The 54240-nt window shown below is 71.1% G+C and carries 54 protein-coding genes, 2 tRNA genes and 2 pseudogenes; 33 read left to right on the top strand and 25 right to left on the bottom strand.

The annotated features are described in order from the left end of the window. Window positions 1-528 (top strand): sensor histidine kinase (locus DLJ58_RS23935; RefSeq protein WP_244219101.1); only part of this gene is annotated, 528 nt, incomplete at its 5' end. Between the two features lie 212 nt (window positions 529-740). Next, a complete protein-coding gene (locus DLJ58_RS23930) occupies window positions 741-1748 on the top strand; it encodes a sugar phosphate isomerase/epimerase family protein (RefSeq protein WP_030488695.1) in 1008 nt (335 codons plus the stop codon). 64 nt (window positions 1749-1812) lie between these two features. On the opposite strand, the gene DLJ58_RS23925 is transcribed toward DLJ58_RS23930, so the two are convergent. Further along, window positions 1813-2223, bottom strand: coding sequence for a hypothetical protein (locus tag DLJ58_RS23925; protein ID WP_124859484.1), 411 nt, complete (start codon window positions 2221-2223; stop codon window positions 1813-1815). Window positions 2224-2485: 262 nt separating this feature from the next. Between DLJ58_RS23925 and DLJ58_RS23920 the strand changes: the two genes are divergently transcribed. From DLJ58_RS23920 to DLJ58_RS23905, 4 genes are all read left to right on the top strand, one after another. Next, window positions 2486-2558, top strand: a tRNA-Asn gene (locus DLJ58_RS23920). A 157-nt stretch (window positions 2559-2715) separates the two neighbouring features. After that, window positions 2716-4833: an MMPL family transporter gene (locus DLJ58_RS23915; RefSeq protein ID WP_124859482.1), complete on the top strand. Its 2118-nt coding sequence runs from the start codon at window positions 2716-2718 to the stop codon at window positions 4831-4833. Further along, window positions 4823-6061, top strand: a complete 1239-nt coding sequence (locus DLJ58_RS23910; protein ID WP_124859480.1) for an FAD-dependent oxidoreductase — start codon at window positions 4823-4825, stop codon at window positions 6059-6061. Before DLJ58_RS23915 ends, DLJ58_RS23910 begins: the two co-directional genes overlap by 11 nt. A 121-nt stretch (window positions 6062-6182) precedes the next feature. Beyond that, window positions 6183-6259, top strand: a tRNA-Ile gene (locus DLJ58_RS23905). A 275-nt stretch (window positions 6260-6534) separates the two neighbouring features. Here DLJ58_RS23905 and DLJ58_RS23900 read toward each other — a convergent pair. Next, window positions 6535-7134: a TetR/AcrR family transcriptional regulator gene (locus tag DLJ58_RS23900; RefSeq protein WP_124859478.1), complete on the bottom strand. Its 600-nt coding sequence runs from the start codon at window positions 7132-7134 to the stop codon at window positions 6535-6537. 94 nt (window positions 7135-7228) lie between these two features. Here DLJ58_RS23900 and DLJ58_RS23895 point away from each other — a divergent pair, with 94 nt between their 5' ends. After that, a complete protein-coding gene (locus DLJ58_RS23895) occupies window positions 7229-7975 on the top strand; it encodes an SDR family NAD(P)-dependent oxidoreductase (RefSeq protein ID WP_124859476.1) in 747 nt (248 codons plus the stop codon). Window positions 7976-8318: 343 nt separating this feature from the next. On the opposite strand, the gene DLJ58_RS23890 is transcribed toward DLJ58_RS23895, so the two are convergent. After that, complete coding sequence (locus DLJ58_RS23890) at window positions 8319-8663, bottom strand: hypothetical protein (protein WP_124859474.1); 345 nt, start codon at window positions 8661-8663, stop codon at window positions 8319-8321. Window positions 8664-9229: 566 nt separating this feature from the next. On the opposite strand from DLJ58_RS23890, the gene DLJ58_RS23885 reads away from it, so the two are divergent. Beyond that, window positions 9230-9940, top strand: a complete 711-nt coding sequence (locus tag DLJ58_RS23885; protein WP_124859472.1) for a hypothetical protein — start codon at window positions 9230-9232, stop codon at window positions 9938-9940. A gap of 68 nt (window positions 9941-10008) precedes the next feature. Here DLJ58_RS23885 and DLJ58_RS23880 read toward each other — a convergent pair whose 3' ends face one another. After that, a complete protein-coding gene (locus DLJ58_RS23880; protein ID WP_124859470.1) occupies window positions 10009-10650 on the bottom strand; it encodes a hypothetical protein in 642 nt (213 codons plus the stop codon). Between the two features lie 87 nt (window positions 10651-10737). Here DLJ58_RS23880 and DLJ58_RS23875 point away from each other — a divergent pair, with 87 nt between their 5' ends. After that, window positions 10738-11442: a cytidylate kinase family protein gene (locus DLJ58_RS23875; RefSeq protein ID WP_124859468.1), complete on the top strand. Its 705-nt coding sequence runs from the start codon at window positions 10738-10740 to the stop codon at window positions 11440-11442. A 6-nt stretch (window positions 11443-11448) separates the two neighbouring features. Here DLJ58_RS23875 and DLJ58_RS23870 read toward each other — a convergent pair whose 3' ends face one another. After that, complete coding sequence (locus DLJ58_RS23870) at window positions 11449-11874, bottom strand: hypothetical protein (RefSeq protein WP_124859466.1); 426 nt, start codon at window positions 11872-11874, stop codon at window positions 11449-11451. Window positions 11875-12059: 185 nt separating this feature from the next. Beyond that, window positions 12060-12680: a dihydrofolate reductase family protein gene (locus tag DLJ58_RS23865; protein WP_208741294.1), complete on the bottom strand. Its 621-nt coding sequence runs from the start codon at window positions 12678-12680 to the stop codon at window positions 12060-12062. Window positions 12681-12923: 243 nt separating this feature from the next. On the opposite strand from DLJ58_RS23865, the gene DLJ58_RS23860 reads away from it, so the two are divergent. From DLJ58_RS23860 to DLJ58_RS33880, 5 genes are all read left to right on the top strand, one after another. Continuing rightward, window positions 12924-15689, top strand: a complete 2766-nt coding sequence (locus tag DLJ58_RS23860; RefSeq protein WP_124859462.1) for an AfsR/SARP family transcriptional regulator — start codon at window positions 12924-12926, stop codon at window positions 15687-15689. 94 nt (window positions 15690-15783) lie between these two features. Next, entirely contained in the window at window positions 15784-16503 is a 720-nt protein-coding gene (locus tag DLJ58_RS23855) for a hypothetical protein (RefSeq protein WP_124859460.1), read from the top strand. 43 nt (window positions 16504-16546) lie between these two features. After that, complete coding sequence (locus DLJ58_RS23850) at window positions 16547-17431, top strand: hypothetical protein (RefSeq protein ID WP_124859458.1); 885 nt, start codon at window positions 16547-16549, stop codon at window positions 17429-17431. A gap of 135 nt (window positions 17432-17566) precedes the next feature. Further along, window positions 17567-17875 carry a hypothetical protein gene (locus DLJ58_RS23845; protein ID WP_124859456.1) on the top strand — a complete coding sequence of 103 codons (309 nt, stop codon included), beginning with the start codon at window positions 17567-17569 and terminating at the stop codon, window positions 17873-17875. A 93-nt stretch (window positions 17876-17968) separates the two neighbouring features. Further along, window positions 17969-19186 (top strand): Imm21 family immunity protein, encoded by a 1218-nt coding sequence (locus DLJ58_RS33880; protein WP_158629623.1) that lies wholly within the window; start codon window positions 17969-17971, stop codon window positions 19184-19186. Between the two features lie 27 nt (window positions 19187-19213). Here DLJ58_RS33880 and DLJ58_RS23835 read toward each other — a convergent pair whose 3' ends face one another. From DLJ58_RS23835 to DLJ58_RS23825, 3 genes are all read right to left on the bottom strand, one after another. Next, entirely contained in the window at window positions 19214-19798 is a 585-nt protein-coding gene (locus tag DLJ58_RS23835) for a hypothetical protein (RefSeq protein WP_124859454.1), read from the bottom strand. 30 nt (window positions 19799-19828) lie between these two features. Then, window positions 19829-21016: an NAD(P)/FAD-dependent oxidoreductase gene (locus DLJ58_RS23830; protein ID WP_124859452.1), complete on the bottom strand. Its 1188-nt coding sequence runs from the start codon at window positions 21014-21016 to the stop codon at window positions 19829-19831. Window positions 21017-21098: 82 nt separating this feature from the next. Then, window positions 21099-22043 carry an RNA polymerase sigma-70 factor gene (locus DLJ58_RS23825; RefSeq protein ID WP_124859450.1) on the bottom strand — a complete coding sequence of 315 codons (945 nt, stop codon included), beginning with the start codon at window positions 22041-22043 and terminating at the stop codon, window positions 21099-21101. A gap of 66 nt (window positions 22044-22109) precedes the next feature. Between DLJ58_RS23825 and DLJ58_RS23820 the strand changes: the two genes are divergently transcribed. Next, complete coding sequence (locus tag DLJ58_RS23820; protein WP_124859449.1) at window positions 22110-22703, top strand: HD domain-containing protein; 594 nt, start codon at window positions 22110-22112, stop codon at window positions 22701-22703. Window positions 22704-22709: 6 nt separating this feature from the next. Here the strand turns inward: DLJ58_RS23820 and DLJ58_RS23815 are convergent, their stop codons facing one another. The 4 genes from DLJ58_RS23815 to DLJ58_RS23800 form a co-directional block, all read right to left on the bottom strand. Continuing rightward, window positions 22710-23930, bottom strand: coding sequence for an MFS transporter (locus tag DLJ58_RS23815; RefSeq protein WP_124859447.1), 1221 nt, complete (start codon window positions 23928-23930; stop codon window positions 22710-22712). A gap of 75 nt (window positions 23931-24005) precedes the next feature. Next, entirely contained in the window at window positions 24006-24485 is a 480-nt protein-coding gene (locus tag DLJ58_RS23810) for a hypothetical protein (protein WP_124859445.1), read from the bottom strand. 9 nt (window positions 24486-24494) lie between these two features. Next, the gene (locus DLJ58_RS23805) at window positions 24495-24968 is read right to left on the bottom strand and encodes a GNAT family N-acetyltransferase (RefSeq protein WP_124859443.1); all 474 of its coding nucleotides are present in this window, start codon (window positions 24966-24968) and stop codon (window positions 24495-24497) included. Window positions 24969-24978: 10 nt separating this feature from the next. Then, window positions 24979-25584, bottom strand: a complete 606-nt coding sequence (locus DLJ58_RS23800; protein ID WP_208741292.1) for a TetR/AcrR family transcriptional regulator — start codon at window positions 25582-25584, stop codon at window positions 24979-24981. Window positions 25585-25716: 132 nt separating this feature from the next. Between DLJ58_RS23800 and DLJ58_RS23795 the strand changes: the two genes are divergently transcribed. Then, window positions 25717-26736: an aldo/keto reductase gene (locus DLJ58_RS23795; RefSeq protein WP_124859441.1), complete on the top strand. Its 1020-nt coding sequence runs from the start codon at window positions 25717-25719 to the stop codon at window positions 26734-26736. Window positions 26737-26784: 48 nt separating this feature from the next. Continuing rightward, window positions 26785-27339 carry a Uma2 family endonuclease gene (locus DLJ58_RS23790; RefSeq protein WP_091409135.1) on the top strand — a complete coding sequence of 185 codons (555 nt, stop codon included), beginning with the start codon at window positions 26785-26787 and terminating at the stop codon, window positions 27337-27339. A gap of 103 nt (window positions 27340-27442) precedes the next feature. On the opposite strand, the gene DLJ58_RS23785 is transcribed toward DLJ58_RS23790, so the two are convergent. Beyond that, window positions 27443-27883 (bottom strand): carboxymuconolactone decarboxylase family protein, encoded by a 441-nt coding sequence (locus DLJ58_RS23785; protein WP_244219100.1) that lies wholly within the window; start codon window positions 27881-27883, stop codon window positions 27443-27445. A gap of 524 nt (window positions 27884-28407) precedes the next feature. Between DLJ58_RS23785 and DLJ58_RS23780 the strand changes: the two genes are divergently transcribed. Both DLJ58_RS23780 and DLJ58_RS23775 read left to right on the top strand, forming a co-directional pair. Beyond that, window positions 28408-28677 (top strand): hypothetical protein, encoded by a 270-nt coding sequence (locus DLJ58_RS23780; protein WP_124859437.1) that lies wholly within the window; start codon window positions 28408-28410, stop codon window positions 28675-28677. Beyond that, the gene (locus tag DLJ58_RS23775) at window positions 28677-29714 is read left to right on the top strand and encodes a hypothetical protein (RefSeq protein WP_124859436.1); all 1038 of its coding nucleotides are present in this window, start codon (window positions 28677-28679) and stop codon (window positions 29712-29714) included. Before DLJ58_RS23780 ends, DLJ58_RS23775 begins: the two co-directional genes overlap by 1 nt. 47 nt (window positions 29715-29761) lie before the next feature. Here DLJ58_RS23775 and DLJ58_RS23770 read toward each other — a convergent pair whose 3' ends face one another. Continuing rightward, window positions 29762-30292, bottom strand: a complete 531-nt coding sequence (locus DLJ58_RS23770) for an SRPBCC family protein (protein ID WP_124859434.1) — start codon at window positions 30290-30292, stop codon at window positions 29762-29764. Further along, window positions 30293-30604 carry an ArsR/SmtB family transcription factor gene (locus DLJ58_RS23765; protein ID WP_124859432.1) on the bottom strand — a complete coding sequence of 104 codons (312 nt, stop codon included), beginning with the start codon at window positions 30602-30604 and terminating at the stop codon, window positions 30293-30295. It lies immediately after the preceding gene. Window positions 30605-30702: 98 nt separating this feature from the next. On the opposite strand from DLJ58_RS23765, the gene DLJ58_RS23760 reads away from it, so the two are divergent. Next, window positions 30703-31632 carry an LLM class F420-dependent oxidoreductase gene (locus tag DLJ58_RS23760; RefSeq protein WP_124859430.1) on the top strand — a complete coding sequence of 310 codons (930 nt, stop codon included), beginning with the start codon at window positions 30703-30705 and terminating at the stop codon, window positions 31630-31632. 32 nt (window positions 31633-31664) lie between these two features. Here the strand turns inward: DLJ58_RS23760 and DLJ58_RS23755 are convergent, their stop codons facing one another. Continuing rightward, on the bottom strand, window positions 31665-32087 hold the full coding sequence (locus tag DLJ58_RS23755) for a hypothetical protein (RefSeq protein ID WP_124859428.1): 423 nt from the start codon (window positions 32085-32087) through the stop codon (window positions 31665-31667). A gap of 120 nt (window positions 32088-32207) precedes the next feature. Between DLJ58_RS23755 and DLJ58_RS23750 the strand changes: the two genes are divergently transcribed. Together DLJ58_RS23750 and DLJ58_RS23745 are read left to right on the top strand one after the other, a co-directional pair. Beyond that, window positions 32208-32960 (top strand): hypothetical protein, encoded by a 753-nt coding sequence (locus DLJ58_RS23750; protein ID WP_124859426.1) that lies wholly within the window; start codon window positions 32208-32210, stop codon window positions 32958-32960. Further along, window positions 32957-34228 carry an FAD-binding protein gene (locus DLJ58_RS23745; RefSeq protein WP_124859424.1) on the top strand — a complete coding sequence of 424 codons (1272 nt, stop codon included), beginning with the start codon at window positions 32957-32959 and terminating at the stop codon, window positions 34226-34228. Before DLJ58_RS23750 ends, DLJ58_RS23745 begins: the two co-directional genes overlap by 4 nt. A 71-nt stretch (window positions 34229-34299) precedes the next feature. Here DLJ58_RS23745 and DLJ58_RS23740 read toward each other — a convergent pair whose 3' ends face one another. Then, complete coding sequence (locus DLJ58_RS23740) at window positions 34300-35445, bottom strand: site-2 protease family protein (protein WP_124859422.1); 1146 nt, start codon at window positions 35443-35445, stop codon at window positions 34300-34302. Window positions 35446-35576: 131 nt separating this feature from the next. Next, on the bottom strand, window positions 35577-36431 hold the full coding sequence (locus tag DLJ58_RS23735) for an alpha/beta hydrolase (protein WP_124859420.1): 855 nt from the start codon (window positions 36429-36431) through the stop codon (window positions 35577-35579). Between the two features lie 150 nt (window positions 36432-36581). Between DLJ58_RS23735 and DLJ58_RS23730 the strand changes: the two genes are divergently transcribed. From DLJ58_RS23730 to DLJ58_RS23715, 4 genes are read left to right on the top strand one after another with little or no spacing between them, the layout of a single operon-like run. Continuing rightward, window positions 36582-37481 carry an ABC transporter ATP-binding protein gene (locus tag DLJ58_RS23730; RefSeq protein WP_091409175.1) on the top strand — a complete coding sequence of 300 codons (900 nt, stop codon included), beginning with the start codon at window positions 36582-36584 and terminating at the stop codon, window positions 37479-37481. 1 nt (window position 37482) lies between these two features. Further along, window positions 37483-38283 carry an ABC transporter permease gene (locus DLJ58_RS23725; RefSeq protein ID WP_124859418.1) on the top strand — a complete coding sequence of 267 codons (801 nt, stop codon included), beginning with the start codon at window positions 37483-37485 and terminating at the stop codon, window positions 38281-38283. Between the two features lie 26 nt (window positions 38284-38309). Continuing rightward, window positions 38310-39440 (top strand): histidine kinase, encoded by a 1131-nt coding sequence (locus DLJ58_RS23720; RefSeq protein ID WP_124859416.1) that lies wholly within the window; start codon window positions 38310-38312, stop codon window positions 39438-39440. Further along, window positions 39437-40069 carry a response regulator transcription factor gene (locus tag DLJ58_RS23715; protein ID WP_181539422.1) on the top strand — a complete coding sequence of 211 codons (633 nt, stop codon included), beginning with the start codon at window positions 39437-39439 and terminating at the stop codon, window positions 40067-40069. Before DLJ58_RS23720 ends, DLJ58_RS23715 begins: the two co-directional genes overlap by 4 nt. A gap of 16 nt (window positions 40070-40085) precedes the next feature. Here the strand turns inward: DLJ58_RS23715 and DLJ58_RS23710 are convergent, their stop codons facing one another. The 6 genes and pseudogenes from DLJ58_RS23710 to DLJ58_RS23695 all read right to left on the bottom strand — a co-directional run bounded on the left by DLJ58_RS23710 (window position 40086) and on the right by DLJ58_RS23695 (window position 45041). Further along, window positions 40086-40997: a L,D-transpeptidase gene (locus tag DLJ58_RS23710; protein ID WP_124859414.1), complete on the bottom strand. Its 912-nt coding sequence runs from the start codon at window positions 40995-40997 to the stop codon at window positions 40086-40088. A gap of 75 nt (window positions 40998-41072) precedes the next feature. Beyond that, complete coding sequence (locus DLJ58_RS35190) at window positions 41073-41378, bottom strand: alpha amylase C-terminal domain-containing protein (RefSeq protein WP_425271337.1); 306 nt, start codon at window positions 41376-41378, stop codon at window positions 41073-41075. A 492-nt stretch (window positions 41379-41870) separates the two neighbouring features. Further along, window positions 41871-42236 (bottom strand): annotated as a pseudogene (locus DLJ58_RS35185) (alpha-amylase family glycosyl hydrolase); the annotation flags it as partial. A gap of 219 nt (window positions 42237-42455) precedes the next feature. Beyond that, window positions 42456-43088: pseudogene (locus DLJ58_RS34305) on the bottom strand (TVP38/TMEM64 family protein); the annotation flags it as partial. Next, complete coding sequence (locus tag DLJ58_RS23700) at window positions 43085-43804, bottom strand: type 1 glutamine amidotransferase (RefSeq protein WP_091407683.1); 720 nt, start codon at window positions 43802-43804, stop codon at window positions 43085-43087. The gene DLJ58_RS23700 and the pseudogene DLJ58_RS34305, both read right to left, overlap by 4 nt. Next, window positions 43794-45041 carry a MurT ligase domain-containing protein gene (locus DLJ58_RS23695; protein WP_124859488.1) on the bottom strand — a complete coding sequence of 416 codons (1248 nt, stop codon included), beginning with the start codon at window positions 45039-45041 and terminating at the stop codon, window positions 43794-43796. The genes DLJ58_RS23700 and DLJ58_RS23695 overlap by 11 nt, the downstream gene beginning before the upstream one ends. 355 nt (window positions 45042-45396) lie before the next feature. Here DLJ58_RS23695 and mraZ point away from each other — a divergent pair, with 355 nt between their 5' ends. The 7 genes from mraZ (at window position 45397) to mraY (ending at window position 54077) form a co-directional block, all read left to right on the top strand. Further along, window positions 45397-45828: a division/cell wall cluster transcriptional repressor MraZ gene (mraZ, locus tag DLJ58_RS23690; RefSeq protein ID WP_030488958.1), complete on the top strand. Its 432-nt coding sequence runs from the start codon at window positions 45397-45399 to the stop codon at window positions 45826-45828. A 206-nt stretch (window positions 45829-46034) separates the two neighbouring features. Beyond that, window positions 46035-47075, top strand: coding sequence for a 16S rRNA (cytosine(1402)-N(4))-methyltransferase RsmH (gene rsmH / locus DLJ58_RS23685; protein ID WP_124859486.1), 1041 nt, complete (start codon window positions 46035-46037; stop codon window positions 47073-47075). A 55-nt stretch (window positions 47076-47130) separates the two neighbouring features. Then, window positions 47131-47736 carry a cell division protein FtsL gene (gene ftsL, locus DLJ58_RS23680; protein WP_124859410.1) on the top strand — a complete coding sequence of 202 codons (606 nt, stop codon included), beginning with the start codon at window positions 47131-47133 and terminating at the stop codon, window positions 47734-47736. A gap of 3 nt (window positions 47737-47739) precedes the next feature. After that, the gene (locus tag DLJ58_RS23675) at window positions 47740-49947 is read left to right on the top strand and encodes a peptidoglycan D,D-transpeptidase FtsI family protein (protein WP_124859408.1); all 2208 of its coding nucleotides are present in this window, start codon (window positions 47740-47742) and stop codon (window positions 49945-49947) included. Window positions 49948-49999: 52 nt separating this feature from the next. Then, entirely contained in the window at window positions 50000-51562 is a 1563-nt protein-coding gene (locus tag DLJ58_RS23670; RefSeq protein ID WP_124859406.1) for a UDP-N-acetylmuramoyl-L-alanyl-D-glutamate--2,6-diaminopimelate ligase, read from the top strand. Then, on the top strand, window positions 51559-52956 hold the full coding sequence (locus DLJ58_RS23665; protein ID WP_124859404.1) for a UDP-N-acetylmuramoyl-tripeptide--D-alanyl-D-alanine ligase: 1398 nt from the start codon (window positions 51559-51561) through the stop codon (window positions 52954-52956). Before DLJ58_RS23670 ends, DLJ58_RS23665 begins: the two co-directional genes overlap by 4 nt. Continuing rightward, window positions 52953-54077: a phospho-N-acetylmuramoyl-pentapeptide-transferase gene (gene mraY, locus DLJ58_RS23660; RefSeq protein ID WP_030334519.1), complete on the top strand. Its 1125-nt coding sequence runs from the start codon at window positions 52953-52955 to the stop codon at window positions 54075-54077. The genes DLJ58_RS23665 and mraY overlap by 4 nt, the downstream gene beginning before the upstream one ends. Window positions 54078-54240: the final 163 nt, after the last annotated feature.

Below are 54240 nucleotides of genomic sequence, written 5' to 3'. Positions count from 1 at the left end.
GGTGGCTGCCGTAACTTGACCTGCATGGGGTTGTTCGCGCAGTGGCGTGGGACGGTGCTGGCGCGAGGCCATCAGCTGCTCGGTGCGCTGGGCCGGGCCGATGAGCCCGACGACCCGTCCGAGCCGGCGCCCAGCCTGAACCGTCTCGACGCGCTGGTGGAGGGCTTCACCGCCGGTCAACCGGTGCGCTGGACCATGGCCGGGCAACCCCGGCCGCTGCCCGGCCCGGTCGACGTGGTGGCGTACCGGATCATCGAGGAAGCGCTGACCAACGCGTGCCGGCACGCGCCGGGCGCGCCGGTCGGGGTCCGCCTGCGCTACGACGCCGCGGGCATCACCATCGAGGTCCGCGACGAGGGCGCCGGTCCCGCTGCGTCCGGCGGCGGCACCCAGGGCGCCGGTCGGGGTCTGCTCGGGGTACGCAGGCGCGCCGAGCGGCTCGGCGGCACGTTCTCGGCCGGCCCGCGCGCCGGTGGCGGCTTCACCGTACGGGCTGTCCTGCCCGCGCCCGAGGAAATGATCGGATGATCGGCCGACTGCGGGGCTTCCCCGATGGGGCACTGCGGAAATAGGGTGGGGGTCGGCGACCGTGCTGGTGGCCGGTGACCCGGTGGGAGGCGCAACCCGCCGGGCTCAGGTGTGTTCCGCACCCACCGGTGACCGCTCGGGTGCCGCGCACGTCCGGTCACCCTCGCCCCGGTCCGCACAAGGAATCCCCATCACATCAGGGGAGAAGGACAATGGCGCGACCCATCACGCTCTTCACCGGCCAGTGGGCTGATCTTCCGTTCGAGGAGGTCTGCCGGCTCGCCTCCGAGTGGGGCTACGACGGTCTGGAGATCGCCTGCTGGGGCGACCACTTCGAGGTCGACAAGGCGCTCGCCGACGACTCGTACGTCGAGCGCAAGCGGGAAACCCTCGCGAAGCACAACCTTGAGGTCTTCACGATCTCCAACCACCTGGTTGGTCAGGCGGTCTGCGACCACCCGATCGACGAGCGGCACCAGGACATTCTGCCCGGCCGCATCTGGGGCGACGGGGAGCCCGAGGGGGTTCGTCAGCGGGCCGCCGAGGAGATCAAGGACACCGCGCGGGCGGCGGCGAAGCTCGGGGTCAAGACGGTCGTCGGCTTCACCGGTTCGTCGATCTGGCACACCCTCGCGATGTTCCCGCCGGTGCCGCCGTCGATGATCGAGCGCGGCTACCAGGACTTCGCCGACCGGTGGAACCCCATCCTCGACGTGTTCGACGAGGTGGGCGTGCGGTTCGCGCACGAGGTGCACCCCAGTGAGATCGCGTACGACTACTGGACGACGAAGCGGACGCTGGAGGCGATCGGCAACCGGCCCGCGTTCGGTCTGAACTGGGACCCGTCGCACTTCGTGTGGCAGGAGCTGGACCCGGTGAACTTCATCTTCGACTTCGCCGACCGGATCTACCACGTGGACTGCAAGGACGCGAAGGTGCGTACCGGGGATGGCCGCCGTGGCCGGCTCGCCTCGCACCTGCCCTGGGCCGACCTGCGGCGCGGGTGGGACTTCGTCTCCACCGGTCACGGCGACGTGCCCTGGGAGGACTGCTTCCGCGCGTTGAACGCGATCGGCTATACCGGCCCGATCTCAGTCGAGTGGGAGGACGCCGGCATGGACCGGCTGGTCGGTGCCCCGGAGGCGTTGCAGTTCGTCCGCCGGCTCGCCTTCGACGCACCGAGCGCCGCCTTCGACGCGGCGTTCAGCAGCAAGGACTGACCGCACGTCGGACAGACCACGGGCCGGTCGCCCTGCGGCGACCGGCCCGTCGACGTGCGGTTGGTCAGAGCGTGCTGGCGTTCGTGCCCGAGCCGGACGGCTTGGTGCGGGGGTTCGTGGACGACGGCGACCCGGAGGTCGTGCCGACCGTGCTGGTGCCCGCCTTGGCGCCCATGGTGGCGGGCGTGCCGGCGAACGCGTCGTCGGCTGCGGTCAGCTCCTGCTTGCCGGTGCTGCCGTTGCCGTTGCCGTTGCCCAGCTTCTCGCCCAGTTTGGTCTGGCCGAGCTTGTCCTTGCCCTCGCTGTAGAGCTTGTTGGCCTGGGCCTGCGCGACCCCGGCCGCCTCCTGGACGGTCGGGTGGTCGAGCACCTTGCGGCCCCGAACAACGAGCTCCTCGTACTTTTCCCGGCCGGCACGGGCGCCCAGGACGAATCCCGCAGCCAGCCCGCCAAGAAACATGATCTTTCCGCGCATGGCGGCTCCTTCCGTACCTGACGCGCCGTCGCCCCGTCGAGTTGCCCCGTCGGAAGGCGACCTGTTCGCGCCTGCGTCCTCTGTCCGCAGCTAACTACCCATCCTGCTCTCCGCTCAAGCATGCTTGTGTCGGGATGGCGATTTACCCCTATTGTCAATGCGACGGCGGGGAGGCAACCCACTGGACCACCACCGGGGGATGTCCTGTACTCTTGTCCCGTCGCACGGCGTCGGGGGAGATCCGAAGTCGAGCGGAGCACGATCCCCTGTAGCTCAATTGGCAGAGCAGCCGGCTGTTAACCGGCAGGTTATTGGTTCGAGTCCAATCGGGGGAGCTTTTCCACGTACGCCCGTCAGCCACCGGCCGACGGGCGTTTTCGTGTGTGTGACCCCGTTTCACCCACCCTGGACCTGCTTGCCCGGCAGGATGGTCGATGTCGACTGAGGCTACCGCTGCGTCGATTGATGCGTCGATCCTTGGGGTGAGTGCGGATGTCCGGACGAGGCGGCAGGGCCACGCTGGTCGCCGTGGCGGTCGTGCTGGCCTGGTTGGTGATCGGCGGCGTGTCCGGCCCGTACGCGGGGCGCCTCAGCGAGGTCGCCACCAACGACAACGCCGCCTTCCTGCCCACCGACGCCGAGGCGACCCGCGCCCAGGACCTCGCCGGCGAGTTCGTCGACCGGCAGACCATCCCGGCTCTGGTCGTCTACGAGCGGCCCTCCGGGATCACCGACGCGGACCGGCAACGGGTGAGCGCCGACGCCGCCCGGTTCGCCCAGATCCCCGGCGTGGTCACCCCACTGCCCCCGCCCATCCCGAGCGACGACGGCCAGGCACTCCAGGTCGTCGTACCGGCGGACGACGCCGAGGGCGAGGAGATCGGCGCTGTCGTCGAGCAACTGCGCGACATCACCGGCGGTGACCGGGACGGCCTCACAGTGGACGTCTCCGGCCCGGCCGGTCTGCTCGCCGACCTGATCGAGGTCTTCTCCGCCATCGACGGACCACTGCTGCTGGTCACCCTGGTCGTGGTGCTGGTCATCCTGCTGATCGTCTACCGCAGCCCGGTCCTCTGGATCTTCCCGCTGCTCGCCGCCGGGATGTCGTACGCCCTCGCCTCGGTCTTCGTCTACCTGCTGGCCGACGCGGACGTGGTCAAGCTCAACGGGCAGGCCCAGGGCATCCTCACCGTGCTGGTCTTCGGCGCCGGCACTGACTACGCGTTGCTGCTGATCGCCCGCTACCGGGAGGAGCTGCACCGGCACGACCGCCCGTGGGACGCCATGAAGACCGCCTGGAAGGGCGCCGCGCCGGCCATCATCGCGTCCGGCGGCACTGTCATCGTCAGCCTGCTCTGCCTGCTGCTGTCCAGCCTCAACTCCAACCGGGCACTCGGCCCGGTCGCCGCCATCGGCATCGCCGCCACCCTGCTGGTGATGCTCACCTTCCTACCCGCGCTGCTGGTGCTCGGCGGACGGTGGGCGTTCTGGCCGCGACGGCCCCGAGCCGACCAGGCCGACCCGCGGGCCGAACACGGCATCTGGAGCCGCGTCGCCGGCTTCGTGGCCCGGCACGCCCGCCCGATCTGGCTGAGCACCGCCGTCGTGCTGGCCCTCCTGACGCTCGGCCTCACCCAGCTCGGCGCCACCACCCTCGGCCAGTCCGACCTGTTCACCCAGCGCACCGACTCGGTCGACGGCGAGGAGGTGATCGCCCGGCACTACCCGGGCGGCACCGGCAGCCCGGCCACCATCTTCACCACCGAGCAGACCGCCCGGCAGGTCGCCCAGGTGGCGAAGGACGTGCCCGGCGTGGCCGACGTCCGTCCGCTCACGGCCGGCCCGCAGACCGGCCCACCCGAGGAGAACGCCACCCCGAAGGTGGTCGACGGGCGGGTGCAACTGGACGCGACCCTGGCCGACCCACCCGACAGCGACGGCGCCGAGCGGACCATCCGCGAGCTGCGGGTGGCCGTACACCAGGTGCCCGGCGCGGACGCGGTGGTAGGCGGCTTCACCGCGATCAACGTGGACACCTCGGACGCCGCCAAGCGCGACCAGAACGTCATCATTCCGGTCGTGCTGGTGGTCATCGCGGTCATCCTGGCCCTGCTGCTGCGTGCGCTGCTCGCCCCGCTGCTGCTGATCGCCACCGTGCTGCTCAGCTTCGGGGCGACCCTCGGCCTCTGCGCGCTGCTGTTCCGCCACGTCTTCGACTTCCCCGGCGTGGACTCGTCGTTCCCGCTGTTCGCGTTCGTCTTCCTGGTCGCGCTCGGCATCGACTACAACATCTTCCTGATGAGTCGGGTCCGCGAAGAGTCGGTCAAGCGCGGCACCCGCGCCGGGGTGCTCGCCGGCCTCGCCGTCACCGGCGGGGTGATCACCTCAGCCGGCATCGTGCTCGCCGCGACGTTCTCCGCCCTCGCCGTCCTGCCCCTGGTGGTGCTCGTCGAGCTGGGTACGGCGGTCGCGATCGGGGTACTGATCGACACCATCATCGTCCGGTCGCTGCTGGTGCCCGCACTCGCGTACGACATCGGGCCGAAGATCTGGTGGCCGGGCCGGTTGTCCCGGGCGAACGGTGAGCGGGAGGCGCGCGGTGCTGGCTGAAACCGATGTGGTCATCGTCGGCGGCGGTCTGGCCGGTCTCGCCGCCGCCCGCCGGCTGCACCGCGCCGGCGTGCCGTGGCGGTTGGTGGAGGCCGAGGGTCGGCTCGGCGGCCGGGTCGCCACCGACGTGGTCGACGGTCACCTCATCGACCGGGGCTTCCAGGTGCTCAACACCGCCTACCCCCGGCTCGGCACGCTGCTCGACATCGACCAGCTCAACCTCGGCTACTTCACCTCCGGTGTGCTGGTCCGCAAGGGCGACAAGCTGCTGCGGCTGGTCAACCCGCTGCGCGAACCGACCGGCGGGCCCGGCACCGCGCTCGCCGGCGTCGGTTCCCTGCTCGACCGGCTGCGCTTCGCCGCCCTCGCCACCGGTTGCGCCACCCTCCCCGCGTCCCGGCTGCTCGCCGCGCCGGAGACCAGCGCCGAGACGGCGCTGCGCCGCGCCGGCCTCTCCGACGCGATCATCGAGGAGCTGCTGCGACCGTTCCTGTCCGGTGTGTTCATCGACCGGGAACTCTCCACCTCCAGTCACGTGCTGGCGATGGTGCTGCGCTCCTTCGCCCGCGGCAGGATCGGCCTGCCCGCCGAAGGGATGGCCGCACTGCCCCGGGCCGTCGCCGCGCCGCTGCCCGCCGACCTGCTCGACCTGGACACCCCGGTCGCGGAGGTCACCCCGGGCCGGGTCCGCACCCAGGCCGGCGACATCCGCTGCCGGGCCGTCTTGGTCGCCGTCGACCCGCCCGCCGCGGCCGCGCTGCTGCCAGCCCTGGCGACGGTACGCATGCACAGCTACACCACCTACTACCACAGCGCGCCGGAGCCGCCGCTTACCGAGCCGATCCTGCTCGTCGACGGCGACCGACGCGAACTCGTCGCCAACACTGTGGTGCTCAGCAACGCCGCCGCGACGTACGCGCCCGCCGGACGGCACCTCATCGCCACCTCGGTGGTCGGCCCGACGGCCCCACCCGAGCCGACCATCCGGGCCGAGTTGACCCGGCTGTACGGCCGCTCCACCGCCGACTGGACGCACCTCACCACCGTGGCGATCCCCGAGGCGCTGCCCGCCGCACCGCCGCCGCAGGGACGGCTGCGCAAGCCGGTGGCGCTGGGGGAGGGCCTGTTCGTGGCCGGTGACCACCGGGACAGCCCATCGATCCAGGGCGCTCTCACCAGCGGCTGGCGCGCCGCCGGCGCCGTGCTGGACGAGCTGCGCGCCGGCTGACAGGCGTACCCGAGCACGCTGTTATATTCCTGTAGCCCATCGTGCTGGTGCAGGCGTGGGCGCCGGCCGGCTCGGTGCTGGCTGCTGACCGCCGAGCGGGATAAGATCCGGCGCGGCGTTCGGGGCGGTAGCTCAGCCGGTTAGAGCAGGGGACTCATAATCCCTCGGTCGCGGGTTCGAGTCCCGCCCGCCCCACCAGCCGTTTTCCTTGTCTACGATGCTGCCGACGACCCGGACGAACCGCATCGAGGTCCGGACCGAGGCCCTCAGTCCGCACTGAGTCCGCAGCAGCAGGACCCGCCGCCCGGTCGAGGCGGTCCGCGCTACCAGGCTGGACGGTCTACGACTGCCCGACGAGGAGATCCGCTCAGCCCCCGATGCCAGCCCTGGTTGCAACGAACCGCAGCTTCTCGCCCGGAAAATCTTGATCGACCCGCAGCCCGAGGACTCCTCGCCCTCGCCCCCCGGCCGGTTCAGCCGTCGTGGGGGTCCGGCAGGAGTTGATTGGCGAGTGATCGTGCTGTGGCGGTGAGTGTCGCCGTGTCCATGCCGGTCCGGCTCATGAACAGCAGGCCTTGTTGCGCGGCCAGGAGTGCGCGCGCCAGTGCGATCGGATCCGCCTCGGCGGGTAGGTCGCCCTCGCGTTGGGCGCGGGCGACGCAGTCGCCGATCAGCGCGGTGGACGTCTCGTACGTGCGGTGGGCGTGATCGAGGACTTCGGGGTCGGCGTTGCCGAGTTCCAAGGTGCTGTTGGCCATCAGGCAGCCACGCCGTTTGCCGGCGCCGGTCGCGTCGCCGATCGGTGGCTCAAGGATCGTGCGTAGTGCGACCACGGCCCGCGGAGCTTCGGTGAGGGCTTTGCGCAGGTGGTCGTGGTTGTCGTCGGTGTAGCTGCGCAGCGCCCGGAGGAAAAGCCGGCGCTTGTCGCCGAACGCTGCGTACAGGCTGCCTTTGCCCAGCCCGCTGACCCGCATCAGGTCCTCCAGCGAGGTCGCGGCGTAACCGGCGTTCCAGAACTGATCACGGACGGCGTTGAGTACCTGCTTCTCGTCGAACCCTCGCGGACGTGCCATGCGATCCAGGATACGGATCCTTGACCGTCCGGTCCACAATCATTATGGTGGACCGGTCAGTCAATAACTCGTCGTACGCGGGAAGTGGGCAGCAGTGGGAAAGCTGGACAACAAGGTGGCGATCGTGACCGGCGGATCGCGGGGGATCGGCACCGCGATCGCGCTGGCGCTGGCCGACGAGGGAGCCGACGTCGCAATCAGCTACGTGGCCGCGGAGGATCGGGCCAAGGCCGTGGTCTCCGACCTGGAGGCGAAGGGAGTGCGCGCGGCAGCGTTCCGGGCCGACCAGACGGACGTGACGCAGGCGACCGGCCTGATCCACCAGGTGGTCGAGCAGTTCGGAAAGCTCGACATCCTGGTCAACAACGTGGGAATCGGTGGTGGTGGCCGCATCGACGAGGTCGATCCCGATGAGGCCGCCATCGAGCGCCAGCTCACCGCCAACTACAGGAGCCCGGCGGCCGCGATCCGGGAGGCGTTGCCGCTGCTGCCGGATGACGGGCGGATCATCAGCATCAGCTCGGGTGTGGGAATGCGGGCCGGTTTCCCCGGGATGGCGTACTACACGGCGACGAAGTCGGCCCTCGAGGGCTTCAGCCGGGGCGTGGCCCGCGATCTGGCGGGCCGGGGTGTCACGGTCAACGTCATCCAGTCCGGATTCATCGACACCGACGCCAACCCGGCTGACGGCCCGGCCGCAGCCGTGTTCCTTCCGACGACGTCGATGGGGCGCTACGGCAGGGGGGAGGAGATCGCCGCGGGCGTCGTCTTCCTGGCCAGCCCGGAGGCCTCCTACGTCACCGGCGCAGTACTCCGGATCGACGGCGGATACGGCGCCTAGTTCGAAACTCCAACCTGTGGCCGGGCGATAGCTTTGCTGCACCCGTCCGATGCTGGCGGGCGACGAGACCACCGGCACCTGCGCAGGCGCCGGTGGTCTCGGACCGGCACCGAACAGAGGTTGCCGGTGAAGCCGACACCTGGGAAGCCGGCATCAACGTCCCTCCGGCCCTCAGCGCACCAGCCAGCCGCCTTCCACAGATGGCTCCCGGACGTTGACGCCGCCGTTGCCTAGCAGGAAGTCGACTGCATCCGCCCGTACGCACTCCATTCACGGCGCGCGTCCAGGACGAGCAACACCAGGGCAGCCAGATGTCCGCAGACGACAAGCGGCGGGCGGTGTGTCAGGACCAGTTGAACATCCGCACCGGCAGGAGTACGAGAACGACGGTCGCAGCGACGGCTAGCAGAACGCGCACCGTGCGAAGACCTCGCCACCATGGAATGACCCAGAGCAGCAACCACATGACGCCTGAGATGACCACATGTACGCCGGCCACCCCGAGGCTGGTCTCCTCGCACATGTTTTCTGCTATGGCCTCCTTGCACAGCGCCGGTGGGCCGTTGTGGTCCCCGAGGCTTCCCAACACCCCGACGAGGCAGGCCAACACTGGAGCGGCTATCAGGGTGAACAGCGGCGTCACCAACCACCCGGCGAGATCACGCTGCCGGTCCACTAGCCGTCCCACTGGCAGAACACTACAGCCGGACATCGAGAGATCTCAGGCCGGCGCTTCGGGCCCTCGCGCCAACGGCACGATCCGCCAGGCCACCATGAGCCCAGCTCTGGCAGCGCCGTAGGAAGTGTGGCTACGTCGTGTCCGAAGATCTACCACGGCCGATGTCACGTGGCCGATGCCTGACGAGGCCGAGCGCGAGGAACACGAGCGCCAAGCTCGCAAGCGTCCACGTCGTTGCGGGTCCGAACGCGCCGATGAGCCGGCCGAGGTACCCCACTGCGAGTAACAAGAAGGCGAGCCCAGCGCAGAGGAACCACATCCCTGCATCGACCGGGTGCCTCCACCTTCTCAGGACAAAAGGCGACGTGCGGCCAGTCAACAGAAGGCGAACACCGTAGCCGGTGAGGAGCAAACCGCCGACGCCCAACAGCATCTGGAAAAAGGTTCGGGGGTCCATAGATGTGCCTCTACCCGGGCGACCTGGTCGGCAACCAGAGGCGCGGTACAGCAGCCAAGACCCGAGCTCCGGAACCCTGATCTTGACGATCGCCGTCGCGGTGTCGGAGGGTGACCAGATGACGTCGAAGGTTTGGCTCCACCGTGACGAGGACTTCCGCCCGGGTGTCGAACTCTTCCGTAGCGAGCGGCTGTTCGCGCTGTGGTCGTACTCGGCGACGTACGGCCAGCTCCTGCTGCGCGCGGACCAGATGCCCGAGGGCCACGGCCGGCTTCCGACGACGACCGAGGTGCTGTTCAACCCGGTCGACGCCGTGCAGATCCAGGCGGCGTACCGCGGGCTGGTGATTCGGTGCGCGACCAGGGACGAGGCCACGCGGATCTGCGGTGACATCAGTGACGACGGTTACCGCTCGGAGGATGCCAGGGTGCTCGTACTGGAGAGCGAAGGGGTGACCGGCTACGTCATCACCGCCAATGTCGGGTGGTGCGAGGGCGAACTGTCGGACGTGCAGCCCTCGTTCTTCAACACGTTCAGTCCGTACGACCCGGTGTGGCCAGTCAAGCCGCTCGGCGGAGTCGGCGGTGAGCTGGACATCGCCTCGCCACAGAAGGTGGCGGAGGCGTTCCTCACCGGCCTACCAGAGGGCGTACGCCGGGAACGACACCGCTACCTGCACCTGCTGACTGCGTTGACCGAGCAGGACGGCCGTCGGAGGTGGCACAACCTCGGCGTCTTCCTCACCGAGAAGGATGCCGAGGAGGCCAAGCGACTGGTTGAGCCCCACGTGACGATGTGCGGCATCGAACTGATCCCGGTGGCGCTGTAGCGCCCCGCCCCCGCCACGCACACCACGAGCCCGGAGTGTCGAGGTCCGGCGCACCTGTGCGCTGAGTGTCAGCGTGTCCGGCTGACGGACGAGACCCTCGGGTCTACGGAGTAACGGCGGACGACGTCGTCGGCGTCGCCAGCGGTGGCACCGGGATCGAACAGCACCTCCAGGCACGGCGCTTGCGGCCCTTCTGACCCGAAGCCCGCAACCACGTGGTTCGGGTCGAAGCGGTGGTTCTCGCCCACCAGCTCCTCAGCGGACTGCCCGTCCCGCACGCAAACCACCGCCTCGGGCTGACCACCACCCCAGGCCAGTGCTGGAGCCGACACGCCGATTGTGAGCACCAGTGCCGTCCCCACGCCGACAACTGTCGTCCGGCCAAGCCCTGGCCGGCTGATCGGCGAGATCACCGCCGCCAGGGCGGACAGCACGTAAACCCAGAGAGCCCGCTTGTCGGCCGAGTCATGGAGAGCCAACACGATGACGCCGGCTCCGACGGTCTGTGCGATAAGGCTGATCAGCCGGAACCCTGGCCAGTCGACCAACGCCGCTGGTATCGCGGTAAGCGCACCAAGCAACAGGAGAAGTACGACAAGCCCGTACGCACTCCATTCACGGCGCGCGTCCAAAACGAGCAACACCAGGGCAAGCAGGTGTCCGCAGACGACAAGCAATGGGCGGAGGTACGCCAGAAACCGTGCGACCATCGGCAGACCCTACGTGATGTGACCGACTTCGACGAGGGCTCCAGTCCGGCCCGACCGGCGAGCGGTGACGTGAGGAGGGGGCAGGGCATGGTTGAAGGCACCCGCGACGAGCTGCTCGAACGCTTGGCTGAGGCAGTTGGCGCCGTCACGGTCGCCCACCCGACGCGGGTTGCCATCGACGGGCCGCCGGCCGCAGGCAAGACCACCCTCGCCGACGAGTTGGCCGTCGTCCTGCGTGAACAGGGCCGCGACGTCATCCGCGCCACGATCGACGATTTCCTCTTCCCCCGCGCTCAGCGCTATCCGCGCGGCGAGTACTCGGCTGAGGGCTGCTACCACGACGCCCACGACTACGACGCGCTGAAGCGGGTCCTACTCGACCCGCTGGGGCCGGGCGGAGATCGACGCTTCCGACCCGCGGTCTACGACCGCACCACGGATGCCGTGCTGTCCCCGCCGGTCACGACCGCCCCGGCCGACGCCGTGCTCGTCCTCGACGGCGTCTTCCTCCTGCGCCCGGAACTGATTGACCGGTGGGACCTGCGCATCTTCGTATCGACGGCACTGGAGAGGACTGTGGATCGTGCCGTGATCCGAGAGCGCCGGGTGTCAGCTCGGGCCGACATCGAACGACGCTGGCGGGAGCGTTACATCCCCTCGCAGCAGCTCTACTTCGCCACGGCCCGCCCGACCCGGCACGCCGACATCGTCGTGCACAACGACGAGCCCCAGCGGCCGGCCTGGGCGACTGCGCGGCGAGGAGACTCCGAAGTCCTGGCGGCCGGTGAGTGACCGCGCTTACGGGTGGTCCACATACTCGCCAAACGGTTCGATGGACCCATCCCAACCGTTCCAACCCTGTTGGGTGATCTGCCCGTTCCCGTAGGTGTACGACCAGCGGGAGCCGTCCTCGCCCTCGATCTCGACGGTTCCCGAGCGAACGAACGGCGCAATCGCGACGTAGAAGGCCGTCGTGTGGTTCGACCACTTGGGGTCGCCCTCGTCGTCGTACCCGAACTCGATCCAGTCTCCGTCGCGGACGATTGTCGCCCTGGCCGGATCCGCCAGGTCGACGAGGGTGCCATCCGACGGAAACTCATCCGACCTGTACCAACCACCGCGTTCAGCCAGGGCGGCGTGGACAGCGGCGACCGCAGCTGCGTCCTCCGACTTCGGGAGGTGCAGACGGCCTGAGGGCATCACCGAATATCCCACGGCGCGCACCCTACAACGATCGATGCCACCACGCGGGGCAGGAGTGCGCTCTACACCTGTGGGTCACCCTGAGTTCGGCCAGGTACGCGCGGAACGACGACGGCGATGTGCGGGCCAGGCGAGCCAGCTCGGTGATGCTGTCCCTGGGGACCACTGTCAGTGAGGCGATAGCGGACAACGCATCCTCCGTCGGTTCAGGAGAGCACGCGGTAGGTGACGTGCAGGACCGTGCTCGCCGCCCGCGCCGTCACCTGTTCGAGGTTCAGCGGCGGGACGCCCTCGAACAGCCGCACACCGGCGCCGAGGGTGAGCGGCACGATGTGCAGCCGCAGCTCGTCGACCAGGCCGGCGGCGAGGTACTGGTTGATGGTGGTCGAACCGCCGTGGATCAAGATGTCGCCGCCACTGGCCGCCGCGCGCGCCTGCGCGAGCGCCGCCTCGATCCCGTCGGTGACGAAGTGGAAGGTGGTGTCGCCAGCCATCGGCTGCGGCTCCCGTGTGTGATGGGTGAGCACGAACACCGGCTTGTGGAACGGTGGGTCGTCACCCCACCAGCCGTTCCACTGCCGATCCCATGCGCCGCGCACGGGGCCGAACATGTTGCGCCCCATGATGACGGCTGAGGCGGATGTGATCTGGTCGACCTCGGGCCGGTTCTCCTCGCCGAAGTCGAACATCCAAGCGTGCAGCCCACGACCCCAGCCGTCACCGCCGTCGTCGCCGAACGGGCGTTCCTCGGTCTGGTTGAGCCCGGCCGAGTACCCGTCGGCGGAGATGGTCTGGTCGGCGATCACCTTGCCGTTACGTGTGGTCACGGCGCTCTCCATTGGCGACTCGTGGGCGAGAGGCCAGCCTACGGCCACCCCTTGTCCAGATCGTGGATCGAGGCACCATCGCGACGCGCCGCAGCCGACGGCTCATCGGCGCACCTCCCTGCCGTAGTGCGCTAGACGGTAGCTCCCGGAATCCGTTCCTGGTGCCCCGTGGATCGTGTCCATTACGCGACGAATAGATCGAGTTTGCTGGGCTGGGGACGTTAGTTTGATTCGGTGATTTCGATGGTTGGTACGGGCGTGCGGGTCAGGCTGCTCGGGCCGGTGGAGGTGGTCGTCGCCGGCAGTCCACAGGCGGTGAACGGCGTGCGGCGCAAGGCGGTACTGGCCACGTTGGCGCTGCACGCCGGCCGTGTCGTCAGCATCGACCGGCTCATCGACGTGGTCTGGGGCGACCAGCTGCCGGCCACCGCGGCGAACACGTTGCAACGCCACGTCTCCTACCTACGCGGGGTGCTCGGCGAGCCCGGGTCGATCGTCGCGCGCCAGCCCGGATATCTGCTCGACACCGGACCGGATTCAACGGATGTCCAGGCCGCCGAACGCCTCATCGAGCTGGCCCGGCGCTCGACGGACAGCAACGAGCAGGTGAGGCACCTGACGGCCGCGGTGGCACTGTGGCGGGGCCCACCGCTGGCCGACGTGGCCGGGTCGGCCTGGCTTGAGGAGCAGGCGGAACACCTGGCGCGCCTACGGTTGGAGGCGGAACGATCGCTCGCCGAGGCCAGGCTGTCCGTCGGTGAGCACGCCGGTCTCGTCCCCGGGTTGGAACGGCTCGTCCGACAGCACCCCTTCGACGAGCACCTGCACGCGCAGCTGATGCTCGCCCTGTACCGCGACGGCCGGCAGGGTGAGGCGGTCGCCACGTACCGGCGGCTGCGCGACAACCTGCGGGAGAACCTCGGCCTCGACCCGGGTCCGCGGCTACGCGACCTGGAGTGCGCCATCCTGCGCCAGGACACGGCGATCGCCGCACCGGCCGCGGCGGCGCCAACGCGGGTCGCGGCGCAACTGCCTCCCCCCGTACCCACGTTCACCGGACGCGCCGCGGAGCTTGCCGCCCTCGACGCGCTGGTCGACCGCGGCGGCGCCGTCGTGGTGTCCGGGACCGCCGGCGTCGGCAAGACCGCGCTCGCCGTGCACTGGGCGCACCGCGCGGCCGAGCGCTTCCCCGACGGGCAGCTCTACGTCAACCTGCGCGGCTTCGACCCGGCGGCCACACCGACCGAGCCGGCACGAGCGCTGCACGGCTTCCTGGAGGCGCTCGGCGTTCCGGTGGCCCGGATGCCCCGCGACCCGGACGCGATGGCGAGCTTGTACCGCACGACGGTGGCGGGCAAGCGACTGCTGGTGGTGCTGGACAACGCGCGCGACGCGGAACAGGTCCGGCCGCTGCTGCCCGGCTCACCGGACTGCCTCGCGATCGTCACCAGCCGCGACCAGCTCATTCCGCTGGTCGTCACGGAAAGCGCCCAACCGGTGCCTCTTGACCTGCTGAGCCCCGGCGAAGCCCGCGACATGCTTGTCCGCCGGCTCGGGGAGCGCCAGGTCGCCGCCGAACCCGCCGCAGCCGACACCATCGCCGACCGGTGCGCGCGGCTGCCCATCGCCCTGGCCATCGTGGCCGCCAGAGCCGCCACCAACCGGCACTTCTCGTTGGCCGCCGTCGCCGGCGAGTTGGGCGACCTGGACGCCTTCCGCGCAGGCGACGAGGCTACCGACGTACGGGCGGTCTTCTCCTGGTCGTGTCGGACGCTCAGCCCACCTGCGGCGCGGCTGTTCCGGCTGCTGAGCCTGCATCCCGGCCCGGACGTCTCCGCGCCGGTCGTGGCCAGCCTGGCCGGTGTCGACGGTCAGGCGACCGGCCCTCTGCTCACCGAGCTGACCCGGGCGAATCTCTTCACCGAGCACACGTACGGGCGCTACGCGTTCCACGACCTGTTGCGCGCGTACGCCGCCAGCCTCGCCGACGAGACTGAGCCGCCGGCCGAGCATCGGGCCGCCGTGCACCGGCTGCTCGACCACTGCCTGCACACCGCCCACGCGGCCGACCTGGCACTGCACCCGCACTTCAGCACGATCAGCCTCCCGCCGCCCCGGGCGGGTGTGACGCCGGAGCGCCCCAGGAGCCGGTCGGCCGCCGCGGCGTGGTTCACCACCGAGGTCCCCGTCCTGCTCGCCGCGGTACCGCTCGCGGCGCGGTCCGGGTTCGAGGGACACGCCTGGCGGCTCGCCTGGGCCATGGCCGGCTTCCTGCACCGGCAGGGGCACTGGCAGGACTGGCTCGGCACACAACAGATCGCTCTGGCCGCCGCGTCCCGCATCGGGGATCAGGCGGGGCAGGGCCACGCACACCGCAGCCTCGGTCTCGCCTGCTCCCGGCTCCGACGGTACGACGAGGCCGACGACCACCTGCGGCGCGCACTCGACCTGTTCACCGACGTCGGCGACGACGCCGGACGGGCGCACACCTGCCTGAATCTTGGTCAACTGGCCGAGCGGCAGGGGCAGCACCAGCAGGCGCTGCGCCACTCCCGGCGGGCGTTGGCCCTGTTCCGGGGGACCGGAAACCGGGCCGGGCAGGGGTACACCCTCAACGCTGTCGGTTGGCAGGAAGCGCTGCTCGGCAACTACCACCACGCCCTCGAATCGTGCGGCGAGGCGCTGCGGATGTTGCAGGAGGTGGACGACGTCCAGGGGCAGGCCGACACCTGGGACAGCCTCGGCCACGCCCACCACCAGCTCGGGGACTACCGGCGCGCTGTCGCCTGCTACGAGCACGCCCTCGAACTCTTCACGCAGGTCAACGACCGGTACGCCGAAGCCGGCACGTACGTCAATCTCGGCGGCAGCCACCGGGCCCTCGGCGACCTCGGCGCCACCCGTGCCGCTTGGCGCCGAGCCCTGACGATCCTCGACGAGCTCGGTGATGCCGACGCCGACTCGATCCGCGCCGACCTCGAACAGCTCGACGCCACGCGCCTGCACTGACGTACGCCGCTTTCTGCGCCGTTTCCGGGCCGCTTCAGCGCGGCCCGGCACTCTTCGGACACCAGTCTTTTCCGCATCAGGAATGGAGCGTTCGATGAGTCGTTTGGCACACCGCCTCGCGGTGGTCGGGGTGGTCAGCGGGACGGTGCTGGCCATGTCCTCCGCCGCAGTGGCCCAGACCGACAAGCCGCCACAGAAGGGCGCCGACTGCGTGGTCGAGCACGTCGACGAGCGCGGCGAAGTCGTCCGTACCGACACCGCGCCCGAGGGCCGGGAGTACGGCCAGTTCCGCTGCGTCGGCGGGAAGTGGACGTTCGCCTGGGCGCCCTTCGGGGCGGACGACATGATCACGGCCGTCGAGATCCAGATCGACCCGGCGGGTGCCGTGTCGGTCCGGCGGTTCACCGGCCCCGCGCTCGGCAACGACCTCACCGTGGGCGAGATCGCCGGCATCGCCCAAGCCGTCAGCGGAAGCCGGCAGGTGCTCGTCGACCGCGCCATCGTGGCGGTCGACGACGGCAAGGAGCGGACCCCGGAGCAGATCGAGGCGCTGCTGGCCGGCAAGGACGACACCGGCGTACGGGTGCTGGACATCATCGAGAAGCCCAACGCCGCCATGTCGACGAAGGACGTCATCGACGAGGCCGGCGGGACACCCGAGACGACTGTCGTCTATTTCAGCCTCTGGGGCGCGATCAAGTCGGTGTTCGCCTGGATCGTGGACACGATCAGCGACGTCGGCGAGTGGATCGACGACCACTGCGACTGGGGATCCCCCAACAACACTGGGGACATCGTCACGTGTCGCTGGTAGCCCGTCCCACCCCGCCGACACCGATCACGGAAATGAGGACAGCATGACAACTCTGCGGGACATCACCAGGCGCGCCACCATCGTCACGACCGCCCTGATCGTCGGGCTGACCGCTTCGTACGCTCCGTCCCAGGCCGCCGAGGGGGAGGCCCGGACGACGATCACCGATCACCCCGGCGCCCCGGGCGCGATGCTTCAACAACTCGAGGACCTGACCGGTCGACCCGTCGGCGACCTGGACAAGGTGCTGGCCGTCGACACCGGCGGGCGCAACCTCACCGGCGACCAACTCGCGGCGCTCGCCGCCGGCAAGGAGGTCGACGGTGTCAAGGTCGTCGGCACGATCCCGGGCAGCCGGGAGGTGCTCGGCACGACAATGGCCGACCTCGCCGACGGGGCGTACGACGGCACTGGCGACGGCGGGACGGCGACGTCCCTGCTCTTCGCCTCGTCCACCTCCGGCGGCCGGGAGTGGTGCCTGACCATGTGCGTCGCGTCCGGCAAGTCCGTCTGGGAATGCCTGCTGTCGCGCCGGACCGGCGAGCTGATCCTCACCCTCGACCTCGACGGCGGCACCACGGTCGGCGCGACGAAGGCTGCCTTCGAGAAGGCAAATGGTGTCGCCGTCGACGGCCCGTCCAGCGTGCAGACGCTCATCGGCGATGGCGAGCCCTCGGCGGACGAGATCAGGACGCTCCTCGACGGCAAGGACATCACGTCGTTGCGCCGCGTGGCGACAGTGGACCGACCGGACCACGGGTGGGCGCTGGCCGACATCGCCGAGAAGTCAGGCGTTGTCTACGCGAAGACCAAGGGCCACCTCTTCACTCTCAACCTCCCGATCCTCGGCAAGATCCTCGTGTTCTGCGTCTCGCAGGACAACGGGAAGACCTGGAAGTGCTCGGCCCGTCAGTGGGGCGGTTTCTAACGGGTAGACCGCCGACGGTCCCGCTCCGCCTCGATCTCCCCGGTCGAGGCGGAGCGGGACCTGCTACTGGGCCGCAGGCTGACGAGTGTCTGGCAGGGACAGACGGTGACCCAGGGCGTCCCCGATACTCGGCAGGTGATCAGCAATGACTCTCGCGTCCCGTGGCTGCCTCGCGCGTCCCACCCAGCCGACAGCTCGACGCTGCCGCTCTACATGGTCATCTTCTTTGTCCTGGGACTCGTCGGCTTCGCGGCACACGGGTTGGCCGATGGCAGGGAAGGGCTCGTCCTCGCGAGCATCGTTTCGGGAGTGTTCTTCGCGTGCTTCCTGATCCTCTTCGCGATCTACTGGATCGGATACCTGCTCAAGGGGCACGCCATCTGGCAGGCCGAGCGCCAGGCCGAGTCCGATGGGCCGTCCACGGGTCAACAACGAGAGGACTGAGCCTGTCGGGTTGAGCCCGGCCTGCGGTCCGCCGCGACGTCGGTCTCTAGGATCGACAGCCTTGATGGCGAAGACGGTCTGCGGGAGCGCGTGGTGACGATCGAGGCAGAACGGCCAGCCGACCGGCTCGCCGACATCGCCGAGCGGGCCGAAGTCGTCCTCGTCGACTTCGACGGTCCGATCTGCCGTCTGTTCGGCAGCAGGGCCGCGCCGCGCATCGCCGCCGACCTGCGTCAACTGATCGTCGGCCGGGGCGTCGCCCTGCCCGATGAGCTGCGCGCCGGAGACGACCCGCTGGAGCTGTTCCGCGCGATCGCTGTGGTCGCGCCCGAGCTGGTCGGCGTCGTCGGTGCGGCCCTTGCGGCGGCGGAGGTCGAGGCAGCGGCGTCCGCGGAGACCACGATCGGAGCCTTCGACCTGGTCGCGGCGTGCCTGGCGACCGGGCGTCCCCTCGCCATCGTCAGCAACAACTCCGCCGCCGCCATCGGCGCCTATCTCGGGCGCCGCGACCGGGCCCGCTACTTCGCCGCCGTCATCGGGCGGGGGGAGCATCCCGATCTGCTGAAGCCCAACCCGGTGCCGGTGGAGCAGGCCCTGAAGGCGCTGAAGGTCGCACCCGATGCCGCTGTTCTGGTCGGTGACTCGGTCACCGACGTCGAGGCCGCCCGGGCAGCCGGTGTCGCCTGTATCGGGTACGCCAACAAACCCGGCAAGGCCGAACGCCTCACCGCCGCCGGTGCCGACGCGATCGTGACCGACATGACCGACCTGGCCGGCGTCCTCGCTCGTACGCGCAGGCCGGTCAGCCTGCTGCAGTGGGTCGATTCGGGCGGCGGGCCGCTCATCGTCGTGCCGACGACGGCGCTCGGCGACTGGAAGGGCGCGTCGGACGACGACGATGACTCCTGGGGTGACTACGACCGGGCCTGCGAAGTCGACGGTTACGTGGGGGTGCTCGATGTCGGTGCTGCCCAGGCGCTCGTTCTGGCCGACGAACCGGCCTCCACCACGTACCTCCCGGACCGGCGGATCTTCGTGCGGTGGCTCTACGCCGTCTCCGAGGCAGAGGTCGTCCGCCTCGTACCCCGGGCGGTCGAGATCGCCGACTGGGAGGACGCGGGCACGTGGACGACCAGCGGGCCAGCCGAGTTGTTCGACTCCGGCTATACCGGCGACGGGCTGGAGCACACCACCCACCTCACCGTGAACCTGGCCCGTGGCACGTACCTGATCCGCACCGCTTCCGTGCAACCCGACAAGAGGACGGCGCTGATGCTGGTGCACCTGGTCGAGCAGACGCAGTCAGCGTGACCGGCCGACGACGGGTCCTCGCCCCTGCTATGAGTCGGGCCGGGGCTCGCACAGGTGCAGGGCGTTCTCCTGCCAGGCGCTTCCGACGAGAGCGACCGGGTAGCGCACCTCTCTGAGCCGCTTGTCCTCGGTCTCGACGGAGAACCGCACCGACAACGGCTCCAGGTCGAACGCCGTCGCGCACTCCAATTGCAGATCGACGCGGATCTGGCCGGTGCCACCCGGGCGGACGTGCCGGGCCTCGCCCATGCCGCGTACCTGGACGCCCGGCCTCTCTGCCTGAACCGCGCGGATCGTGATCGGCGCGGGGCCGGTGTTGATCAGTGTCAGCTGCCCGTCCAGCACGACGGTTCCTCTGCTGTTCGAGCCTCCCGAATAGCCCGACTCGGGTAGGGCCACGAGGGAGACCGCAGTGGACCGCTCGCGCTGTGCACGAGAGTCTCGCAACTCACCGACACCGATGCCGCCGAGCACCACACCGATCACGAAGGCGGCGACGAGTTGAAGGAGCACCTTCCGCCTGTTGGCGACGTTCCCGTGGGCGATGTCGCTCCGTTCGGCCGGTTCATGACCGTGTTCGTCGAGATCGATCACCACATGCTCCGCCGCCATTGCGACAGCCTAGGGCTGGCGCGCGTCCGTTCAGGACGCGGCCGTGCGGACCTCCGACCGGGTCGGGACGACGCGGTGGCGGCGGACCGGGTACAGGACCGGGTGCGCGATGCTCCAGGCGGCGCCCGTGCAGACGAACTCCTTGTAGCGGGCCGCCAACTTTCCGGTGAGAAGGGCCGGCCTGGCCCGGTCGTCGGCGGTCACGTACTGGATGATGCCGTCGCGGCGGCCGAGGCTGATGCACTGGTTGAAGTAGCGCAGCGGGGTTTTGGGAAACTTCGCCCGACCGGTCAGGCGTGCGGCGATGGCGTCGGCGGCCTGCCAGGCCATCGGGATGCCCGAGGCGCAGGACATCCGCAGCGGCTTGCCGCCCGGTCCTTCGGCGATCGCCGCGTCGCCCACCGCGTACACCTCGGGGTGTGAGACCGACCGCATGCTGGCGTCGACGATGATCTGCCCGGTCTCCGCGACCGCCAGGGTCGTGGCGGCGGCGATGGGGTGCACGGCGAAGCCGGTCGTCCACACCGTCACCTGAGCCGGGATCTCCCGACCGTCGCGGGTGACCGCACCGGCCGCCCCGACCCGCGCGATGTCGGTGTGCTCGTGCACGGTGATGCCGAGCCGGTCGCAGACGCCACGCAGGTGCTGCTGCGCCTTGCCGTTGAGCCAGTCACCGAGACCGCCGCGGGCGGCGAGCGCGACATCGAGGTCCGGCCGGGTCTCGGCGATCTCGGTGACCGCTTCGAGGCCGGTGAGGCCGCCGCCGACGACGAGCACCGTCCCGCCGGCCGCGAGGTGGGCGAGGCGGTCGCGCAACCGCAGCGCCGAGGGCCTACCGGCGATGTCGTACGCGTGCTCGGCGACCCCGGGGACGCCGTGGTCGGCGGTAACGCTGCCGAGGGCGTAGACGAGCGTGTCGTAGGTGATCTCGTCGGTGCCGTTGTCGTCGGCGAGCGCGACGGTCCTGCGATCGGCGTCGACGGCGGTGACCCGGGCCAGCCGAGGCTTGACGCCGGTGCCGGCGTAGACCTCGCTCAGAGGGCGTGGTTTGAGGTCCTGCCCGGTGGCGAGTTGGTGCATGCGGACCCGCTCGACGAAGTCCGCGTCGGCGTTGATGACGGTGATCTCGGTGTCGTCCGGGTGCAGCCGCTTGGCGAGTCGCCCGGCGGCCATGGCTCCGGCGTACCCCGCTCCGAGGACGACGATGCGGTGCTTCATGGTGGCACTCCTGTCTCGGTGGTGGTCGCTTCCTGAACCGGACAGCGACGCGATTCCTGACAGGGGTCGGCTATGACCTGGGTCACCAGACGTGGAGAGTGGGCTCCTCATGCTCCGAGGCAGACCACTGCCGGGTGGCACGGGCGAGCTTGTCGGGGTTGACCTGGTTGTGGATGGCCGCGACGCCCTCGGGCGTCACCTCCACCGACATCACGCCGATGACCCGGTCGTCGATCACGACCACCACCGCCGGCGCGCCGTTGGCGGTGGAGACGTACACGGCCGGGCTGCCACCGACCAGGTCACGTTTGACGTCGGCGGGCTTGAACAGGCCACGCAGGAACTTCGCCACCGCCAGCGCGCCGACGATCGGCGCGGCCCGGGCCGGGATCTTGCCGCCGCCGTCGGCGGTGCTCGTCGCGTCGTCGGTCAGCAACTCCACCAGCCGCTGGATCTCACCGTTGTTGGCCGCCGTGAGGAACTCCGCGACGATCTTCCGGGCGGTGGCCCGGTCGACCTCCGCGCGGGCCCGTTCGGCGGTGACGTGCTGCTTGGCACGCCGGTAGGTCTGCTGGCAGTTCGACTCGGTGATGCCGAGGATCTCGGCGATCTCACCGTGCGAGTAGCCGAAGGCCTCCCGCAGCACGTACACCGCGCGTTCGTTGGGCGACAACCGCTCCAGCAGGGTGAGCACCGCCATCGAGACCGACTCGCGCTGCTCGGCGGTGTCGAGCGGGCCGAGCATCCGGTCCCCGGCGAGGACCGGCTCGGGCAGCCACGTGCCCACATAGGTCTCCCGCCTGGCCCGCGCCGACGTCAACTGGTTGAGGCACACGTTGGTGAGGACCTTCGTCAGCCACGCCTCGGGCGTCTCGACGTGCTCCCGGTCGGCGCCCTGCCAGCGCAGGAAAGTGTCCTGGACGGCGTCCTCCGCGTCGCTGGCCGAGCCCAGCAGGCGATAGGCGATCGCCTCCAGGCGGGCCCTGGAGTGCTCGAACACCTCGACCTCGTCCGAACTGAGCGGCATGACCAGACAGTATCCGGGCGGGCGGCGAACGGTTGTCGAGTGCGTGGTGGTCGTACCCTTGGCGCGGTGACGTCCGATTCGTTGCGCCGTGCCCTCACCGCACCCGCGGACCCGCCGCTACGGCCCCTGCCCGACCAGGTCGTCGCCCTGTTGGAGGTCCTGGACGCGCCGCCGCGCCTCGCCGCGCACCTGCGGGCCGTGCACGAGGTGGCCGCGCAGCTCACCGACGCGATGGCGCGCCGGTTCCCGCAACTCCCGTTCGACCGCGAGGCGGTGCTCTTCGGCGCCGCCACCCACGACATCGGCAAGGTCCGGCACCCGGAGGAGTTGTCCGGGCCCGGTTCCGCGCACGAGCCCGCCGGTTACGAGCTGCTGCTCCAGCACGGCGTCGCCGAGTCGTCGGCCCGGTTCGCGCGCGACCACGCGTCCTGGCACCAGGACGGCATCGACGTCGACGACCTGCTGGTCAGCGTCGCCGACAAGGTGTGGAAGGGAAAGCGGGGCACCGACCTGGAAGAGCTGCTCGTGGACCGGCTGGCCGACGCCACCGGCCGCGAGCGCTGGTCGGTCTTCCTCGACCTGGACGACATCCTCGATGAGATCGCCGCCGACGCGGACCGTCGACTCGCCTTCCAGGCGACCCATCCGGTACGCGGGTGAACCCGGTCAGCGGCTCGCCGGACCCGTCCCAGCCGTTCGGCGCGGCGAGAGCGCGCTCGGCGTCTCGTCGGGTGCCGTCGACCGGCGGCGGAACGTGGCCACCACCACGGCGGTCAGGCAGATCGCCGCGGCTGCCATGAGCGGCGGGCGGGCGCCGAGGTGGACGGCCGCGGAGCCGAGCGGGATCGCGACGACGAGCGGCCCGAACATCGCGGTGTTGGCCGTCGCGGAGACCCGGCCCAGCAGCGCCGACGGCGTGTGGGTCTGCACGGCGGTCACCGCCGCGACCAGGGCCCAGGGCAGCCCGACGCCGGCCACCACCGCCCCGACGACTGTGGCCGGCCACCACGGCAGGCAGCGCGCCAGGCAGCCGATCGCGAACAGCGCCGTTCCGGCGACACCGACGGCAACGGGACCTCGTGCCGCGATGAGCCGGCCCACGATCAGGCCACCGAGAATGGAACCGGCGCCCTGCGCGCTGGCCAGCACACCCAGGAATGTCGTCGGCAGGCGTAGCTCGGTCACGACGATCGCGTAGGTTCCCGCCGTCGTGAAGCCGGACATGGCGATCGACACCGCGGCGAGCGCGACCGCCAGACGGGTCGCTCGCTGTCCGAACAGGACCACCAATCCGGTACGCGGGCCGTCGCCGCGTTCGGTGGGCCGGTCGGTGGGCGCACGGTTCAGGCGAAGGAGCGCGTACAGGATGGCGACCAGGACCGGCATGGCCGCACTGAGGACGGCGACCGCGTGGCCGCCCCGCCACGCGTAGAGGCCGGCTCCGGCCAGGGGAGCGACGAGTTTCATGCCCTCCTGTGCGCTGGAGCGCCACCCGTTGACGTCGCCGAGTTCGGTCGGAGCGAGTGCCGACGGCAGCAGCGCCGTCTCGCCCGCGTCGATCAGCACGTAGCTGACGCCGTAGGCGCAGGAGACGGCGAAGATGAGCCAGGTCTGCGCCGGCCCGCGTACCGCGAGGAGCGCAAGCAGGGCGGCTGCAAGCATGAGGTTGACGGCGATGACCAGCGGCCGCCGGGGTGCCCGGTCGAGCAGACCGCCCAGCCACGGGCCGGCGAGCACCGGGGCGTAGACGCAGAGCCCGGCGAGGGCGGCGAGGCTGGTGGAGCCGCTGACGTCCAGGATCCAGATGCCGGCGACCAGGGACATGGCGCTGCTGCCGAAGCCGGACAGCAGGGAGATCGCCACGAACAGGCCCGCGTTGCGACGCATGAGCGCTCCGAGTTGAGTCGAGGTGACTCACATCCTCGGCCTTGAGTTGACTGCCGGCAATGCTGCTGAGACCTGTCAACGCTCCGTTGACAGGGCGGCATCGATCGTGGCTGCGGCGGTCCGCGCGGGCGCGGGCAGTCGCTCACCCGCTTCGGCGAGATCGGTGGCGAGGAGCAGGGCCAACGCGTACAGCGAGCCCGGGGCGGCGTCCAACGCGGCGTCCACGGTGCTCCGCACCAGCGCCGCTCGACGAAATCGGCTGTCCCACCGCCGATCGGCGCCGATCCAGCGGCCAAGGTCGGCGACCGCCGCCCGCAGCGCCGCGATCTGCGGGGGTAACCCGAGGTCGAGCTGCTGCCGCCGCGACCAGCGCGCCGCCACCAGCCGTTGTCGACGCTGCTCGGCGGCCTGCCGGCTGCCGAGGCCGAGCGCCGTCGCGATCTGGGCCCACGTTGCACCGTCGTGGCGCGCGCGGTCGATGATCTCCAGCTCCTGCTCGTCCAGCCGAGCGCGGGTAGCGCGGACCTCCGCCAACCGATCCAGCTCCGACGTCATCCGTCAACGTTACATTGACACTGTCCGGGTCTCGGCGGTGATCTTCCTGGGTGCGCGGACCATGAGCACGTCGACCGGATCCTCGGTGTCGAGGGTGAATCCGTGCCGCTCGTACAGCCTCCGGGCCGGGCTGCCCCGCAGCACGTTCAGCCGCACCGGCGTGCGGAGGCGGTCGCACCGGTCCAGCAGGTCGCGCAGCACGGCCGTGCCGATGCCACTGCCCTGTAGCCGCGGGGCCAGGTAGAAGTGCTCCAGCCAGTGGGCGTCCGCAGCGGGCCGCAGCGCCACGCAGCCGGCGAACGCGCCGTCCACCTCGACGACCCAGGTGTACGCCGGTGCGAAACCGTCCCGCAGGCGCTGCCGCACCCGCTGTTCGTCGTACCGCCCGAGCCGCTCCAGATCGGCCCGCAGCACCACCGCCCGCAACTCGGCCACCGCCTCGACGTCCGCCGCCGAGGCCGGCCGAAGCTCCCAGTCCGCCATGATCAATAAGCTATCGCGGCCCGGTGCCCTGGTGGTGCTGGCGCAGCCCGGCGACGAGGATTTCGACCATGCGACGCGCGTCGTAACGGGGTTCGCCGGCACCGATGCAGAGATTGCCGACACCGCGCAGCAACTCGAAGGCCGTCACGTCGGGGCGGATCTCGCCGGCCGCGGCAGCGGCGTCGAGCAGGTGGGCGCACGCCGGCACGAGGCGGTCCAGGAAGTAGGCGTGCAGGGTCTCGAAGGCCGCGTTGTCGGACTGAAGCGCCTCGGCGAGGCCGTGCTTGGTGACCAGGAAGTCGACGAAGAGGTCGATCCATTGGGCGAGGGCGGCGTGTGGTGTGCCGCTGTCGGCCAGCAGCGCCGGGCCTGCCTCGGCGCACGCCTCGACCTGGTGCCGGTAGACGGCGACGATGAGGTCGGCGCGGGTCGGGAAGTGGCGGTAGATGGTGCCCACACCGACGCCGGCCCGGGCGGCGATGTCGCGTACGGGCGCGTCCACGCCCGAGGTGACGAAGGCCGCGGCGGCGGCGTCCAGCAGTGTCGCCTCGTTGCGCCGGGCGTCGGCCCGCTTCCGCGGAGTCGACCTCCCCGATTCGCTGTCGATGTCGGCCACCGAGCCGTTACCTCCGTCACTTGGCAAACGGAACACTGTTCCGGATTGTTCTTAGCGGAACGTGGTTCCACTTGCTCAGGATGCCAGAGCCTGTGGGCCAGTGTCACCTCACCCTTCCGTGGAGGAACAGCCATGCAGTACCGCACCCTGGGGCGCACCGGCGTCCAGGTCAGCACCCTCGTGCTCGGCGCAATGAACTTCGGCAAACTGGGGCACACCACTCAGGGCGAGGCGACGGCGATCGTCGACGCCGCGCTGGAGGCCGGGATCAACCTGATCGACACCGCCGACATGTACAGCCAGGGCGAGTCGGAGCAACTGGTCGGCAAGGCCATCGCCGGCCGTCGCGACGACATCGTGCTGGCCACGAAGGCCGGCATGCCGATGGGCGACGAGCGCAATCAGCGGGGCAGCTCGCGCCGCTGGCTGGTCACCGAGTTGGACAACAGCCTGCGCCGCCTCGGCGTCGACCACGTCGACCTCTACCAGATCCACCGGTGGGACCCGACCACCAGCGACGAGGAGACCCTGTCGGCGCTGACCGACCTGCAACGGGCGGGAAAGATCCGTTACTTCGGCTCCTCGACCTTCCCCGCGTACCGCATCGTGCAGGCCGAGTGGGCCGCGCGGGAGCACCACCTGGGCCGTTACGTCACGGAGCAGCCCAGCTACTCGATCCTGCAACGGGGGATCGAGGCCCACGTCCTGCCGGTAACCGAGCAGTACGGGCTCGGCGTGCTCGCCTGGAGCCCGCTCGCCTCGGGCTGGCTCTCCGGCGCGATCCGCGCCGGCCGGGAGATCACCACCAGCCGCTCGGCGCTCCTGCCCGCCCGCTTCGACCTCAGCGTTCCGGCCAACCAGGCCCGGCTCCACGCCGTCGAGCAGCTGGCCACCGTCGCCGACGAGGCGGGGCTCACCCTGATCCAGCTCGCACTCGGGTTCGTCACCGCGCACCCGGCCGTGACCAGCGCGATCATCGGCCCCCGCACCATCGACCACCTGCACGCCCAACTCGCCGCCGCGGACACCGTGCTCCCGGCCGACGTGCTCGACGCGATCGACGCGATCGTCGCACCCGGGGTCGACCTCGCCGCAGCCGAGAAGTTCGACACCCCGCCCGCCCTGCTCGACCCGGCGCGGCGGCGTCGCTGAGCCAACGGGTGCGGTGATCGCCGCCGCTGGTCACCTAGGATGTGACTCATGAGCGCTGAGGCTGTCGGCATGCACATGCCCGCCGTTGTGACGCTCGACGACGTGGCGGCGATGAACGCCGCCGACCCGAACGGTCACCGCTACGAGACCAGCCCCGAGGGGGTCCTGTCGGTCATGCCGCCCCCCGATTCGGAACATGCCATGATCGCCAGTCGCCTCTTCGCCTGGTTGATCGTGGCGGGTTGGCCCGCCGAGCAGGTGCTTCAGGCAGTCGGTGTGCGCATCTCCGGACCGGACGGCGACGGTGGCCGCATCCCCGACGTGAGTGTCTGGCGTAAGCCGCCGTCCCGCAGCGTCTGGGCCGCCGTCGCCGACGTCGTACTCGTCGTGGAAATCGTCTCGCCGGGCTCGGAGGCGATGGACTCCGTGACCAAGGTCCGCGAGTACGCGTCGGCGGGGATCCCGCAGTACTGGGTGGTCGATCGGGACGGCGCCCAGACGGTCACCCTGCACCGGCTGGGCGGGGACGGCAGCTACGAGACGCGGGCGCGGATGCCGCTGGCCTGGCTGCTCCAGACCGCCCCCGCCGACCATCTCGACTGAAGGCCAGCACCGACGGCCCTGGCCTGTCGTATCGTGCCGGGATGGTGCGGCCGGTGTGGGCGAACGGTGACGCGTACGAGGCCGGGTGACATCCCGGCGGACCTTACTTGCCAGGGCCTGAGCGTTCCGGGTCCTCTGCGAAGACCTGGGCCGCGACCTGGTAGCCGTCGAACGCGCGTGCTACGCCAGCGTAGGCCGCGACCTGAAGAAAGACTTCGGCGATCTCTTCCTTGGTGGCGCCGGCGTTGAGCGCGATGCGCAGCTGACCACGAAGGGGCTCCAGGACGCCGAGCGTCGCCGCGATGGTGACGGACACCAGTGCCCGCGTCCGTGTATCTAGGTGCTCGGTGCGCGGCCAGACGTCGCCGAAGGCGTGCATCGTCGCGATCCGTTTGAAGTCTGCGCCGTTGGCTGGCTCACCAGGGGTGGTGCCAAGAAAGCGCTCCAAGCGGAAGCCCAGCAGGCGCTCAGCCGTGTCCAGCGCGGCGGCGTACCCCGGGTCTGTGGCCGCAGATGCCGGATGATTCGTCGTCACGATGCTCACTCTTCCATATACAAGGACGAAACAACGATATCCGGCATTTCAAAGGTGACTGAAGGGCCGTACGCGGCACGCCGCCCGAGTAACCGTCGCGCCGAGCCTTGCCGGAGGTTGTCACAATTCGGACAAGACGGTAAAGCCCCTGGTAGAGCACCCTTGGGACAGGTGGAGGTAGACGGGTGGCGGGCCACATCCCGATCCTCCGGCCCGATGGGGACAGCATCGTCCGCACCGGTGCCGCCCTCACCCAGCCCGGCCTCGAAGCCGTGGCGGTCACGGCACAGCTGCCGTGCCGATCACGCGTACGACAGGCCGTGGCTGTCACCGACACCCCTGCGGGCGCCCGCAGCGGTGCATCCGCCCATCGGGACACGGACGTCAGCACCACCGGCAGTCAGGCAGCGCCGTCCGCCGGTCGTGCCTGCCGTTCCCGTGCCCCGCCGGCCTTTCGCACTGTGGACCCCGCCGGGTCCGACGTCGCTGAACCGCGCGCCGAGGCCCGGCGACCGAGCCAGAGAGGGCCCGACATGGCCGCTCCCACTGCAACCGCAGCCCTGAACGCATCCGTCTTCGCGCCGGGTGACCAGATGCTGCTGACCGTCACCTACTCGGACGCCGACACCAAACCGCTGACCGTCACCATCGTGGTCACCGACGCGCAGGGCAACAGCAGCGCGCCGGTCAAGGTCACGGCGGTCATCGACCCGCTCACAGTGACCGTCACCGACAACTCCGGACGTACCTGGACCCGGGTTTCCGACAACGGCTCCGTGGCCGTGTATCGGTCGGTGGCGTGATGCCCCGGGTCACCGTCCAGGTCCGCGACGCCGCCGGCAACACCGCGACGGCCGCCGCCGACTACAGCCTGAGCCAACCCGTGCTCGGCGGCTACTACCTCTCCGGGGGCGCCGACCCGACCGCCGACATGACCGGCGGCAACTTCCGGTCGCTCACCCAGTACCGAAGCTTCGCCGACGGCTACATCTTCCCCGGCTACAACCGGCCCTGGCTGGTCAACCTGGGCAAGGCCGGTGTGCAGATGAACATGGTCCTGGAGTTGAAGAGTTACGGCGCCCCGAACTACGGGCCGCAGAGCTTCACGGTGGACGGCGTCAGCTACACGGTGCCGGCCCCGTCGATGACCATCCAGCAGCGACCCGGCACCACCTGGCCGAGGGCGTACGGGTACGGCCAGGTGATCAAGGGGCAGTGCGACGGGTTGTTCGCCCGCGCCCTGTCGCAGTACCGGGCGCTCGGTTTCGGGGTGAACATCCAGCTTGCCTCGGAGTTGGACACCGATCACGAGTTCGGCACCACCGAGGACGGGAAGGCGTACACCTGGGCCGAGTCGGACGCTCGCGCGGTGCAGGCGATGAACTACATCCTGACGTGGTTCAAGGCGCGGACGCTGCCCACCGGGACGACCTTCTCGGTGGGGTTGGGTGGCTTCGACCGGGAATGCTTCCAGCGCACCCACCCGGAGTCGCTGATGTCGCGCCTCGACTACCTCCAGTGGAACGTGTACGGCACCAACGCCAGCCACACCGCGCTGGCCCGGTTTCGTCGCACCAAGGACTGGGCGGTGGCGGATCTCGGGCCGGTGGCGCTGTCCCGACCCGTGATCATCGCGGAGTGGGGCGTCAGGGTCGCCGAGATCCCGAACCAAGCCGCCTGGATCGCCACCGTCCCGCCGGCGATCGCCCAGCTCAACGCCGAGCACGGGCCACGGATCGTGCGCACCAACTACTTCAACTCCGGGTGGGGCACCCTGGTGCCGAAGGCGGCCGGGTTAACCGCGCTGCGCGAGGCGTACGCCAAGCGGCCGTACGTCTGACCGGGTTCCGGCGGCTCCGGGCTCCGGGGCCGCCGGAACTGCACCGGTCAGCCCTCACCGAGCCGTTCGGCGTACGCGTCGCGCAGCTCGGGCCAGCCGAAGTCCTTGGCCTCCGCGCCGCGGATCGGGCCGACCGGGTCGCCGTCGAGCAATCGGTCGGCCACGTCGAGGCAGAGGTGCCAGCCGGCCGCGACCATCGGCAGCATGCCCCGGTCGGCGACGGTGTGCCGCAGGGTGAGCCGGGTGCCGCTGCCCAGCGGGCTCAGCTCCCAGCGCAGCAGGTCGTCGCCCCAGGTGTACTCCAGCAGGTGCGGCGGCTCGGCCCGGCGTACCGTCGCCGGGTCCTCCTGGGTGGTCTCGCCGTCGACGAGGGTGAGCACGGCGGCGCCGGCGTTGCCGAGATCGCGGTCGGCGAGGAACGGCGCCCACTGCGCGAGCTGGGCCGGGTCGGTCAGTGCCGCCCAGACGGTGGCTGGCGGATGCCGCAGGTCGCGGACGAAGACGAGGGTCGCGCGAGCGTCGTTTCGCTCGGCGTGCACGTCGGCGGGTGGGCTCGGGCGGAACGCGTCGCGGTCCATTCACTGCTCCTGACTGTCGAGGTGCCGTTCCAGGGCGTCCAGGTGTCGGGCCCAGAGCCTCCGGTACGGGTCGAGCCAGCCGTCGACGACCCGCAGCGGGCCGGGGTCGAGGCGGTAGATCCGCTGTCGGGCGGCCGTCCGGCAGGTGACGAAGCCGGCGTCGCGAAGCACCCGCAGGTGTTTGGAGACGGCTGGCTGGCTGACCCCGAGCCCATCGACCAGCTCGCCGACGCTGCGTTCGGCGTCGCGGAGCTGATCGAGGATCCGGCGCCGGGTGGGCTCGGCGAGGACGGTGAAGGCGTCGGTGGGCACCTTTCCAATATGCCTCCTCCGCCATATGACTGTCAAAGCATATGACGACGGTCCCCGTCCCGACGCGCCACCGCCGATCAGCTCCCTATGCTCGGATCATGGAACTTCGGATCTTCACCGAGCCCCAGCAGGGTGCCACCTACGACCAGTTGCTCGCCGTCGCCCGCTGCGCAGAGGACGCCGGCTACGGCGCGTTCTTCCGGTCCGACCACTACCTGATGATGGGTGACGTGAGCGGCGAGCCCGGCCCCACCGACGCGTGGACCACGCTCGCCGGCCTGGCCCGGGAGACCAGCCGCATCCGGCTCGGCACGCTGATGACCGCCGCCACCTTCCGGCTGCCCGGCCCGCTGGCGATCACCGTGGCGCAGGTCGACCAGATGAGCGGCGGCCGGGTGGAGCTGGGCATCGGCACCGGCTGGTTCGCCGAGGAGCACAGCGCGTACGGCATCCCGTTCCCGCCGCTGGCCGAGCGGTTCGACCGGCTGGAGGAGCAGCTCGCTGTGATCACCGGGCTCTGGTCCACGCCGGCGGGGGAGCGGTTCGACCACGACGGCCGGTACTACCCGGTCCGGGACTCTCCCGCCCTGCCCAAGCCCGTGCAGCAGCCGCGTCCTCCGATCCTGCTCGGCGGGACGGGCCCGAAGCGCACCCCTCGGCTGGCCGCCCGCTACGCCGACGAGTTCAACCTGCCGTTCGCCTCGGTGCCGGACACCGCGGCGCAGTTCGACCGGGTCCGCGCGGCCTGCGTCGAGATCGGCCGGGACCCGGCCGGGATGGTCTGGTCCAACGCCCTGGTGCTCTGCTGCGGGCGCGACGACGCCGAGGTGGCCCGCCGGGCCGCCGCCATCGGCCGCGAACCCGACGAGCTGCGGGCCAACGGCCTGGCCGGGACACCCGCCGAGGTGCTGGACACCATCGGCCGGTACGCGGAGATCGGCAGCGAGCGGCTCTACCTCCAGGTGCTGGACCTCAGCGACCTGGAGCACCTGGAGCTGGTCGCCAGCGAGGTGATGGCGAAGCTCTGAGTCGGCCGGTGGCCGTGGGACGTTGCCGCCGGTCAGGCCCGGTGGGCGCCCGTCCCGACCGTCTTCGGGTCGCCCAGCACGGTGTCCAGCCGCCCATCGCGGTCACTGTCCACGTAGGTGATGTCCGGGATCCCGTCACCGTCCACGTCGATCTGCACGACGTCGGCGACGCCGTCACCGTCGAGGTCGGTGACCACCTCCACCGAGCCGTCCAGGTGACGCGTCACGATCGACTGTGCGCCAGGGGCGCGCGGTGGCGGGCCGGGTGCCGGCACCGGCGTCGGAGCGGGCGCGGGTGCCGGTGTGGGCCGAGGACCGGGAGTGGGCGACGGGTGGCTGGCAAACCCGCCGGCCGGCGGCGCGCTGGCCTGCTCGACCTCGGTGCCGGTGGGGTCCAGCTCCTCCTCGGAGGGGAAGACGTCACCTCGTGCGGCCGGATCGCGGTAGCTGCTCATGGGCGTAGGGTTCCCCGACGACGACGAGAACAACCGTGCCCGATCGACCGGTGCCCTTGGTGCCCGGTCTGGCGGAAGATGTCGGGACCGACGCCACGGTCATGAAACGGGGGTCCGAGCGTGGAACTGCGCCGGAATCGGGGGGCCCGTGCGCTCGCCCTGGTCTGCGTACTCGGTGGAGTGCTCCTGTTGGTCTATCCCAGCGACGGCGCCCTGCTACGGACGATCATCGCGGTGGGGGCGATCGCGCTCGGCGCGCTGGCGCTGGTCAGCGCGATGCGGCCGTTCCGGTTCAGGATCCACTCGGAAGGGCTCAGCATCCGGCGTCCCGGGCTGCGCCGGGAGATTCGGTGGGACGAGGTCGACGCGCTGGTCCTCGACGAGCCGCCCCGACGCGACGGCTACGCGAAACCGCCGCGACTGCTGATGGTGCCGGTGCAAGGTGTGCCCCGTGAGCTGGTGACCGCCCGCCATCCGCTCGACGGCCGAGCCGCAGTCGAGTTGCTCGTCCTCGACCAGGTCCGTGAGCAGCCCGAGCAGGTGTCGGCCGCGTTGACCCGCTATGCCGGCGACCGGTTCGTCGACCTGCTCGCGGTGCGCCGCGCCGCCTTCGAGGCACCGGAGCTTACGGTCGGTCTGCGTGGCTACCAGATGGACCGGGTCGACCGGTTGATCCGACGTGGCCAGGACGCGCTGATGTCAGGGGACACGTCAGCCCGGCAGGCGGCCCGGGGGGAGATCGAACGCGCCACCAGGGCCGGGCTGCCGATCGCCCAGCGTGGCTACAACACGTTCCAGACGGATACCGTCCTGGGTGCCCTCGTCGCCGCGTTGGCCGACCACCAGAGCACCGATCGGGAGACCGCCACATGACCGCGCAGGGATCGCACGCCGCGTCGACCACTGACGTTCCGCGCCGCAACTGGGCCGGCAACGTGCGGTACGCCGCGAAGGCGTTCCACCGCCCCACCTCCGTCGACGAACTACGCCGGCTCGTCGCCGGCAGCAGCCGGATCCGCGCGGTGGGCAGCGGGCACTCCTTCAACCGTATCGGCGACACCGACGGTGACCTGGTCAGCCTCGCCGGGCTGCCCCCGGTCGTCGAGGTGGACCACGAGCGCGGGCAGGTCACCGTGAGCGGCGCGATGCGCTACGGCGACGTCGCCCGACAGCTGCACACCCAGGGGTACGCGCTGGCGAACCTCGCCTCGCTGCCGCACATCTCGGTGGCCGGCGCGGTGGCCACCGCCACCCACGGCTCCGGCCAGACCCACGGCAACCTGGCCAGCACGGTCGCCGGCCTGGAGTTGGTCACCGCCGACGGCGATCTGCTCCGGGTCGACCGCGACACCGACACGTTCGCCGGCATGGTGGTCGGGCTCGGCGCGCTGGGCCTGGTCACCCGCGTCACAGTCGACGTCGTGCCGACCTTCGCGCTGCGCCAGTACGTACGCCTCGACCTGGACCGGACGGCGTTGGACGAGGCGCTCGGCTCGGCGTACAGCGTGAGTGTCTTCACCGACTTCCGTGAGCCCCGGCTGCGCGAGGTGTGGCGCAAGCAGTTGGCGGACCAGCCGCCACCCCCGGCGGACTGGCTGGGCACCACCGCGGCCGACCAGCCCCGGCACCCGGTGCTCGGCATGCCGGCGGAGAACTGCACCCCGCAGCTCGGCGAGCCGGGCCCGTGGCACGAGCGGCTGCCGCACTTCAAGCTCGGCTTCACACCGAGCAGCGGTGACGAACTGCAGTCCGAGTACCACGTCGCGCGGACGGCGGCGGCGGACGCGCTCGCCGCGCTGGACGACCTGGCGGATCTGATCGCCCCGGTGCTGCTGGTGTCCGAGCTGCGGACGGTGGCGGCCGACGAGCTGTGGCTCAGCCCGAACTACCGGCGGGACAGCTTCGTGCTGCACTTCACCTGGATCGAGGACACCGCAGCGGTGCTTCCCGTGGTGGCCGCCGTGGAGGAGCGGCTGGCGCCCTTCGCGGCCCGCCCGCACTGGGGCAAGGTCTTCGTCACCGACCCGGCCGAGCTGTCCGCCCGCTACCCGCGCTACGCCGACTTCGCCGCGCTCCTGGCCGACCTGGACCCGAAGGGCACGTTCCGCACCGACGCCCTGGACCGCTACTTCCCCCGCTGACCCCGCGCCCCTTCCGTTGATCATGAGGTTGGCGGTGCCGAGGCCGGCGTGTCGCGCCGCCAACTCCATGATCAACGGGAGGGGGTGGAGGTGGGGGTGCGGAGGGTGCTGCGTTGGACGGCGCGGCTGATGTCGCTGGGGGAGACGATCCCGGTCAGGTGGCCGTCTTCGGTCACCACCAGCGCGCGGCCGTCGGCGCACTCGGAGAGCCGGGGGAGCAGGTCGTTGAGCTGCTCACCGGGCTGGGCCAGCACCAGTTCGTCGGCCCGGCAGGCCACCTCGGCCAGCGTGGTCGACGCCCGCCGCTCCGGCGGCACGCCCCGCACCCGGTCGACGGTGACCAGGCCGATCGGTCGGCCGTCCTCGGTCAGCGGCAGCGCCGAATGCCGGTACGCGAACAGGTAGTGGTCGACGAAGTCCGCGACCGTCATCTGCGCCGAGGCGGTCTGCGGCTGCGGGGTCATCACATCGCCCACCCGAATCCCGCGCAGCGCGGTGCCGGTGCGGGCCTGCCGCTCCTCCATCCCGGCCGCGCCGATCAGGAACCAGCCGATCAGGGCCAGCCAGAGCCCGCCGAAACCGACCCCGGACAGGAACTGCCACAACCCCAGGCCGATCAGCAGCACACCCAGCACCCAGCCGGCCCGGGCGGCGACCACTGACGCTCGGGTCCGGTCCCCGGTGGCCTTCCAGACCGCGGCGCGCAGCAACCGGCCACCGTCCAGGGGCGCGGCCGGCAGCACGTTGAAGATGGCCAGCAGCACGTTGATGCCCGCCAGCCAGGCCACCGCCCCGAACAGCAGCCCGCCCTGCCCGGCCAGCGCGAGCACCGCCGCGATGGCACCGAAGAACGCCCCGATCAGCAGGCTGACCAGCGGGCCGACACCCGCGATCCGCAACTCCGCGCCCGGGTCACGCGGCTCGCCCCGCAACTCGGCGACACCGCCGAACAGCCACAGCGTGATGCCGTCGACAGTCAGCCCGTTGCGCTTGGCCACCACCGCGTGCGACACCTCGTGGGCGAGCAGGCCGACGAAGAACACCACCGCCGCAGCCAGGCCGGCGAGCAGGTACGCCACTGGTGAGCGGTCCGGGTACGAACGGGGAAACTGGTTCGCGGCCAAACCCCACGCGATCAACGCGAAGATGACCAGCACGCTCCAGTTGACGCCGACCGGCACTCCCGCGACCCGGCCAAGCCGGAAACTGGCCCTCATCGCACAGAGGTACCCCGCCAGGACGCCGACATGCCGCACCGCCAGCGTGGTCTTGCGTGATCAGGCGATGAGAAACAGCTGTCAGAGGCATTCCAGAGCTGTTTCTCATCACCTGATCACGGCAACCGGGGTCAGCGGCGGGGGGCCTCGCTGGCGATTGTCGCCTCCCGGGGCAGGGCCGCCGCACGCAGCGCCCAGTCCAGCGCGTAGTCGGCGATCGGCTCCCAGCCGTCCTGCCCGACGGTGAAGTGTGATCGGCCGGCGAACTGCTCGTACGCGGTGAGGGCCCGGGACTTCTGGTAAAGCCCGGCGTTGGCGCGGACCACCGACGCCGGCACCACGTGGTCGACCTCGCCGGCCATCAGCAGCAGCGGGGCCCGGTCGTTACGCCCGAAATCGACCCGGGCCGGCGAACGAGGGTCGAGGTTGGCGAACGCGCCCTCGAAGAAGACCCGCCCGGCGCCGGGGACGGCGTAGCGCTGCCAGGCCCGGTCGGAGTCCTCGCGGCTCATCGTGTTGCCGAACGTGTAGGCGAAGTCGTCCTCCGTGAACGGGACGGCCTTGTTGCGGTTGGCGGGGCTGCGCAGGATCGGGAAGCCCGAGCGCAGCTGACTCAGCGGCACCTTGAGCACCCCCTTGATCGCCGCGGGATGCACCCCCACCACTGCCGCGCCGAGCCCCCGGTCGGCGAGGACCTGGGCGAACAGGCCGCCGAACGAGTGCCCCATGATGATCGGCGGTCGGGGCAACGCCCGGATGATCTTGTCGTAGTGCGCGACGATCGTGGCCATGCTCTGCTCGGCGATGGGGCCGGGGTCGTCGCGCAACTGCTCCACGGACCGGTCCATGCCGGGCCAGGCTGGGGCGATGACGTGCATGCCGCGTTCGGTGTACCGCTGGGCCCACCCCTCCCAGCTGCGCGGCGTCATCCAGAGTCCGTGGATCAACACGATCGTGTCGACCTGACCCTGCGGCGTGGCACCCATCGCGTCCTCCCGGTGTCGCGGCTTCGGCCCGGCGGTTACCCGCTGCCGGGCGGGGAAACCATCCGGGGAACGGCCCCCTGACAAATGTCACGGTCGGAGCGTGACGACCGCTCCGGGCATCGGGGTACGCCGCGCCGGAGCATCAGTGGCATGACCAGTACGCATCCGGCTGTCGAGTTGGACGGCCTCACCAAGAGCTTCGGCGCGGTCACCGCTGTCGACGGGTTGAGCCTTCGGGTGCAGCCCGGCGAGGTGGTGGCGTTCCTCGGCCCGAACGGCGCGGGCAAGACCACCACCATCGACATGCTGCTCGGGCTGTCCCGCCCGGACAGGGGCACCGTCCGCGTCCTGGGCGGCACCCCGGACGACGCGGTGGCCCGAGGTCGGGTCGCCGCCGTACTCCAGACCGGCGGGCTGCTCAAGGACCTCACCGTGGGCGAGACGGTACGGATGACCGCCCACTTCTACCGGCACACCCGCCCGGCGGCGGAGGTGCTGGAGCGGGCCGGTATCACCGACATCGCCGACCGGGTGGTGGGGCGCTGCTCGGGCGGTCAGCAGCAACGACTGCGCTTCGCGCTGGCCCTGCTGCCCGACCCGGACCTGATGGTGCTCGACGAGCCGACCACCGGCATGGACGTCGAGGGGCGGCGGGACTTCTGGCAGGCGCTGCGCCGAGACGCCCGGCGCGGACGGACCGTCATCTTCGCCACCCACTACCTCGACGAGGCGGACGCGTACGCCGACCGGATCGTGCTGGTCCGGCAGGGGCGCATCGTCGCCGACGGCACCACCGCGGAGATCAAGAACCTGGCCGCCGGCCGTACCGTGCGGGCCACCCTGCCCGGCGCGGACCAGGCCGCGCTCGCCGCGCTGCCCGGCGTGGACGCCGTGGAGGTACGCGGCGACAGCGTGCTGGTGCGGACCGGCGACTCGGACGCCATCGCCCGGCACCTGCTGACCCGGACCGCCGCCCGGGACGTCGAAATCACCTCCCGCAACCTCGAGGACGCCTTCCTCGCCCTGACCACAGCGCAGACCGGAGCCTGAGATGACCACCTCCACCCCCACCCGCGCCGCTGTCACCGAACCGGACCGTCGGCTGCCCGCGCTGGGCGGGTTCGCTCCCGGCGCCCTGGGCATCGAGCTGCGCCGGGTGCTGCGCAACCGTCGCACCCTCGCCTTCACGCTGATCATGCCGGGCGTCTTCTTCCTCATCTTCGGCCTGCCCCAGGGCGGGCAGTCACTGGACAACGGTCGGCCGGTGACGGCGTACATCATGATCAGCCTGGCCGTCTACGCGGCAATGGTGGCCACGACCAGCGTCGGTGGCGCGGTGGCCACCGAGCGGGCCCTGGGCTGGAGCCGGCAACTGCGGCTCACCCCGCTGCGCCCGGCGGCGTACGTGGCGACCAAGCTGATCACCGCGATGAGCCTCGGCCTGCTCGCGGTGGTCGTCGAGTTTGTAGTGGGCACGGCGGCAGGCGTCCGCGTCCCGGCGTACGTCTGGCTGCTGTCCGGGCTCGCCGCCTGGCTCGGCTCGCTGGTCTTCGCCGCGTTCGGTCTGTTCATCGGCTACCTGGCGCCGGCCGAGAACGTCATGCAGATCATCGGCCCCGTCCTCGCGGTGCTGGCCATGTTCGGCGGGCTGTTCGTCCCGGTCGAGGTGCTGCCGGACGTGCTCCAGCAGGTCGCGAAGTTCACCCCGGTGTACGGCATGGGCGTGCTGGCTCGCGCTCCCCTCACCGGCGACGGGGTGAGCATGGCGGCGGTGGTCAACCTCGTCGTCTGGGCACTGGTCTTCGGCGTCGGCGCGGCCCGGCTGTTCCGCCGGGACACCGCGCGGGTCTGACCGGCCGGACCGTTAGCGTGAACCCGATGGACCTCTCCACCGGGCAGCCCTGGCCGGTGAACCGCCACTGGCGGTTCACCGGTTGGCTGCTGGCCGCGGTCTGGCTGTTCTTCCTCAACGTGCCGCTCGCCACCGCGCTGCGCCAACCGGAGCCGTGGCGACAGATCCTCGGTGTGGCCGCCCTGGTCGTCTTCGGCATCGGCTACGTGCTGCTGTTCCAGTGGGCCCGCAGGCGGCGCCAGTCCATGCTGCCGATCCCGGTGGGCCGGGCGCGGGTCGCGTTGGCGCTGCTGTTCGCGGTGGGCCTGGCCAGTCTCCCGGGCACCGGCGGGGACTGGCTGGCCACCGTGGTCTACGTGGCCGCGGCGGCGGTGTTCCTGCTGCCGCGGTGGGAGGCGTTGGCCACCGTGCTGCTCTGCACGGTGACCCCGGTGCTGGCGTCCTGGCTGGTGCCGGGGTGGGAGGCGGAGAAGGGCATCGTCTTCGCCGTGCTGCTCGCCTCGTTCGCCATGTTCGGGTTCTCCCAGTTGGCTCAGCGCAACAGCGAACTCCGGGCCGCCCAGCAGGAGATCGGCCGGCTCGCGGTCGCCGAGGAGCGGGCCCGCGCTGCCCGCGACCTGCACGACATCCTCGGGCACTCGCTGACCGTGGTGGCGATCAAGGCCGAGTTGGCCGGGCGTCTGATCGAGGTCGACCGGGAGCGGGCCGCCACCGAGATCTCCGAGGTGGAGGCGCTGGCCCGGGCCGCGCTGGCCGACGTACGGCAGACGGTCGGGGCGTACCGCGAGGTGAGCCTGGCCGCCGAGTTGGCGGGCGCCCGCTCCGCGCTGGCCGCGGCGGGCATCGCGGCGGACGTGTCGGCCGAGGTGCCGGAGCTGCCGGAGGAGTGGGACCGGTTGTTCGGCTGGGCGGTACGGGAAGGGGTGACCAACGTGGTCCGGCACAGCGGGGCGCGGTGCTGCGTGATCCGGGTGTACCCGGACCGGGTCGACATCAGTGACGACGGTCGTGGCCCGTCCACACCCGACCCGAGCGGGCACGGGCTGGTCGGCCTGCGGGAGCGGGCGCGGCGGCTGGACGCGGTGGTGACCGTCGGCCGGCGGCCGGCGGGCGACGGCTTTCTGCTGCGGGTGCACGCGCCGGGGGAGTCCCGGTGAGCGGCGGTTCCACGCCGATCCGGCTGCTGCTCGCCGACGACCAGGCGCTGGTCCGGGGCGCGCTGGCCGCCCTGCTCTCGCTGGAGGAGGACCTGACAGTGGTCGCCGAGGTCGGCCGGGGCGACGAGGTGGTGCCCGAGGCCCGACGCAGCGCTCCCGACGTCGCCCTGCTGGACGTGGAGATGCCCGGCCTGGACGGGATCGCCGCCACCGCGGCGTTGCGGGCCGCGCTGCCGACCTGCCGGGTACTGGTGGTGACGACCTTCGGTCGACCCGGCTACCTGCGCCGGGCGATGGAGGCCGGTGCGAGCGGTTTCGTGGTCAAGGACACCCCGGCCCGGCAGCTCGCCGACGCGGTCCGCAGGGTGCACGCCGGCCTACGGGTGGTCGACCCGACGCTGGCCGCGGAGACGCTGGCCGCCGGGGTCAGCCCGCTGACCGAGCGGGAGACCGAGGTGCTGCGGACCGCCCGGGGCGGTGGGAGCGCCGCCGACCTGGCCAGGGCGTTGCACCTCTCCGAGGGGACGGTACGCAACCACCTGTCCGCGGCGATCGGCAAGACCGGTGCCCGCAACCGGGCCGACGCGATCCGGGTCGCCGAGCAGAACGGCTGGCTGCTCGGCGAGTGACAGTAGGTGCCGGTGCTCAGGCGGTCGGCGGTGGGGCGGCCAGTTGGTCGACCACGACGACGCTGCTGCCGGGACGGACCTCGGCGAGCAGTTCCCGCTGACCGCTGCGGGTCAGCCGGATACAGCCGTTCGTGGTGTTCTCGCCCAGCTCGTCGTCGTTGTACCAGGTGTGCACCCCGATGTGCGCGCCGCGCAGCCCGGACGGCACCGACTCCGGGTCGTCGGGCACCGAACCGAGGGCGTAGATGTCCACCCCGCCGTAGACCTCCTCCGGCGGTGGGGTGCGGCCCAGGATGAAGGTCCGCCCCAGTGGGGTCTCCTGGCCCGACTGGCCGAGGCTGACCTTCCAGGAGCGCACCGCCTTGCCGGCCCGGTACCAGGTGAGCCGGTGGACCTTGCGTTCCACCACGATCTGGTCGCGCAGCGGCACCGTCTCGAGCCCGCCGGGCGGCAGCCAGGCGAGCCGTCGGTTGGCCGAGGGCAGCAGGACCGCCGTCCAGCCGGCACGCCGCTTGGCGATCGGCATGGTCAGCTCGACACCGCTGATTGTCGGTTCGAGGAAGGCGCGCGGCCGACCGCCGGGCGCGTCGTACGCGGCGATCCGTCTGGTCGGGTGCACGCCGTCGGCCAGCGGCGTGACGTCCATGGTGTTCGGATCGGTGGGGAACCCTCCGGGTGCGGGGTCGTAGTCGACCACCGGCAACCCGTCCGGGGCGGGCGCGGCCGGCGGTATCGACTCCTCCGGGCTCTGCTCCACACTGCTCGGAGTGGGGTCGGCTGCCACCACGTTGCGGTCGTCGGGGGCCGTCGAGCTCGGCGTGAGGGCCTGGCCGACCAGCAGCGCGGTCACCAGCAGCGCGGGTACGCCGATCGCGGCGGCCACCCAGAGGCCGCGACGACGGTACGGAGTCTTTCGGTCAAACGGCACGAAACCACTCTATGGTGGCTGATGCCTCGGGGCCCCCGGTTCGGCGAGACCCGCCGTCCGGAGGCCCCGGGCGAATCAGATTCGCGCGCCGATGTGGATGGCCACGGCGTCGTGCGCCGGCACGTTCGCCGCGAACCAGCCGCTACCGTCCACCGTGATCACCGGTCCGCTGCACGTGCCGCCCGCGTAGGTGCCGTGGATGACGTCGCAGTATCGACCGGCGGGCAGCCCCGTGTAGTAGGAGCGGCCGTTCACCGCGGAGTCCTCGTCGTTGACGGTGAGGAAGCCCTTGCCGCTGCGGCTGAACGCGATGTGGTTGTTGCCGTTGTCGTACCAGTTGGCCACGCCGGCGCCCTCGGTGGCGTTGCGGAAGCCGACCATGTTGGCGATCACCGGCCAGCGGTGTTCGCACTCCCAACCGGAGTAGCAGGTGGCGTTGAGCGTCTTGTTGGCGCCGTCCGACGGCGGGCCGGCGTCCCGGTTGCTGAAGGTGTAGCTGGACATGACCGTCGGGGAGCCGTACGGCCAGGCCAGCATGAAGGCGTTCGCCAGCGCGTAGATGCCCCGGTCGCGGTAGGTCAGCACCCCACCGGAGTCGCGCTGGGTGTCGTGGTTGTCCACGAACACCGAGCCCTTTCCGGTGGGCAGGTGCCCCCAGCCCTCGCCGAAGTTGCGCAGGTACGCCAACCGCTCGGAGCGGAACACCCGGGCCAGGTCCTTGCCGTAGCGGAACTCGTGCACGTCACCGTTGCCGGTGTACTCGGTCGGCTGGACCGGCTCGCCGGCGCCGTAAATGACCTCCTGCACGATGTACGCGGAGCGGGACAGCTTGCCCCTGATGGCGGCGATGTCGGCGGCCGGCATGTGCTTGCTGGCGTCCATCCGGAAGCCGTCGACGCCGAGCGAGAGCAGGTCGTTGAGGTACGAGGCGATCTTCGTGCGGACGTAGTCCGACTCGGTCTTCAGGTCCGAGAGGTTGACCAGTTCACAGTTCTGCACCTCGTACCTGTCGTTGTAGTTGGCGATGTCGTCGCCGCCGTTGCGCCCGCAGTGGTGGAAGTCCTGGGTCTGGTAGATGCCCGGGTAGTCGTAGTGCGAGTAGGACGAGCCGGCCCAGCCGGTGCCGCCGTTGTCCTGACCGGACATGTGGTTGATCACCGCGTCGACGATCACCTTGACCCCGGCCGCGTGGCAGGTGTTCACCATCGACTGGAACTGGGCCCGGGTGCCCTTGCGGGATTCGATCCGATAGCTGACCGGCTGGTACGCCAGCCACCACTGGTTGCCCCGCACGTGCTCCTGCGGGGGCGAGACCTGCACGTAGCCGTAACCCTTCGGGCCGAGGGTGCTCTGGCACTCGCTGGCCACCGAGGGCCAGTTCCACTCGAAGAGCTGGACGATGACCTTCTTGCCGCCGGACGGGGCGGCGACGGCCGGGGGTGCCGGCACGGCGGTGGGGACGAGCAGGCTGGCGATCAGGCCGAGGCTGGCCGGGGCGGCGGCGTACCAGTTGACGTGGCCGGGGGAGCTGACCGCCGCGCCGATCGCCGCGTAGCCGAAGGCGGTCGGCGCGGACGCGATCACGCTGCCGGTCAGGAACGGCAGCACCCGGGCGCCGGTGGTGCCGTAGCCGTAGCTGACCAGGCCGAAGCCGGCGATCGGCAGCAGCCGGACGGTGACCACACCGAGCACGCTCTGCCGGGCGAACCAGCCGTCGAGGCGGGCCAGGCGACCGCGGACCCGTTCGGCCACGAACTCCCGACCGAGCAACCGGCCGACCGTGAAACCGATCGCCGCCGCCACCAGCGCGGCGCTCAGGGCGTACGCGGCGCCCTCCAGCGGGCCGAAGATCGCACCTGCGGCGAGCGTGATGAAGGTCCGGGGCACCAGCGCGACCAGCAGCAGCGCGCCACCGAGGATCGCCGCCACCGGGGCGAGGTCGCCCAGCCGGTCGGCGACCAGCGGCAACTGCGCCGGATCCGGCCGCGGCACCAGCAGCAGCAGTAACCCGCACCCGCCGATCAGCAGGACGAGCAGGGCGAACCGGGCGGCCGACGGCTGCCGGAGCAGCCGCCGGACGGCACGGATCATGCCCGGGCGGCGGCCACCGCGGAGCGGCGCTCGTTGCGGAGCCGGTCCGACCAGGTGTCGTCCAACGGCGGGAGCTGGTGTGCCCCGGTGGCCCAGCGCAGCAGCAGGTCGGCCAGGGCCGGGTTGCGAGCCAGCGCCGGCCCGTGCGAGTAGGTGCCCAGCAACTTGCCGCGCCACGCGCCCTCGGTGGCACCGTCGTTGCCCACCCCGGCGGTGACCCGGGCCAGCGGGGAGACCTCCGGACCGAGGTGGGTGCGGCCGCCGTGGTTCTCGAAACCGGTCAGCGGGGGCAGGCCCAGCCGGGGGTCGATCTCACCGGCCAGCTCGCCCACGGCCCGGCTCTCGCCCCGGTCGGAACGCAGGTCGAGCAGCTCCAGCCCGCGGCACTGCACACCCTTGGCGAAGAACGAGGTGCCGAGCAGCTGGTAGCCGGCGCAGACGCCGAACACCACCGAGCCCTGCGCGACGGCGCGGTGCAGGCCGCCGTCGGCCAGCAGCCGCTGTGCGCCGAGCGCCTGCGGGCCGTCCTCGCCGCCACCGACCAGGTAGATGTCGGCGGTCGCGGGCAGCCGCTCGTCGGAGCGGACCTCCAGCACCTCGACCGGCATCCCACGCTGACGGGCCCGCCGGGCGAGGATCAGGGCGTTGCCCCGGTCTCCGTAGGTGGAGAGCAGGTCGGGGTAGATCCAGACGATGCGCAGACTCTCAGATGACACGGTCCAACTCCGCTCGGATGTCCTGGAACGCGGTGTAGTTCGCGATGACCTCCAGCCGCCCTGGCGGGACCGACCGGAGGGCGTCGTCGAACGTGCGGACGTGCTGGAACGGCACGTCGTTGACGTCCAGTCGAACCGCCAGGTCGTATGCCCGGTCGCCGGTGATCAACACCTGCCGGCCGCGGAGCGGGGCGAAGTCGACGTCGTACAGCCAGGAGGTGTCCAGACCGTCGGGGTCGCGCGCGTTGATGGAGAGCAGGGTCGGCGCCTCGTCGGCCATGTCGAACGCCTCCAGCCAACTGGCCGGGTTCTTGGCCAGCAGCAGCCGGATGTTGCGCCCGTCCTTGTCGACCTGGGCGTAGCGGCCGGCCACCGAGGTGACGATGCCGAGGCGGGACACCGCGTCGACCGGGCGGACGCCGAACTCGGCGGCCACCGCCAGCGCGGTCGCCGCGTTGCCGAGGTTGACCTTGCCGGGCAGTTGCAGGGAGACCTTGTGCCAGGCGCCGGTGGGGTCGAGCACGCCCTCGTCCTCGACGACCCAGTGCGGCTCCGGTCGGCGTAGCGGGCAGCCGGTGCACCACCACTGCTCGCCGGAGCGCTGGATGGTGGAGCCGCACTCCGGGCAGACCCAGGAGTCGTCGTGCCAGCGTTGGCCGGCACTGAACCACGTCACGTGCGGCGGGTTGATGCCCCGGGCGGGGTCGCCAGGTGGGGTGGCTGCCCACACGACCAGCGGGTCGTCGGCGTTGGCCACCACCCGTACGTCGGTGTGCCGGACCAGCGCCGCGCGCCAGAGCTGCGCCATCATGGCGACCTCCTTGGCGCGGTCGAGCTGGTCGCGGGAGAGGTTGAGCAGCGCGACCACGTGCGGCTCGGTCGCCTCCAGCACCTGCGCCAGGTAGTGCTCGTCGACCTCCAGCACCGCGTACGGGGTGCTGCCGGCCTTGGCCAGCGCCGAGGTGTGCCCGCTGGGCATGTTGGCGCCGAACGAGTTGGTGGCGACCCGGCCGAGCACGCCGACCGCGGCGGAGGTCAATCGGGTGGTGGTGGTCTTGCCGTTGGTGCCGGAGACGAGCGCGATCGCGCGCCCGGCCGACAGGTGGGCCAGCAGGTCCGGGTCGATCTTCAGGCCGATCCACCCGCCGATCACTGAACCGTCGCCACGGCCGGCCGCCCGGGAGAGCGCCGCGGCGGTCCGTGACACGGAGCTGGCCACCTTGGCCCGTAGGGGCATTTTCGCGTCCGTCACGCGAGCGAGGTTACCGGACCGCCGCCCCCACCAGATCGCCGCCGACGGTGAACCGTTCGGCCGTGGTGGCTGCGCTGGCGGCCGGGCCCGCCTCCCCCGGACGGAGTCGATCTATGTCGGAAAGCGGACCACGCCGAGGGGCGGGCGGAGCCCTCCACTCCGCTCCACCCCTTGTGACGTGCGGTTTTGCCGTCGGGTCAGGCGCGCCACGCGGGCGAATTTGGTTGCGGGTGGAGGGAAGTGGAGTAGAGTGGGGACCAATGGTGAGGCCGGGAGGGCTCACCGGCCCGGGGGGTCAGCGGCGCCGCGAACGCCGCTCAAGGGCGAGGGGGTTGGGCCGATGTTCCTCGGCACCCACACTCCGCGCCTGGACGAAAAGGGCCGGTTGATCCTTCCGGCCAAGTTCCGGGATGAGCTGGCGGGGGGTGTCGTGGTCACTAAAGGGCAGGAGCGCTGCCTCTACGTCTTCCCGACCCCTGAGTTCCAGCGGATCGCGGAGCAGTTGCGCGCACAGCCGATGACCCACAAGGCGGCCCGGGCCTACAGCCGGGTCTTCTTTGCCAGCGCGCACGACGAGGTTCCGGACAAGCAGGGTCGGGTGACCATCCCGGCTCACCTGCGGGCCTATGCCGCGTTGGACCGCGAGTTGGTGGTGATCGGCGCGAGCACACGGGTGGAGATCTGGGACAAGGTCGCCTGGGAGACCTACCTCGCCGAGAGCGAAGACGACTTCGCCGACATCGAGGAGGGGGTGCTGCCCGGCGGTCTGTAGGGCGGTAACGGCGCCCGACGTACTGCGAGATCTCCAGCCGCTTTCGAGTTCCTGGCATCACTTCCCCGGTGCCAGGCGCACGATCCAGTCATTGGGCGACGGTCCGGTGTCAGGCGGGAGCGGATGGGGATCTGGCGGTACGACGGCAGCGCCGTCCGACGACAGGCGCACGAGAAGAACGGACGTTTCAACCAGTGGGGGTCATCATGGGGGAGTTGCGCGGCACGCACGTGCCGGTGCTGCTCGAGCGGTGTCTCGAGCTGCTGGCCCCCGCGCTGGGTCGAGGCGGCCGGACGGTCCACGTCGACGCGACGCTCGGTCTGGCCGGGCATGCGGAGGCGGTGCTCGAGGCGCATCCGGAGACGGTCCTGATCGGGCTCGACCGGGACACCGAGGCGCTCGCTCACGCGCGGGTCCGGCTGGCCCGGTTCGCCGATCGGGTGCACCTGGAGCACGCCGTCTACGACGAGTTGCCGGACGTGCTGGACCGGCTGGGTTATCCGGCCATCGACGGCATCCTGTTCGACCTGGGTGTCTCGTCGTTGCAGTTGGACGCGCCCGACCGAGGGTTCGCGTACGCCCAGGACGCGCCGTTGGACATGCGGATGGACCAGACCCGGGGTGTGACCGCCGAAGAGGTGGTCAACACGTACGCGCATCCGGACCTGGCCCGGGTGCTGCGGGTCTACGGCGAGGAGAAGTTCGCCGGCCGGATCGCCTCGGCGATCATCCGGCAGCGGGAGCGGGCCCGGATCACCTCGTCCGCGCTGCTGGCGGAGCTGGTTCGGGACTCCATTCCGGCACCAGCCCGACGAACGGGTGGTCACCCGGCAAAGAGAACGTTTCAGGCTTTACGGATCGAGGTAAACAGAGAGCTGGCAGCGCTGGAGACAGCGTTGCCATCCGCACTCGACGCACTGACCGTGGGCGGTCGCATGGTGGTCCTGTCCTACCACTCGCTGGAGGACAGGCTCACCAAGGCGGCCCTCACGGACCGGGTCCGCAGTAAGGGCCCGATTGACCTCCCGGTCGAGCTTCCCGGGTCCGGTCCGACGTTCCGGCTGCTCAGCCGGGGCGCCGAACTGCCGGGGGAGGCGGAGGTCGCCGCGAACCCGCGGGCCGCCTCGGTGCGGCTGCGGGCCGCGGAGCGACTCGACCCGAACGCGACTGAGCTTGGGCGGACCGACCGCGAACGGTCTCGCCGACGGGTGAAGGGAATGCACCAACCGGGCACGGGGTCCGCCTGATCCGTGGGGGGTCAGGGGCACCGGGACGGCTAGAGGGACGGTGAGGGGGAGGGACATGAGCATTGACAAGCGCGACCGCCGGGACGTCACCGGCGGCGGGCAGCGCGCACCGCGGTCGGGGGGCCGGACCGCGGCGGAGCGGGCTCCGCGCCTCGGAAACGGTACGCCACGCATCGATCGAGTGAACCGGCAGGGGGAGACTCGCGCCCGGGGGGCGCGCGAGTTCCCGACTCAGGGCACCGCCGCGCTGCGGCCGGTCGAGAAGGCCGCCAGTGCCACCAGCGCCCGCCCGCCGCGGCTGCGGGTGGCGCCGCCGCCGCCGATCTCGGTGCCGCGTGCGCCGTTCGCGGCACTGATCGTGGTGCTGGTGGTCGGCGGGGTGCTGGGCATCCTGGCGGTCAACACCAAGATCAATGAGAACGCGTTCCGGCTGGAGCGGTTGCAGCAGCAGCAGGCTCAACTGGACCTGGAGAAGCAGCAACTGGACAAGCAGATCGCCGACTTCGAGGCGCCGGGCAACCTGACCGCCGAGGCGCGGCGGTTGGGCCTGGTCGACGCCGGCGAGCCGGGCTACATCCGGCTGCCGGACGGCAAGACCATCGGTGTGCCGCAGCCGGCGAACGGCCAGCCGTCGGTGACCAGCCAGGGCGCGGGAGGCTGACCGGTGCCACCAAGGTCTGACGAGCCGCGCCGGGACCCTACGGGGTCCCGGCGCGGTTCTGCACGTGATGCCGGGGCCGCCGACGGTGAGCCGCGCACCGGCGAGCCGGGTATCGGGGGCATCTCCGGTGCCCGGGCGTACACCCCGAGAGGTCGGACCGTCCGCGAGGAGCGCGGTACGCCGGCGCGCGGTCAGGGCGCCGAGCAGCGGCGTACGCCGCGCAGCACCCGGTCCGGTGACCCGTTCCGGCCGGCGTTGCAGGTGCTCGACGGCGGTCGGGCCGCCGCCCGGGCCGGCCGGCGCGACGCTCCGGCGGCCGGACGCGGTGGGGTGGTGCGCACCGTCGCGCCGCGTACCCCCCGTGGCCCGGGTGGGGACGAGCCGCCGCCGCGTCGCCGGACCACGCCACGCGCGCCGCGGCGCACCGACCGACCGGCGGCCCGGCGGCCGTCGCGCAAGCCACGACGCCCGCCGAAGCTGGCCGACTCGCGGCTGCGGCTGCGGCTGGGCACTGTGCTCGCCCTGACTCTCTTCGCCACCATCGGGATCCGGCTGATCTTCCTCCAGACGGTCGACGCTCCGGCGTACGCCGGGGGTGGCATCAGCGACCGCCTCCGCACGGTCGAGCTGCCGGCGCCGCGGGGCGCGATCTACGACAGCACCGGCGCGCCGCTGGCCCGCAGTGTCGAGGCCCGGTACGTGTACGCCGACCCGACCGAGGTGAAGGACTCGGCCGCCGTCGCCAAGGCGATCTCCCCGCTGCTCGGCATCCCGGTGTCGAAGCTCGTGGAGCTGATGAAGCCTCGCAAGCTGGAGGACGGTAAGGCGTCCCGATTCGTGTACCTGGCGCGGGGAGTGGATATCTCCACCGCCAAGCGGGTGCAGGCGCTTGAGCTCCTCGGCATCGGGGTGCACCGCGACGAGCGCCGTGAGGTGCCCGGCGGTGACCTGGCGGCCAACCTGATCGGCTTCACCAGCCAGGACATGGTCGGGTTGGAAGGGCTGGAGGCCCGCTACGACGACGTGCTCGCCGGTCAGGACGGCAAACGGGTGTACGAGGCCGGCCTCGGCGACCTCGCCGCGCCCATTCCGGGTGGCTACAGCCGGACCACGCTCGCCAAGCCGGGCAGTTCGCTCGCTCTCACCCTCAACCGCGACCTCCAGTTCCGGACGCAGCAGATCCTCAGCGCGGGCATGGCCCAGGCGCCGGGCGGCACCGGCGCCGCCGTGGTCATCGAGATTCCCACCGGCGCGGTGCTGGCCCAGGCCAGCAACCCCACCTACGACGCGGCGAAGCCGGTGCCCAGCGACCCGGTCGCCCGGGAGGACGCCGCGACCAGCTTCGTGGTCGACCCCGGCTCGGTGCACAAGGCGATCACCTACGGCGCGGCCCTGCAGGAGGGGGTGATCACGCCGGACACCACGTTGCCGATCGCCAACAACATCAAGATGGGCGACACCTGGTTCTCCGACACGCACCCGGCCGACGGCAGGCGGATGAGCGTGCCGGGGATGCTCGCCTACTCGTCGAACGTCGGCACCATCACCATCGCCGAGAAGCTCGGCCGGGACCGGTTGATCGACTACCAGAAGCGGTTCGGGCTGGGTAAGCCGACCGGCGAGGGGATGCCCGGCGAGGCCAGCGGGCGACTGCTGCCGGCCGACGAGTGGAGCGGGTCGTCGCGCGGGTCGGTGCCGATCGGGCACAGCGTCGACGCCACCCCGTTGCAGATGGCCGCCGCGTACGCCGCCATCGCCAACAACGGCACGTACGTGCAGCCGCACCTGGTCAAGGAGGTGATCGGGCCGGACGGCAAGCGCACCCCCGCGGCGGCCCCGGTGACCCGGTCGGTGCTCAGCCCGCAGAACGCGGCGGCCCTGCGCACCATGCTGGAGGCGGTCACCACCGTCGACCACGCCACCGGCCTGACCGCCGCGGTCCCCGGTTACCGGGTCGCCGGCAAGACCGGCACCGGGTGGCGGCTGGTGAACGGCAAGAAGCAGCCCGGTGAGGTGTCCTCGTTCATCGGCATGGCCCCCGCCGAGAACCCCCGCTACGTGATCGCCGTCTTCGTCTACGCGCCCAACGGCGGGGGCGCGGCGATCGCCAATCCAGCGTTCCGCGACATGATGCAGTTCACTCTGCGTCACTACCGGGTGCCGCCCTCGACCGGCGGATCCGCGCCCAAGTTCGTGGTCTATCCGCGCTGAGCAGCGATGGCGGGACATCATCGGTGAGTGCCGACGAACCACCGGGGCGGCTGTGCGGCCGGAACCGGACGACCGGGTAGGGTCTGACGCCGTGCCCGGCAATCCACGTCCACGTACCGTGACCGGAGTCCGGCTCGGTGATCTCGCCGTCCGGCTCGCCGTCGACCTTCCGGCGGACGCCGCCGCGGTGGTCGTCTCCGGGGTCACCCACGCCAGCCAGGAGGTTCGCCCCGGCGACCTGTACGCGGCGCTGCCCGGTGCCCGTCGGCACGGCGCGGAGTTCGCCGCCGGCGCCGTCGAGGCGGGTGCGGTGGCGCTGCTGACCGACAGGGCCGGCGCGGAGTTGGCGGCGGGAACCGGCCTGCCCACCCTGGTGGTGCCCGACCCGCGCGCCGTGCTCGGCGAGCTGGCCTCGGCCGTGTATGGCGACCCGACAGCCGATCTCACAGTGATCGGGGTGACCGGCACCGCGGGCAAGACCTCCACCGCGTACCTGATCGAGTCGGGGCTGCGGGCCGCCGGGCACACCACCGGGCTGGTCGGGACGGTGGAGACCCGGCTCGGCGATCTGGTGATCGACAGTGTCCGCACCACCCCCGAGGCGACCGACCTGCACGCCATGCTGGCCACCGCCCGCGAGCGTGGGGTCACCGCAGTGGTCATGGAGGTCTCCAGCCACGCGCTGGCCATGGGCCGGGTGGGCGGTGTGCGGTTCGCCGTCGGCGGTTACACCAACTTCGGCTCCGACCACCTGGACTTCCACGCCGACAGCGACGACTACTTCGCCGCGAAGGCCCAACTGTTCGACGGGCGCTGCGCGGTCGAGGTGCTCAACCACGACGACCCGGCGTTGAAGCCGCTGCTCAAGCCGAGCACTGTCACCTACTCGGCGGCCGGTGAGCAGGGCGCGACCTGGTGGGCCGACGGTGTGGGTGGCGAGGGGTACGCGCAGCGGTTCACCGCGCACGGCCCGAACGGCGTGGCCCTGTCCGCCGGTGTCGCGCTGCCCGGCCGGCACAACGTGGCCAACGCGCTGCTGGCCATCGCCGCACTGGTCGGTGCCGGGGTGGACCCGGTGACCGCGGCGACCGGTGTGGCCGCCTGCGGGGGCGTCCCGGGCCGGCTGGAGCTGGTCGACGTGGCCGCGCCGGTGCGCGGGGTGGTCGACTACGCCCACAAGTCGGACGCGATCGTGGCCGCGCTGGCCGCGCTGCGCGAGTTGAGCGCCGGCCGACTGATCTGTGTGATCGGCGCCGGTGGGGACCGGGACCGGGGCAAGCGGCCGGTGATGGGTGCCGCCGCGGCGGAGGGAGCCGACGTGGTGCTGGTGACCGACGACAACCCGCGCACCGAGGACCCGGGGGAGATCCGCGCCGAGGTGCTCGCCGGGGCGTACCGGGCCGGCACGGCCGCCCGGATCATCGAGGTGGCGGGCCGCCGCGCCGCGATCGACGAGGCGGTGCGGCTGGCCCAGCCGGGCGACGTGATCGCGCTGCTCGGCAAGGGCCACGAACGCGGCCAGGAGGTGGCGGGCCAGGTGCTTCCGTTCGACGACAGCATCGAGTTGGCCGAGGCGCTGCGCGCCCGCTTCGGGGACCTGGCGGGTCAGCCGTGATCACGCTGAGCCTGGCCGAGGTGGCCGCGGCGGTCGACGGGCGGCTGGTGGCCGCCGACCCGGCCGCCACCGTCACCGGATCGGTGGAGTTCGACTCGCGCAAGGTGGGGCCCGGTTCGCTCTTCGTGGCCTTCCCGGGGGAGAAGGTCGACGGGCACGACTACGCGGCGACGGCGATCCAGGCCGGCGCGGTGGCGGTGCTCGGCAGCCGAGAGGTGCCCGGGGTGCCGATGGTGCTGGTCGACGACGCCCTGACCGCGATGGGTCGACTGGCCCGCGCCGCGGTGGACCGGCTGCCCGGGCTGACCGTGATCGGCGTGACCGGCTCGTCCGGCAAGACCACCACGAAGGACCTGATCGGTCAGCTCACCTCCCGGCTCGGGGCCACTGTGGCGCCACCCGGCTCGTTCAACAACGAGCTGGGGCACCCGTACACCGCCCTGCGGGCTGACCCGGACACCCGCTACCTGGTGATGGAGAAGGGCGCGCGCGGGGTCGGGCACGTGCGGTACCTGTGCGAGCTGGTGCCGCCCCGGATCTCCGTGGTGCTCAACGTCGGCACCTCGCACATCGGCGAGTTCGGCTCGCAGGACGCCATCGCCCTGGCCAAGGGCGAGCTGGTGGAGGCGCTGCCGCCGGACGGGCTGGCCGTGCTGAACGCCGACGATCCCCGGGTGGACGCGATGGCGAGCCGCACCCAGGCCCGGGTGGTCCGCTACGGCGAGGCGCCCGACGCCGACGTGCGCGCCGAGGACGTCACGCTCGACGAGCGGGGTCACCCGTCGTACACCCTGGTCACCCCGGAGGGACGCGCGCCGGTGCGGCTCCGGCTGGCCGGCCGCCACCAGGTCGGGAACACGCTCGCTGCGGCGGCGGTCGTCCGGGAGCTGGGCATGCCGCTGGCCGAGCTGGCCACGGCCCTCGGAGAACTGGGGCTGGTCTCGACCCGACGGATGGACGTCTTCGACCGCCCCGACGGGGTGACCGTGATCGACGACTCGTACAACGCCAACCCGGCCTCGATGGCGGTAGCGGTGCGGGCGCTGGCGAGCATGGGCCAGGGGCGGCGTACCGTCGCGGTGCTTGGTTACATGGCCGAGCTGGGCCCGTTCGAGTACGACGGCCACGCCGAGGTCGGCCAACTCGCGGCCGAGCTGGGTGTCGACCGGCTGCTCGTGGTGGGTGAGCCGGCCGCGCCGATCCACGAAGGCGCGACAGCGGTAGCAAACTGGGGAGGAGAGTCGGTGCTGCTCACCGATCAGGCGGCGGCCGTCGAGGTGCTGCGGAGCGAGCTACGACCGGGTGATGTCGTCCTGGTCAAGGGCTCCCGGTACCGCACCTGGGAGGTGGCCGACGCCCTGCGCGCCGACGCCGGTGGGGAGTCGACCCGATGAGGGCGGTCATCGTCGCCATCGGGGTGGCCTTCCTCGTCTCGCTCTTCTGCACCCCGATCGCGATCAAGGTGTTCACCCGGCTCAAGGCCGGTCAGCCGATCCGGTCCGACGGCCCGGCCATGCACCAGGGCAAGAAGGGCACGCCCACGATGGGTGGCGTGGTCTTCATCCTCGCCACGGTGATCGCGTACGTGGCCGGGCACCTCGCCCTGACCACCCTGCCGGACCAGCAGATCGCCCAGGTGGAGCCGACCATCACCGCGCTGGTACTGCTGGGGCTGATGGTCTTCTCCGGCGCTGTGGGTTTCCTCGACGACTTCCTCAAGGTGCGCAAGCGCAACAGCGCCGGGCTGAACAAGCGCGGCAAGTTGCTCGGGCAGATCCTGGTCGGTGCGGTCTTCGGGGTGATCGCGCTGTGGTTCCCGAGCACGATGACCAACGGTTCGGGCCTGGCGACCAACACCGAGACGGTGGGCAGCACCACGCTGAGCTTCATCCGGGACATCGACTTCCTGGAGGTCAGCAAGGTCGGCGCGGTGATCATCTTCATCTTCGTGGTGATGGCCGCGACGAACGGCGTCAACCTCACCGACGGCCTGGACGGTCTGGCCACCGGCGCGTCGGTGATGGTGCTCGCCGCGTACGCGCTGATCGCGTTCTGGCAGTACCGGCACTGGTGCGCCGACCCGAACTACACCCAGCCGTACTGCTACGAGGTCCGCGACCCGTTGGAGATCGCGCTGATCGCCGGGGCGGCGGCCGGGGCCTGTGTGGGCTTCCTCTGGTGGAACACGTCCCCGGCGCGGATCTTCATGGGTGACACCGGGGCGTTGGGGCTGGGCGGTCTGATCGCCGGCATGGCGATGTCCACCCGCACCATCCTGCTGCTGCCGATCATCGGCGGGCTCTTCGTGATCATCACGATGTCCGTGGTGATCCAGATCATCTCCTTCAAGACCACCGGTAAACGGGTGTTCCGAATGTCTCCGCTCCAGCACCACTTCGAGCTGGCCGGCTGGAGCGAGGTCAACATCGTGGTCCGTTTCTGGATCATCGCCGGCATCGGCGTGGCCATCGCCCTGGGCCTGTTCTACAGCGAGTTCCTCGCCAACATGACCTGATCCGCGGGCCGACGCCCCGCGCCCCACCCCCTCATCCGTCGATCTTGCACTTTCGGATGGCGGAACGTCCTTTATGGGCGTTTTGCCGGCACGGAAAGTGCAAGATCGACGCGGGAGGGCGGCGTGGGGGCGGGTTCGACACGCACGGTGAGGCGTTGTGGGG

Origin of the sequence: Micromonospora arida, from assembly GCF_003857035.1 — a bacterium.
In the GTDB taxonomy this organism is placed as follows: domain Bacteria; phylum Actinomycetota; class Actinomycetes; order Mycobacteriales; family Micromonosporaceae; genus Micromonospora; species Micromonospora arida.
Note: the sequence above shows the minus strand (reverse complement) of the source record. Positions and strands in the feature narration are given on the sequence as shown.

What these genes read in the sequence shown, in the direction of transcription:
- DLJ58_RS23815 (WP_124859447.1), bottom strand. Translation starts at nt 23,930, where the DNA reads ATGCGTCGCAACGCGGGCCTGTTCGTGGCGATCTCCCTGCTGTCCGGC.
- DLJ58_RS23900 (WP_124859478.1), bottom strand. Translation starts at nt 7,134, where the DNA reads ATGGCACGTCCGCGAGGGTTCGACGAGAAGCAGGTACTCAACGCCGTC.
- DLJ58_RS23780 (WP_124859437.1), top strand. Translation starts at nt 28,408, where the DNA reads ATGGCCGCTCCCACTGCAACCGCAGCCCTGAACGCATCCGTCTTCGCG.
- DLJ58_RS23835 (WP_124859454.1), bottom strand. Translation starts at nt 19,798, where the DNA reads ATGGCGGCGGAGCATGTGGTGATCGATCTCGACGAACACGGTCATGAA.
- DLJ58_RS23825 (WP_124859450.1), bottom strand. Translation starts at nt 22,043, where the DNA reads ATGCCGCTCAGTTCGGACGAGGTCGAGGTGTTCGAGCACTCCAGGGCC.
- DLJ58_RS23775 (WP_124859436.1), top strand. Translation starts at nt 28,677, where the DNA reads ATGCCCCGGGTCACCGTCCAGGTCCGCGACGCCGCCGGCAACACCGCG.
- DLJ58_RS23735 (WP_124859420.1), bottom strand. Translation starts at nt 36,431, where the DNA reads ATGGGTGCCACGCCGCAGGGTCAGGTCGACACGATCGTGTTGATCCAC.
- DLJ58_RS23725 (WP_124859418.1), top strand. Translation starts at nt 37,483, where the DNA reads ATGACCACCTCCACCCCCACCCGCGCCGCTGTCACCGAACCGGACCGT.
- DLJ58_RS23880 (WP_124859470.1), bottom strand. Translation starts at nt 10,650, where the DNA reads ATGGTCGCACGGTTTCTGGCGTACCTCCGCCCATTGCTTGTCGTCTGC.
- DLJ58_RS23760 (WP_124859430.1), top strand. Translation starts at nt 30,703, where the DNA reads ATGGAACTTCGGATCTTCACCGAGCCCCAGCAGGGTGCCACCTACGAC.
- DLJ58_RS23875 (WP_124859468.1), top strand. Translation starts at nt 10,738, where the DNA reads ATGGTTGAAGGCACCCGCGACGAGCTGCTCGAACGCTTGGCTGAGGCA.
- DLJ58_RS23770 (WP_124859434.1), bottom strand. Translation starts at nt 30,292, where the DNA reads ATGGACCGCGACGCGTTCCGCCCGAGCCCACCCGCCGACGTGCACGCC.
- ftsL (WP_124859410.1), top strand. Translation starts at nt 47,131, where the DNA reads ATGAGCATTGACAAGCGCGACCGCCGGGACGTCACCGGCGGCGGGCAG.
- rsmH (WP_124859486.1), top strand. Translation starts at nt 46,035, where the DNA reads ATGGGGGAGTTGCGCGGCACGCACGTGCCGGTGCTGCTCGAGCGGTGT.
- DLJ58_RS23695 (WP_124859488.1), bottom strand. Translation starts at nt 45,041, where the DNA reads ATGCCCCTACGGGCCAAGGTGGCCAGCTCCGTGTCACGGACCGCCGCG.
- DLJ58_RS35190 (WP_425271337.1), bottom strand. Translation starts at nt 41,378, where the DNA reads ATGGTCGGCTTCCGCAACGCCACCGAGGGCGCCGGCGTGGCCAACTGG.
- DLJ58_RS23795 (WP_124859441.1), top strand. Translation starts at nt 25,717, where the DNA reads ATGCAGTACCGCACCCTGGGGCGCACCGGCGTCCAGGTCAGCACCCTC.
- DLJ58_RS23915 (WP_124859482.1), top strand. Translation starts at nt 2,716, where the DNA reads ATGTCCGGACGAGGCGGCAGGGCCACGCTGGTCGCCGTGGCGGTCGTG.
- DLJ58_RS23720 (WP_124859416.1), top strand. Translation starts at nt 38,310, where the DNA reads ATGGACCTCTCCACCGGGCAGCCCTGGCCGGTGAACCGCCACTGGCGG.
- DLJ58_RS23860 (WP_124859462.1), top strand. Translation starts at nt 12,924, where the DNA reads ATGGTTGGTACGGGCGTGCGGGTCAGGCTGCTCGGGCCGGTGGAGGTG.
- DLJ58_RS23885 (WP_124859472.1), top strand. Translation starts at nt 9,230, where the DNA reads ATGACGTCGAAGGTTTGGCTCCACCGTGACGAGGACTTCCGCCCGGGT.
- DLJ58_RS23805 (WP_124859443.1), bottom strand. Translation starts at nt 24,968, where the DNA reads ATGGCGGACTGGGAGCTTCGGCCGGCCTCGGCGGCGGACGTCGAGGCG.
- mraZ (WP_030488958.1), top strand. Translation starts at nt 45,397, where the DNA reads ATGTTCCTCGGCACCCACACTCCGCGCCTGGACGAAAAGGGCCGGTTG.
- DLJ58_RS23830 (WP_124859452.1), bottom strand. Translation starts at nt 21,016, where the DNA reads ATGAAGCACCGCATCGTCGTCCTCGGAGCGGGGTACGCCGGAGCCATG.
- DLJ58_RS23755 (WP_124859428.1), bottom strand. Translation starts at nt 32,087, where the DNA reads ATGAGCAGCTACCGCGATCCGGCCGCACGAGGTGACGTCTTCCCCTCC.
- DLJ58_RS23745 (WP_124859424.1), top strand. Translation starts at nt 32,957, where the DNA reads ATGACCGCGCAGGGATCGCACGCCGCGTCGACCACTGACGTTCCGCGC.
- mraY (WP_030334519.1), top strand. Translation starts at nt 52,953, where the DNA reads ATGAGGGCGGTCATCGTCGCCATCGGGGTGGCCTTCCTCGTCTCGCTC.
- DLJ58_RS23740 (WP_124859422.1), bottom strand. Translation starts at nt 35,445, where the DNA reads ATGAGGGCCAGTTTCCGGCTTGGCCGGGTCGCGGGAGTGCCGGTCGGC.
- DLJ58_RS23790 (WP_091409135.1), top strand. Translation starts at nt 26,785, where the DNA reads ATGAGCGCTGAGGCTGTCGGCATGCACATGCCCGCCGTTGTGACGCTC.
- DLJ58_RS23925 (WP_124859484.1), bottom strand. Translation starts at nt 2,223, where the DNA reads ATGCGCGGAAAGATCATGTTTCTTGGCGGGCTGGCTGCGGGATTCGTC.
- DLJ58_RS23855 (WP_124859460.1), top strand. Translation starts at nt 15,784, where the DNA reads ATGAGTCGTTTGGCACACCGCCTCGCGGTGGTCGGGGTGGTCAGCGGG.
- DLJ58_RS23810 (WP_124859445.1), bottom strand. Translation starts at nt 24,485, where the DNA reads ATGACGTCGGAGCTGGATCGGTTGGCGGAGGTCCGCGCTACCCGCGCT.
- DLJ58_RS23930 (WP_030488695.1), top strand. Translation starts at nt 741, where the DNA reads ATGGCGCGACCCATCACGCTCTTCACCGGCCAGTGGGCTGATCTTCCG.
- DLJ58_RS23850 (WP_124859458.1), top strand. Translation starts at nt 16,547, where the DNA reads ATGACAACTCTGCGGGACATCACCAGGCGCGCCACCATCGTCACGACC.
- DLJ58_RS23730 (WP_091409175.1), top strand. Translation starts at nt 36,582, where the DNA reads ATGACCAGTACGCATCCGGCTGTCGAGTTGGACGGCCTCACCAAGAGC.